Genomic DNA, 57,671 nt, shown 5'->3' with positions numbered 1-57,671 from the left:
TAAAGCTGATGGCACCTTAGCACGTCTAGGTGAGCAGTTTTTTGGTCAAGACATCAGCAATCAGCCTACTGCCACTCAATAACCTAGCGATGAATGATTTGCCAAACAACCGCTTTCATTAAGGCGGTTTTTGTGTCAAATGTTTATCACAGCTTATCACAACAAAAATCTAGCCCAAAGCACAAGCACCACACCAATCATATGGAAAAAAGCAATGACCGACTGGTTACATCATCTTCTTAGCACCCTACCCTACATGACAGACGCCCGTGCTGGCATCGTAATTGATTCATTTTGGCCCATGTTAAAGGGCGGCTTGTATTATTCAATCCCACTTGCCATCGTCTCTTTTGTTATTGGGCTTATGATTGCACTTGGTGTGGCACTTATTCGCATTTTTCCACGCACAAGCATCATACATCATATATTGTATACCATCGCCAAAGTCTATGTGTCTGCCATTCGTGGCACGCCCATGCTCGTCCAGCTTTTTATCATATTTTATGGTCTGCCCAATCTTGGCATTAAGCTTGAACCTGTGCCATCTGCCATCATTGCCTTTTCTTTGAACGTGGGGGCTTATGCGTCCGAGACGGTTCGTGCATCGATTTTATCCATACCAAAGGGTCAATGGGAGGCTGGCACAAGCGTTGGACTGACCCGCTTTCAATCTTTTTTGTATGTGATTTTACCCCAAGCGTTGCGTGTCTCAATTCCACCTTTATCCAATACCTTTATTGGGCTTGTCAAAGAGACCTCGCTTGCGTCCTTAGTGCTGGTAACCGAGCTGTTCAAACAGGCTCAAATCATCACCGCACGCAACTATGAGTTTATGCTCGTGTACATCGAGGCTGCCATCTTGTACTGGGTCATCTGCTTTATTTTGACACTCATTCAAGAACGTCTTGAACATCATTTTGACAAGCACATTGCCAAATAATTGGAAAATAATTGGGAAATAATTGGGAAATAACATGATTAAAATCAAAAACATACAAAAATCCTTTGGTGATAACGCCATCTTAAAAGGCATTGACCTTAGCATCAATAAAGGGCAGGTCGTGGTTATTTTGGGTCCATCAGGCTCAGGCAAAACCACGTTATTGCGTTGTCTCAATGGACTAGAAATTGCTGATGGTGGCAGTATCACTTTTGATGATGGCTCTTTGGTTGTGGATTTTGACAAGCCGATAAACAAACACACCTTGCACGCCCTACACCAAAAATCTGGCATGGTTTTTCAATCTTATAACTTATTTCCACACAAAACCGCCCTAGAAAATCTCATGCTAGGACCGCTCATCGCCCAAAAACGCAACAAAGCGGACATTCAAGCCGAATCCATCGCCCTACTACAAAAAGTAGGATTGTCTGATAAAATGGATTTGTATCCACATCAGCTGTCTGGCGGACAACAGCAACGTGTGGGCATCGCAAGGGCTTTGGCAATCTCACCTGAGCTGCTACTATTTGATGAGCCGACTTCTGCCTTAGACCCAGAGCTTGTGGCAGATGTGCTATCCACCATGAAACAGCTGGCGACCGAAGGCTGGACGATGGTTGTGGTAACCCATGAAATCAGCTTTGCTCGTGATGTGGCAGACATCATCGTCTTGATGGAAGACGGCGTGGTGGTGGAGGCTGGCACAAGCACACAAATGTTTGAGCAATCCACACACCCACGAGTGCAGTCATTTTTGCAAAGAATTAACACCAAAGACCTTTAAAGGAAAAACCATGACAACCAACACCCCCACTGATGGACGTGGCAACTGGCGAAAATTCATCTGCCTTGCCTGCGGTTATATCTATGATGAAGCATTGGGCGACCCAGAAGACGGCTTGCCTGCTGGCACTCGCTTTGAAGACATTCCAGACGATTGGCAATGCCCCTTGTGCGGTGTCAAAAAAAGTGATTTCGTGCCTTATGACGACAGCCAAGCAGACACCACATCTCACACCACCCCCACGTTTGACGACCCCAATAAGGGCGTGGTTATCATCGGGGCAGGTCTTGCAGGTTGGGCGGTGGCAGATGCTTTGCGTGCTTTGGACAAAGACATTCCCATCACCATCATCTGCTCTGATACAGGCGACCGCTACCACAAACCCATGCTGTCGGTCGCCATCTCACAAGGCAAAACACGAGACGACCTAGTGCGTACTACCGCCATGCAGTCTGCAACCGAGCATCGCATTCGCCTACTTGCCAACACATTTGTTACTCACATTGACGCTGACAGCAAGACCTTGCACACCACTCGTGGCAATGTCGGCTATGATGATTTGGTGCTGGCGATAGGGGCTGTGCCGTTTTATCCGCCCCACATCGCCACAGATATGGCGTGGCACATCAATCATATTGAGCGATTTGCAGGGCTTCAACACACCCTAAGCCAAAACGACACCCCAAAACACATCGCCATCATCGGTGCTGGCATGATTGGCACCGAGCTTGCCGAAGATTTGGCGAACGCCAAGCATAGCGTCAGTCTCATTGATATCAGTACACAGCCATTATCCGCCCTACTACCGACCATCGCAGGCGAGCGTATTTTATCCGCCATTACCGCCAAAGGCATCAACTGGTTTGGCGGTCAGCTCGTGCGTGCCATCGCCCAAACCACCACTGGCTACGACATCACCTTATACAATCATGCCGATGACAGTGAAGATGTGCTACATTGTGATGAAGTGGTGATTGCCACAGGGCTTGTCGTGGACGAAAGGCTGCCTGTTCGTGCAGGCGTTGAATTTGACAAACGCACAGGCATCGCCGTGCATCGCCATACCTTACAGACGAGTCAGCCACACATCTATGCCCTAGGCGACTGCATCAGCATTGATGGCGTGCCTTGCCGTTATGTCGCCCCCCATCGCACACAGGCGGCTGCCATCGCCCATGCGATTTTGGGCTTGCCATACGCAGGCTATGAACATAAAGCCCCCATGGTTCGCCTAAAAAACAAAAGCATCAGCGTTACCGCCACTGGCAACCCAAGAGCCGATGGCAATTGGCAAATCATTAAAGATGAAAACGGCGAATTGTCATTAGAAATGACAGATAATGGCGAAGTGGTGGCAAAGGCGTTGTTGAAATTGCCACAGGTTTAATTTGCTTTTTTATGATAAGTTGATGATAAGGGCGGATATTCTTCGCCCTTATTGCTTAAAGGCAAGCAACTTTTCTTGATAATATTCATACTGCTTACGCCGTAATTCTATCTCTCGTGGTAAGCCGTGTGTTAAAGAGTTGGTCAGCGTGTCAAATTTATCCAAGATGGCGACAATTTGGGTTTGGGTGGATAGGGGTGGAATTGGGATTGGTTTTTTGGAAAAATTACTAATCCATTGGCGTTTATGGTCTGTACTTTCTTCATCTGGCAAAGTATTTAACCAATGATACACATACCTTAATAACACTTGATTATCTTTTTGAACAATGATTTTCATTGCCGACGATTTGGCTTTAAAATCAAAATTCACCCATTTATTTGCAGTGGTAAAATCATCAAAAATAATCACAGGATTATCAGAAGCTGGGTAAATGCCGTCCGTTTCATTGGTATAGCCCAAAATAAATGTCTTGCCCGCTGTTAGAACAGGTATTTTAAAGCTATCATGATAATCCGTAGAATGAACCAAGTATTTACTAGGTTGAATATAATCAACCACTTCCCCCAAAGTTTTCCAAACCACCGTCGCCAGTGTGTGTGTGTGTGTCGGGAATTGTTGAGAATTACTATCAAATGATAATAATAGCTCACGGTAATAAGCATATTGCTTTTGTCGTAATGCAAGCTCTGTCCGCAACTCTTTTTCTAAGCTGGTAAACAGATCCAAAATCTGTACGATTTTTTCTTGAATTGGTAGGGGTGGGATTGGGATTTTAAATTTATCGGTATCAGGCGTAGCAATTTGTGGCATTTGCATTTTGCTACCGATAGCTTGAAAGCGTGGTTCATTTTGTTTTAAAAAGTAATAAATAAATTTTAAATTAACATTTTCATCTTGGGAGTGATATGCCCACATTTCATTTTTATGAGAAAAAGGCTTATCATAATATTCAAATTCAATAATACCACGAGATTTGACAATAATTGATGGTTTGTGATTGATGTCCTTTTGTGGGATATCATCATAATCAACCAATGCAAAAGTCTTACCGCCTGCAAAGATTTTGATGGGAGCATCTTCTTTGTGCAATTCCTTCATCTGCCCTGCGGTAATTTTTGTGCCTTTGGTGCGAATTAAAGCCTTGCCAAGCTCTCGCCATTCAACATCACACCGCTCAATCATCTGCAAAATATTCATTCACCACCTTTATTATTCAAATTGTAAAAACTTGCATTTTAATTTTACTGTGCTACAATAGTGCATAACAACTCCCCCAATATTGCCAATCTTACGAGATTGGGCTGACAATTTGGGGGCTTTCTTTTGCTATTTTTGCCACAATTTCCAATCCGCTCAATTCGCAATTACGCCCATTTGTTCAAGGCTGATTGCTCCGTTTTCCACCTGCGGGAACTCTTCCAACAACGCCAAAAATCGCTCGCCCCAAGTAGAATTTGGGCAAATCACATCAAGCATTCTTTTCATCAAACAAAAATAAACAAAAGGCTTCTCAATCGGTAATTGTCGCCATTGCCCATCAAAGCCTTTTAAATTTGCCTTAAATACAATCGGCTTATTCCATAGTCGGCTATGATGAGCCGAAACATTGCGAATAAAGTTAAAAGCATGTAGATGTGTCTGTAAAACCTTGCCATCTGCCAAGTTATACAGCTTTGCAATCTGATTTTTGTCTTGCGACTTCATGCCTTGGTATAACTTAGACATCGTCCCAAAATCCCACACTTCACATACCGCCCAAATTGGAAAATCTGCATAATGCTGTAAATGATGCTTCACAAAACTATTATCCTTGTGTCTTTTAATCAATTCTTGATGTTTGTTTAACCATTTATTATGGTCAAATTTATTTGAAAAACAGACGGAATTTTTATAAGCAAGTGGGTCATATCTACCCAAAGTATGAGCAATATTTACCCTTAGAGCAATTTCTATTCGCTCCAACGCATCGAGTGCCAACTGCCGTAGTTTTTTATCAAAAACATACAGAGCTTTCACATCTTGAAAGGTACTACCAATAATAAAGTCATCTAAACGAGTTTTAGGATTATTTTTATCTATTTGGCGAAATGAATACAAATACCCACTCAAACGATAGTAGCCAATCATTCTTAAATAACCTAATGACTTATTCACATCGTCAATAATCAAACCTCTTTTTTGTAAGATTTCAATTTGCTCATCAAAACTTTTCCACGTTTTTATAGGCTTCATATTACTTAACTTCACAACCTTCAACCATCTGTAAAATATTCATTATCTCACCTACTGCTTGTTATCATCTCATCAATATCATCAAAGGCATTTTGTAGCCGTTCGCTATGATACCGCTCATACATTTGTACGATGTTTTCTGTTAAGTGTAACCGCTCCCATTCGCCAAGCACAGTTTGGGTGGATTTACCCTTATGTTCGGCGTAGCGTTCTAGTAGATAAATAAAAAAGGCGTGTTCTTTACTCATAGTTCATCTGCTCGTAAGTATAACGAATTTCTTGGGTCGCCTGTGATTTTTTCACTTTCCCACATGTCAAAGATGATAAGCGGACTAAGCCTATACAGTTCAAGCTCAGGGTCTTGGAGCATGGCATAGCTTTGAGAACCGATAAAATCCTTAATGGCGGTCAGCTCGTCAAGACCATATTTTTGGACGATATTTTGTACCACATGGCGGTCAAAAAAATCTAAGGTTCTGGCTGGAACTTTATTCATATGATTTGGCTCTTTATAAATGTCAAATAGTCAAGGGCGGTTTGGGTGCAAAAGGCGTATTGGTCGGTGAGATTTTGTGGCAATAGCCGTTTTACCGCTTCATCTATCGTATATCTGCCGTCCATATAATCGTCTATCACAGGCAAAGTGGCATCATCTGCCACCGCCCCAACGACAACGTCATAATCAAACATACCCAAAGCTTTGCGATTGGTAACAACAAATTCAAGCCATTCACCGTCAGCGGATAAAAATCGTTTGATATTCAAGGGGGCTACTTCATCAAATTCATATATATTTACTATCGCTTGCCCTTGTCCACGTCTTTTGCAAACAAGTCTTGCCCAACGCTCAGCTTGATGAAAATTACTCGTTAAATAAAAGCCACTACCAAAATCCATAGCTCTAAGATTTGATAAAATTTTTGGCGTGGCAACCTCCACATTGCTACCATGATACAGCGTTATCATTGATCATTCTCCAAACAATCCGCCAATCCCACGAAACTTCTCCACAAATGCCACGATTTTGGCGAATACTGATTGTTTTTGGGTTAAGTATTTAGGATTTAGGGGGCTAAGCTTGGGTAATACATCGTTTAGCTCTGTGCCGTTGTCGGTGGCGTACTCACGGCGTAGCGATGCTTGGATATAACGCATGGCAGGCTCTTGGTTTAGATTTTCCGATTCTATCAACTCCATCGCTTCACGTTCTTGCTCAGCTTTGGCAAATGTATAAAACTCTTCCATAATATGAGCCTTATCACGCATGGCATCTAGGTCGGTAGCATTGATAAAATCCACAACAAGACTTTCTTTGGCACGGTTATCAAGGCTACTTCTCACGATATGGCGAATCTCGTCTACCAAGGCAGATTTATCACCATTTCTTTTGTGCTTATCAAAAATCAGCTCCAAGATATAATCCAAATTTATCTCTTGTGATTTTAATAAGGCAATCTCAAAGACAACATCACTCCAATCAATTTTGGATTTTTCGGCATTTTCTTGCTCTTTTTGATTGCGTGTCCACTCTCTGATGTCGTTATAAGTAGAACGATAATCTTGGATAAGTCGTGGACTGGGCAGACTCATGGCTTGTAGCTTGGCAACATCTTCATCGTCAAGACCGTATTTTTGTTGTATGTCGGCTATCGCTTCTGTGTCGTCCTTATCCACGTTTTGTAGGGCGGTAAGTCCTGCAAATTCATCATAGTTTTGTAGGATATTTTCTACCTTCAAATACTCGCTAAATAGCTTGACGAAGTCTTTTTTGTCTTTTTCTTTGATGATATTATCAGGATTGGCAAATCGCTCATGAAGCTCTGCCACAATATCCAAATAGCCCCGCCTTGCTTCACCGTCCACGCTATGACCTGTCATATACTCATCAAAGGATTTTTCTAAGATGATGTTTTTGGTATTTTTGTCGCCAAACAGCTCAATGGCAGCCACGGTCTCTTTTTCCAAATCACGAAAGGTTACAATATTACCAAAAGGCTTGGTCGCATCATAAATGCGGTTGGTACGTGAATAGGCTTGGATAAGTCCATGATAACGCAAGTTCTTATCCACAAACAGCGTGTTTAAAGTCGGTGCATCAAACCCTGTCAAAAACATACCCACCACGATAAGCAGGTCAATCTCTTGGTTTTTGACACGTTTGGCTAGGTCTTTATAATAATTTTCAAACGACTGACTGTCTGTGCCAAAAGATTGCTTGAAGCGTGCATTATAATCACCAATCGCCTTATCCAAAAACTCCCTAGCCGTGCTGTCAAGGGCGGTTGGCTCAAAGCTTTCGTCCGTGATGTCGCCCACAGCGTCCTGCTCTTCGTTGGCAGTATATGAAAAGATGGTGGCGATGGTTAATGGCTTGGGACTGTCCTTTTGTAGCCCAGTTAGGCTTTCATAATACAGCTTGGCAGCGTCCACACTGCTCACCGCAAACATCGCATTAAAACCCTTGCCAGTCGCTCCTAGTCTGCGGGTTTTGTAGCGAAAATTATCCAAAATATAACGACTAACTTCACGGATACGCTCAGGGTGCAATAAGGCTTGACGGGTCTCATAGGCGGATAATTTACCCAAATCCTGCTCGCTCTCTATGTCCTTAAAGGCAGGCTTGACATTGTGATAATCCACCTTAAATTTCAGCACCTTTTCATCACGAATGGCATCGGTGATGACATATGAGTGTAGCTCTCGCCCAAAGACACTGGCGGTGGTGTCGGCGGTTAAGGCATTTTGGGCAAAAATTGGCGTGCCTGTAAAACCAAATTGGTAGTATTTTTTAAATTTACGCTGGATATTCTTTTGGGCTTCGCCAAACTGTGAGCGATGGCATTCATCAAAAATAAATACCACTTGTTTATCATAAATCGGCAGATTTGGCTCGGATTTGATGAGATTGTTGAGCTTTTGAATGGTGGTTACGATGATTTTGTTGTCATCTTTTTGTAAATTCTCCTTTAAACCTTTGGTACTAGATGAGCCATTGACACTATCAGGGCTAAACTTTTGATATTCTTTCATGGTCTGATAGTCCAAATCCTTTCTATCCACCACAAAAAACACCTGATCAATAAAGGGCAGTTCGGTGGCAAGCTGTGCCGATTTAAAGCTCGTCAAAGTCTTGCCTGAGCCTGTGGTGTGCCAAATATAACCGCCACTCTCCACATTTGACCAGTTTTTGGCATTAAAAGAGCTGTGAATTTTCCACAAAATCCGCTCGGTGGCAGCGATTTGATACGGTCGCATGATAAGAAGCGTATCGCTAACATCAAACACCGAGTAGCGAAGCAGGACGTTTAGGAGCGTGTGCTTTTGAAAAAAGGTGGCAGTAAAATCCTTCAAATCCTTGATGGTGGTATTATCCGACCTTGCCCAGTTCATCGTAAAATCAAAGCTGTTTTTGCTTCGTTTGGTGGTATTGGCAAAGTATCTGGTGTCCGTGCCGTTACTGATGACAAAGATTTGTAGGTATTTAAATAAGGAGCTGTCGCTATTAAAGCTCTCTTTACTATAACGATGAATCTGATTAAAGGCTTCACGGATAGATACGCCACGCTTTTTAAGCTCAATATGCACCATCGGTATGCCGTTGACCAGAATGGTAACGTCATAGCGGTTGGCGTGCGTGCCTGTCTGCTTAAACTGGCTGATGACTTGTAATTTATTCCTAGTGATATTTTTCTTATCCACCAAGGCGATGTTATAGATACGCCCATCATCAAACACAAAATCCTTGATGTGGTCATTGTGAAGTTTGCGAGTTTTATCAACCACGTTCTCAGATGGCTTATCCAAATATTCTACACAAAATCGCCCCCACTCGCTGTCGGTAAAGGCAACATCGTTTAAGCATTCAAGTTCCCTACGCACATTGGCAAGCAAATCGTTCTGCGTCTTTAAATCAGTGCGGTGCTCATAACCTTGGGCGATAAGGTCGTTGATAAGTTCATGTTCTAGCTCACTTTCTTTTTGATAACTGCCAAATTGCTCTATTTTGTCGTAGCTATCTAGGACGATGAAATTATTGGTTTGGGCGATGGGGGTGGTCATAAATATTCCTTCTTGTCAATATATTAAACTATACACGAACCAAACGCATCAGCGGTTCAAAAGAATAACGTGTAGATTTTCTACCGCTAGCCTCTTCGGTAATCGTCAAAATATCAGCATCAGCTAATAACTTGGTAAAACGATTTGCCGTAGGTACAGAAATGCCTGTTTGTTTTGGGATATTATTATTACGAAATACAGGATAAGTAAACACAAAATCTAACATTTCTAAGGCATATTTGCTAGATAAGACATCACTAAATCTTGGTTTCATTTCTTCATACAAATGACGGATATTTTCAGCAATTTCTAAATTCTTGATGGACTGTTTTTCAATAGCATTTAAAAAGAAAACTACCCATTCTTCCCATTCGTCATGATTAGATACCGAACGCATTAAATCAATATAACGGTCTTTATTTTCTTCTAGATAACCACTAATATAAAAATGTGGTGCCGATATGGTTTGACTTGACCACAAAAGTAGCGTGATGAGCATTCTACCAATACGCCCATTACCATCTGCAAAAGGGTGTAATGCCTCAAATTCCAAATGCGTTACAGCTGTTTTTAATAAAATTGGGCTATTATCGTGATGAATATAATCAAATAACAAATCCAATCCTTCGTCCAATCGCTCGGGGCTGATGGGAATAAATAAAATATTTCGGCTAATGGTATCCGCCAAATAATTTTGTTCTTTTTTAAATTGCCCTGGAAATTTATCCGCCCCACGCCCAAAAGATAATAATTGCTCATGCATGGTTTTTAATAAAGATTTGGACAAAGGATAGCCATCGCTCATTGCTTGTTGGGCATTTTTTAGTGTACGTTGATACAACACCGTTTCTACAACATCAGAACGCACTGTATGCGACATCTCGCCATCTGCAAAATCCGCCTCATACTGCAAAAGCTCATCCATCGTGCTAATTGTACCCTCCATACGTGACGAGATTACTGCCTCTTGATTACGCAACGGAGCAAGCAAAATCTCGCTATTGTGCATATTTTTGAGCATTTGGTCATAACGAGCAATAGCAGATGTCGCCCCAAGTAGGGCATTCATTATCTTGGTTAAGTCTATGTTTTTTGGTGGGAATTTATCATAATGATAAGTTATGGCGTGCGTTAAGTCCAAAGCATTCATTCTAGCTACTCATATTTTGCAAATTTTGATTAACAAAGTGTGTAGTTGCTCATGCGTGAGCAACTAGCAAGTTTGCTTATCAAAAATGGTAAAATTTGATAAGCAAACGGCTTATCTATGATAACATATGTCCATTACCAAAACCCGAGCAACAACTCCCGATAATATTCATACTGCTTACGCCGCAATTCTATCTCTTTTGGCAGACCGTCTGTTATGGAATTGGTCAGCGTATCAAATTTATCCAAGATGGCGACAATTTGGGTTTGGGTGGATAGGGGTGGGATTGGGATTGGTTTTTTGGAAAAATTACTAATCCATTGGCGTTTATGGTCTGTACTTTCTTCATCTGGCAAAGTATTTAACCAATGATACACATACCTTAATAACACTTGATTATCTTTTTGAACAATGATTTTCATTGCCGACGATTTGGCTTTAAAATCAAAATTCACCCATTTATTTGCAGTGGTAAAATCATCAAAAATAATCACAGGATTATCAGAAGCTGGGTAAATGCCGTCCGTTTCATTGGTATAGCCCAAAATAAATGTCTTGCCCGCTGTTAGAACAGGTATTTTAAAGCTATCATGATAATCCGTAGAATGAACCAAGTATTTACTAGGTTGAATATAATCAACCACTTCCCCCAAACTCCGCCACTCCACATCATCACCAAACCCAAGCAATAAATCCCTATAATAATGATATTGCTTTTTTCTCAAAATAAGTTCAGCTTCCAGCGTAGCTTCCAGCGTAGCTTCCAGCTTTGTGAAAATGTCAAGTATTTTTACAATTTTTTCTTGGATTGGTAGGGGTGGTAGGGGGATTTTAAAACAGGATAATTTAGATAGTGATAGTGCTGGAATACCTGCACCGTGTTGCGATGACATAAAAAATTGTTCGTTTAATTTTAAAAAATGATATAAAAATCTATTTTCAACCACAGAGAAATTAGGCAACAAATAATAGCAATGTGCATTTGCCCAAAATTTACTTTCAACAAAATTTACAAACCCTGCCGAAGCACCGCCTTGGCTGATAATAACGGTATTGGCTTCAACATTATAATTATCAGTCCAACCCGAGTGTGTTTTTCCACCATTAAATGCAGGGTATTTTCCTGATTCGCTCAATAAAGTTTTATTGAGTTGTTTGCCTTTGTTGATTTGACAAACCTCCCCAAGCGTCCGCCATTCTACTTGACAATTTTTTATTTCGGTTAAGATGTTCATCATCCCTTTCCTTTTTGCTTTGCGAGTGTATTTAGCGTTTGAATGGTTTGTAAGTAGGATTTTTCTACTTCTGACAGCGTTTTTGCTTTGTATTTTTTATACTCACTCTTTGCTTTTTCTATTGCTTGATTGCGTGAGATTGTGCCTGCATTATCTAGCACTTTTCTGCCTGTACTTTGTAAAATACGGTCAAGCTCATTCACATAATCCGCCATCATCATCGGACGCTCTTCTATGGCATTTAATTCAGCAAAGTCAAAATAAGCAGACACCAAATTATTAAGCACTCGTAATTCTTGTTCATTAAGATAGTTTTTTGCAACCATTGCATCAGCTTGGGTTGGCTCAGCACCCTTAAACGTAGTCAAACCTGCATAAGGCTTATCGCTATCCACCCGAAAATAAATCACTTCGCTGGCGGTATGTCCGTGGGCGGCGAAGTGTAGTTTATTTTGGATAATCTTAAAAAACGTAATACTCGTTTCACTCTTAGGGTCGTAATCCATCGCCGTAGCATACAAATCAAGCACTTGCCGATACATTACCTTTTCACTAGAACGAATCTCACGAATACGCCCTAAAAGCTCCTTGAAATAATTGCCACCGCTTAAGTTTTTTAGGCGTTCATCATCTAGGGTAAAACCCTTAACCACATATTCATGCAACCGCTCGGTTGCCCACTGGCGAAACTGTGTCCCACGAGCCGACCGCACACGATAGCCTATGGCAATGATGAGTGGCAGTGAATAGTATTTAACGGTGCGTTTAATTTGTCTTTTACCTTCGGTTTGAACTATCAACTTAGAGTTGACAGTTGAATTTTGGTCAATTTCCCCTTCTGCAAAAATTGCATTGATATGCTTGCTGATATTTTGCTTGCTGGTTTGATAGAGTTCGGCGATTTGCATTTGATTGAGCCATAGCTGTTCATCAAACTGCTGTAAGGCAAATTGAGCCTTACCGTCATCGGTTGTATATAGCACAAGCTCCATTATGCACGCTCCCCCACAATCTCCCCCACAATCTCATCAATCTGCACTCGTAGCTTATCAATGACCGCCACCGTCTCACGGATTTCCCCATTTAGCACATCAATATCAATGATTTCTCTGGTATCACGAGCTTCTACATAACTACTTACCGCCAGATTATAATCATTATCAGCGATTTGGGTGTTATCTACCATCTTAGCAAAGTGTGCTACGTCTGTTTTGTCGCCAAAAGTCGCTAAGATTTGGGCGATATGCTCATCGGTGAGTGCGTTATTATTGGTTTCTTTTTTAAATAGACCACTGGCATCTATAAACTGCGTGCGTGTGTCAGGCTTGTTTTTGGCAAGTACCAAGATATTGACCGCAATGCTCGTGCCAAAAAATAAATTGGGTGCAAGGGCAATCACCGTCTCTACGTAGTTATTATCAATCAAGTATTTACGAATTTTTTGCTCCGCTCCGCCACGGTAGAATATGCCAGGAAAACACACAATCGCCGCACGACCCCGAGCAGACAGATAATGCAATGCGTGTAGCACAAAAGCAAAATCCGCCTTAGACTTCGGGGCAAGCACGCCTGCTGGGGCAAAACGGTCGTCATTGATGAGCGTAGGGTCGTCATCGCCTATCCACTTGACCGAATAAGGCGGATTGGAGACGATGGCATCAAAAGGCTTATCATCGCCAAATTCAGGATTTATGAGCGTATTACCCAAAGCAATGTTAAATTTGTCGTAATTGATGTTGTGCAAAAACATATTCATACGAGCTAGGTTATAAGTCGTATGGTTAATCTCTTGCCCAAAAAAACCGTCTTGTAGCAGGTGTTCATCAAACTGCTTTTTGGCTTGTAATAGTAGCGAGCCTGACCCACAGGCAGGGTCATAGATTTTATTGACTTGTTTTTGACCGTGTGTGGCAAGCTGTGCGATGAGCTTTGAGACGTGCTGTGGAGTGAAAAACTCACCGCCTGATTTGCCCGCATTGGCAGCATAATTTGAGATGAGAAATTCATAAGCATCGCCAAACAAATCAATCTGATTATCTTTAAATTCCCCAAAATTAAGCTGTGCGACACCTTTTAGGACTTTGGCAAGGCGGTCATTTTTGTCATTGACGTTATTTCCCAATCGGCTACTGGTGGTATCAAAATCGGCAAACAAGCCCTTGATGTCGTCTTCGGACGGATAGCCTGTGGCTGATGCTTCAATGGCATCAAAAATCGCCTTTAAGTCGGTGTTTAGATTGTCATTGGTGTGGGCGTTTTTAGCGACATTTTCAAATAATTGGCTAGGATAAATAAAATAGCCTTTGGTCTTGATGGTGTCATCTTTAATAGCGTCCAAAATTTCGGCTTTGTCATCAAATTGGGCATAATTAACACTGTCATCACCCGCTTCAATATACGCACTAAAATGCTCACTAATAAAGCGGTAAAACAACGCCCCCAAGATATATTGCTTAAAATCCCAGCCGTCCACCGCCCCACGCACTTCGTCAGCGATTTGCCAGATACGGCGGTGTAATTCGTCTCGTTGCTCTTTGTAAGTCATAAAAAATCCTACCTAATAAATTAAATATCCACAAAACGATATTATAGCGATTTACTGACAATTTAGGCAAAATTAATCAGCACACACCCAAATAAATCTTGTCGCACCCCAAACCTTCACGATGATTTTTTGATTGCCAATACTTAATGTCATATCCATATTCTCATTTGGCATATGTCATCGGTTGCGATTGTTGATTATAATAACAGCGACCGATTTTATTTTTATGACCCAAATCCTAGATTAAGACACCCATCATGAGCCATATTTTTCGCCCTGCCGACCCCAATTCACCCGTTGGCTGTGCCTGTGGGCAACACCAAAATCAAGCCGACTGTACCCATTTTAGTCGTCTTAATCCAAACCTAAGCCACAACTCCCAAAGCGAGCAGGCAGCAGCTCAATTGATTGAGACTGCTTTTGTGCGTGCCTTATTTCCGCACGAGCCGACTCGCCGTGCATTCTTAAAGGCAGTTGGGGTGGGGGCTGTGGCAAGTATTTTTCCGCTTGGTGCCTTGCAAGAAGCTGTGGCTGCCGACCGCCTACGCCCTGAGAAAAAAGAGCTGACCATCGGCTTTATTCCCATCATCTGTGCCACACCGCTCATCATGGCAGAACCATTTGGGCTGTACGCCGAACAAGGCTTGAATGTCAGTCTGGTCAAGCGTGCAGGCTGGGCTTTGGTGCGTGATCAGATGATGAATCGTGAGCTTGATGCCACGCATTTTTTGGCACCCATGCCACTTGCCATCAGTCTGGGGCTAGGCTCTGCTAAGCAGGACATGAAAGTCGCCTGTATCCAAAACATCAACGGTCAAGCACTCGTCATGTCCCTAAAACACAAAAACAACCGCAATCCCAAGAATTGGCGTGGCATGACCTTCGCCATTCCTTTTGAGCATTCCATGCACAATTATCTGCTTAGGTATTTTTTGGCAGAGCATGGGCTAAATCCTGACAAAGATGTCAAACTTCGGCTCACTTCACCGCCTGATATGATTGCCAACCTAAAAGCAGGGAATATTGATGGGTTCTTTGGTCCAGAGCCATTCAATCAACGTGCCGTCTGGGATAAGGCAGGCTATATCCACACCTTATCCGAGCAGATTTGGAATGGACACCCCTGTTGTAGCTTTGGTACGTCTCAAAGTTTCATCAAGGACAATCCGCAATCATTCCTAGCGATGTATCGAGCGATTTTAAAGGCGAATGTCTTGGCAAACGACCCCAAAACCAAGCGTGAACTCTCCCAAGTTCTCTCGCCTGCCAATTATCTCAATCAGCCAGAGCTTGTCATTCGCCAAAGCCTGACAGGCAGATTTGCCGATGGCGTGGGCAATATCCAAGATGTGCCAAATCGCACAGGTTTTGATGCCATTCCTTGGAAATCTTTGGCGGTGTGGATGCTCACGCAAATGAAGCGTTGGGGCTACCTAAAAGGCGATGTCAATTACCAAAAGCTTGCCCATGATGTCTTTATGCTGACCGATGCCAAAACACAAATGCAGGCGATGGGCTACTCTTTTGATGGCGAAAAATCCATCACCGTCATGGGCAAAGCCTTTGACCCAGACCACCCTGATGAATACGTAAGTAGCTTTGCCATCAAAGCCAACTAACCTTAATCCATCAACCAATCTTAATCCAAAGGCAATCAAAACCCCAATAATAGCCTTAATAATAGCCTTAATAATCAAGCGACTATGATAAAACTCAATCAACTTAGCACCCAAACCAAAGCATATCTAATCACTGCCTTATTGGTGCTTGGCGTACTTGGTGTGTGGCACTTATCCACCTTGCCAACATCAATCACCGCCCCCACCGACCCCATCGCCTTAGAATATGAAGTGCTGATGGGCAATATCCCAGAACACACGCCAGCTGGGGCAATAATCACAAGCACCGAGACCGAATTTCCTAGTCCAAAACGCTTCGCTGCCACCGCCATCGAGCATTTATCCGACCCATTTTATGATAAGGGGCTAAACGATAAAGGCATTGGCATTCAGCTTGGCTATTCCATCATGCGAGTGCTGCTAGGGTTTGTATTGGCGATGATGGTCGCCATTCCGCTTGGGTATCTACTCGGGATTAGCCGTGTCATGAACAAGGCAGTCTCGCCCTTTGTACAGCTACTCAAACCCATCTCGCCCCTAGCATGGATGCCCATCGCCCTTTATACGATAAAAGACTCTAATTTATCCAGCATTTTTGTGATTTTTATCTGCTCCATTTGGCCCATGCTCACCAATACCGCCTTTGGTGTGGCAAATGTTCGCCGTGAATGGCTAAATGTCGCCAAGACGCTTGAAGTTAGCCCATTAACCACCGCCCGCAAAATCGTCCTGCCTGCCGCTGCCCCCACCATCATCACAGGTATGCGTATCTCTATGGGCATTGCGTGGCTTGTGATTGTCGCCGCTGAGATGCTCGTGGGCGGTACAGGCATCGGATATTTTGTGTGGAATCAATGGAACAACCTATCCATCGTCAATGTGATTTTTGCCGTGCTACTCATCGGCGTGGTCGGCTGGATACTTGATTGGGTATTTGCATTATTACAAAACAAGGTGAGTTATACAGAGTAACTGGCATCTGGTTCATCATTTCATCACTTAATCCAAGTCCACATTTCATAAAGACAACCACATGAAAAACGAAACCCTAATTGAAGTTCACAATCTATCCAAACGCTACAACGACAACGCCCCCAACGTCTTTGAAGGGGTCAATTTTGACATCAAAAAGAACGAATTTATCTGCCTAATCGGACATTCAGGCTGTGGCAAATCCACCATCTTAAACGCCCTAGCAGGACTAGAACAACAAACAGGCGGACAGATTTTGATGGAAGGCGTGGAAATCAATTCCCCAAGTCTTGACCGTGGCGTGGTATTTCAGTCGCACGCTCTACTGCCTTGGCTTTCGGTCGCTGATAACATCGGCTTTGCCATTGACGCACGCTTTAAGGGCATTTTGGCACACGAAAAAGACGAAAAAATCCACCATTATCTGTCTTTGGTCGGACTACAAAACGTCATGCACAAAATGCCGTCCGAGCTGTCCGGTGGCATGAAACAGCGAGTTGGCATCGCAAGGGCTTTTGCCACACAGCCAAAAATGCTTCTGATGGACGAGCCATTTGGGGCATTGGACGCTTTGACTCGTGGCAATATCCAAGATGAATTGGTCGGTATCATTGAGCGTACCCAACAAACCGTCTTTATGATTACGCATGATATTGATGAAGCGATTTTATTGGCTGATAGGATTTTTTTGATGAGTAATGGACCTTGTGCAACCCTTGCTGAGATTGTGGTGAACACCCTACCACGCCCACGCACTCGTGAGCATATCCATCACGAGCAGGGCTATTATCGCATTCGCAATCATCTGCTGGATTTTTTGGTGCATCGGAGCAAAAAACTTCAAGCCCAAAAAGACAAACCCACCACGCCAAAAGTGGTCTATCCTGCCAAAGACAGTTGGGATTTGTTATAAATGGTTTGTTGATATAATTTTAAGCGATTATTATCATGTTTTTGTTATAATAGGATTTATTTTAAGTTAGGAACGATTATGTGCGGAATTGTTGGAGCACTTCGTAAAAATGCCAATGTGGTGGATTTTTTAACCGATGGCTTGGCACGCCTTGAATATCGTGGCTATGACTCAGCAGGGATTGCGGTGCATAACGGCGATGAGATTAAGCGGGTTCGCCGTGTGGGGCGTGTCCAGAATATGGCACAGGCTGCCCATGCTAAAAATCTGACAGGTCATATCGGCATCGGACACACCAGATGGGCGACGCATGGCGGAGTTACTGAGCCGAACGCCCACCCGCACATTTCAGGTGGCTTAATTTCGGTAGTGCATAACGGCATTATTGAAAATTTTGAGGCAGAGCGTGAACGCTTACAAGCCTTAGGCTATGAGTTTAACTCCCAGACTGATACCGAGGTTATCGCTCACAGCATTCACCATGAATACAGCCAAAATGGTGGCGATTTATACCGTGCTGTACAGACAGCGTCATTACGATTTCATGGGGCTTATGCCATTGCGGTGATTTGTGCAGACGACCCTAACCATATGGTCGTGGCACGCATGGGCTGCCCACTGCTTGTGGCGTTTGGTGATGATGAGACATTCATCGCATCTGATGTATCTGCTGTTATTGCTTTTACTCGTAAAGTCGCTTACCTAGAAGATGGCGATATTGCCCTACTAAGTGCAAGCGGCATTGAGACTTTACTCGACAAACAAGGCAATGTTGCCAATCGCAACACGAAAATCTCAGAGCTTTCCTTAGCGTCGCTTGAGCTTGGCGGGCATAGCCACTTTATGCAAAAAGAAATTTACGAACAACCAAAAGCCGTCGCTGACACTGCCGAAATATTTTTAGATGGCGGTTTTGTTCCAGAGAATTTTGGCGAAACAGCAAGACAAATTTTTAGTCAAATTAACAGTATTAAGATACTCGCCTGTGGCACGTCTTATTATGCTGCACTCACAGGCAAATATTGGCTAGAATCCATCGCTAAAATCCGCTGTGATGTAGAAATCGCAAGCGAGTACCGCTATCGTGATGTCATTAGTGATGAAAATGAACTGATCATCACCATTAGCCAGTCAGGCGAAACCCTAGATACGATGGAAGCCCTAAAATATGCCCAAGCCCAAGGACATAAGCACAGCCTATCTATCTGTAACGTCATGGAGTCTGCCCTACCTAGAAGTAGCTCGCTTGCCATCTACACTCGTGCTGGGGCGGAGATTGGCGTGGCGAGTACCAAGGCTTTCACCACTCAGCTTGTGATTTTATTTGGGCTTGCAGTTACCTTAGGTCATCTGCGTGGTCATGTCAGCGATGAACAACTAACAAACTATGCCGAAGAGTTACGCTTATTACCCGGTAGCATTCAGCACGCCTTAAATCTTGAGCCGCAGTTATCTGCTTGGGCAAAAGACTTTGCCACCAAGCCATCTGCCTTATTCTTAGGGCGTGGTATTCATTATCCCATTGCCTTAGAAGGGGCGTTAAAGCTTAAAGAGCTAACCTACATCCACGCTGAAGCCTATCCAGCAGGTGAGCTTAAACATGGTCCGCTGGCTTTAGTTGATGAGAATATGCCTGTGGTCGTCATCGCACCTAACGACAACCTACTCGATAAAGTCAAAGCCAATATGCAAGAAGTTGGGGCAAGGGGCGGTGAGCTGTTCGTCTTAACCGACTTAGACAGCGATTTTACCGAAACAGACGGTGTGCATATCATTCGCACGCCACGCCACATTGGCGTGCTATCACCGATTGTGCATACCATTGCTGTACAGCTATTATCCTATCATGTCGCCTTGGTGCGTGGCACTGACGTGGATAAACCACGCAATTTGGCAAAGTCGGTTACGGTTGAGTAATCGCCTTTTATTAAATCGGCAAGATAGAGCTTAACGAGCGTTATTTTGACAACGTCAAAAGATAAACGTGGATGCAGCACAGGTGATAAATGGCTATATTTAGTCTTTTAAGTCAAGCGTATCCTTAAAAATATAATAACACCGATAAAAAACTTTCATCTTTTTATTAAAGATGAAAGTTTTGTTTTAATTAAGCTAAGCTTAATTAACTTAAAATATTAAAAACTGGTATAGGATTTAACTTTAATCCATCAGTTGCTACAATTCATTCAAAGATAATCATGTATGCCGGTCTGCTGGCTTGGCTTATGGCGTGTTTTTATGATATATGAGTAAAATGGCATAATAAAACCAAATAAAAAGGCGGTTACTCACACATCATCCTGTCAGGCTTTTTTAATGCCACCAAATAATCCACCACCGCTTGGTCAATACACGCATTCATGGCGGACAAGCTTATGGTATGTCCGAAGTTTGGGGTGTAGATGAGATGTCCACGAAAACGAGCCGCCATGTTTTTGGCGTTATGAAAGGGCGTGGCCAAATCGTGCTTTTGGGCGACAAATAGCAAGGTCGGTACATCTGCCACCGCCTGCATCGTCAAATCGTCCGTACCATCAAAGGGCCAATAATAACAAGCGTCAAGCAGTTCATCTGTCGTTTGTTTGATGTCATTATAGGTGGCGATTTTATCCACGTGGCGTGATTTATCCAGATAATCTTGACGCACTTTTGGGGCAGAATCGGCACAGTTGATGGCGATAAAAGCGTCTTGGGTGAAATCTTTTTCGCCAAATTCTTTGATGAATAATAATTCGTTGTATTTGTCGGTTTTGCCTTGTTTGAGCTCATCAAACATCTCATTAAGCTCACGCCACATCATAGGTTCGCCCAAGTTATCTTCAAACAATGCAAGTAGCGTACGCTCATTGATGGCGTCATTATTTTTGTCGGTGAACTTTTGGGCGGATAATTCATGAAGTGTCGTCAAAAACTTGCGATTTTGGTCATCGGATTTGGCAAAAATACAACGTTCATCTTGCTGACAATGGACGATAAATCGGTCAAAAGCAAACTGTGCTTGTGATTGCTGATTTGCCCACATCGTAAATAGGTCTTCTTTGGTATCAACCACCGCATCTAATACGCCTGCTCTTAGTCTTTTGGGATAAGCCTGTGCATACAACGCCACCACCTTAGTGCCGTAGGAGTAGCCAAGCATGGACCAAGTGTCAATATTAAGCTTGTGGCGGATAAAATCAAGGTCTTTGACAGCACTTAGGGTATCTATGGATTTGATAAAATCAAGCCCTGAATGCTTAATGCACGCATCTACATAGGCTTTGGCACCCTCTTCTTCTGTAAGGTTGCCACAGTTCATGGCGGTTGATGGTCTGACCCCACGTTGGGCGATGCCTAGTATATGAAAATTGTCTTTTAGGGCTTGTGTGTATTCATCATCAGACAGCCAGTCTGCCATGTCTAGACTATGCCCACCCGGTCCGCCATTGATGAGCAGTAGCTCTTTGGCGTGTTCATGCGTTGATGGCAGGCGTGTTAAGGCAAGGGTGATGGTCTGATTGGACGTATCATTGAGCGGTACGTCAATATTAGCACATTGTAACTGTGGTGATGGCGGTATGCTAAACCACGACCAATAAGTCGGACGATAACAAGAACGCCATGCAACATCGCCTTGGGTGGTCTCGCTTAATAACATACGACCATAGCCAAGTGCGATAATGATGAGTGTGATGGCGATGATAAAAAGCAGTACTTTGATACTGGCGTGAACAAATTTTTTCATGGTGGTTAAGTTTATCCGAATAATTATTTAAAAAATCTTAAACCAGTAATCCTAAAATCACGCCACAAGCCCAAGCTTGGCACTGATTGGCAAATGATCAGATAAGCTTGCCCAAGGTGTGCCTGTGTGTACGGTTGCTTGGTGTATGCTTAGGTTTTTTACATAAATACGGTCTAACGCCAAAAAGGGACGCACCGCAGGAAAGGTAGGCAGGCTATCGCCATAAATCTGCCCAAATACTTCAATAAGCCCAAGCGGTTCTAAGATACTAGCTGACTTTTTTGACCAATCATTAAAATCCCCTGCCAAAATCAGCGGTGCTTTTGGGTCAAGCTTATGGCGAATATAGTCTATGATGGCATGGTACTGTCTTACTCTATCGGCGTGTAGCAGATTTAGATGAGCATTTAGCACAACTATCGGTCTATCCCAACCTGCTGGGTGAATCTCGCAGTGTAACACACCCCTTTTCTCAAGACGATTGACCGTAATATTCACATTATGCTTAGGGTCAAGCAGATGGGGTGAAAGCGTGGCATTGCCATGATGTCCATGCTCATAGCTGCAGTTTTTGCCGTAGCTTGCAGACAGTGACAGATACTCACCAAACCACTCATGCTGAGAATAAGATGGATAGCCCTTAAGACTTGCCAGTCGCTTTAGATTACGCCCTTGCACTTCTTGCAAGCATAAAATATCAGGCGATAGCCTAGCAAGTGCTTGTGCCATGCCATCTAGGTTTAATATGCGATTTAAGGGCGACATTCCTTTATGAATGTTATAGCTGACAACAGTGATGGTATTCATGAATTACCCAAAACCATTATCATAAACTAAATGCTTGGCATTGTAAAATCATCTATCACTTGCTTATATTCCCAAATGCCATCATCATAAAAATGTGGTAAAATTAAAGCAGAATGCACCACTTTATAAAAGCCTTGCGATACATTCGTGCAAGCTCATTATCACCATTCATGAGAGGAAAAATATTTATGGACGCCTTAACACTTAAAAATAACAACTTAGATTCACGCCTGCACTTAATCGACTTTGATAAGGTTACGCCAGACATTCTAACAAATGCCATCTTAGCCGCCTTAGATGACGCTTATGCCTACCTAGACGACATACAAAGCCAAGGTGATAAAATTTCATCATCACCGCAGCATATCGTTTCGACGATGGATGACTTATCGCTTGCTGTTTATCGTCCCTTTGGCGTGCTAAGTCACCTAAACAGCGTGGTAAGCTCTGATGATATTCGCCGTGCCTATCTTGACATCTTACCAAAAATCAGTGCCTTTAAGGTGCGTATCGGTCAGTCTGCTGCACTTATTGACATCTATGAGATGCTACTTAAAGAGCTACAAGATAGCGATGACTTGGCTCGCATTCGAGCAACTAAGCTTTCCTTACAAAACTTTTGGCTCTCGGGCATTCATTTGCCTGACGCTAAAAAAACCCAGTTTGCAGATATCGTAAACCACCTATCACTACTGTCTGCCGAATTCTCCGATAACATCTTAGATAGCACGGCAGCTTTTGCCCTGCCACTCACCAAAGAGCAGCTTGATGGCATACCACCAAGCGGTCTTGCTCTGCTAAAATCGGCAGGTGATGCCTATCGCCAAAAGCACCCAAACACTGCCCTGCCGACCGACTATGTGGCGACCTTGGACGTGCCGATGTATTTGGCGGTCATGCAGTACGCCACCGACCGCCATCTGCGTGAAACGCTCTATCACGCCTATAATACTCGTGCGTCTGACCAAGCGACTTTTGATGGCGAAAAAGACGGCGTGCCAACCAAGTTTGACAATTCAGACATCATGGCACGCATACTCACGTTACGCACCCAGCAGGCGAAATTACTTGGTTTTAAGGATTATACCGAAGTATCGCTTGCCACCAAGATGGCAGACAGCTGTGATGAAGTTGAAGCGTTTTTATTAAATCTTGCCAATAAGGCTCGCCCATTTGCCCTTAAGGACTTAGATGAGGTGCGTGAATTTGGCAAAACGCTTGGCATTTATGACGTACAGCCTTGGGATGTGCCATTCATCAGCGAAAAACTACAAAATGCCAAGTACAGCCTAGACAGTGAAGCGATTCGCCCTTATTTTCCTGTGCCTGTGGTATTGGACGGTATGTTCAAGATTATCCATGAATTATTTGGCGTGCAATTTGTCGCAAAAGATGCCCCTGTTTGGCATCAAGACGCACAATTTTATGAAGTGCATGACAAAGACGACTTGATTGGCGGCGTGTATATCGACCTATATGCACGTAGAGGCAAATCAGGCGGTGCTTGGCTAGATGATTTTCAAAATCGCCACCAACGCTTGGACGGCACACAAATTTTACCTGTGGGCTTTGTGGTGGGGAATTTCTCGCCTGCGGTGGACGGTAAGCCAAGCCTACTGACACATGATGAAGTGCTGACCTTATTTCATGAATTTGGTCATGCCTTGCATCACCTGCTCACCCAAGTAAATATCGCTGATGTCTCTGGCATTAGTGGCGTGGAGTGGGACGCAGTTGAGCTACCGAGTCAGTTTATGGAGAATTTTGCGTGGGATAAAGCAGGCATCGCCAAAATTAGCCGTCATGTGGAGACTGGCAAGCCACTGCCTGATGACAAATTAGAAGCGATGCTTGCCGCCAAAAACTTCCAATCTGCGTTACAGACCTTACGTCAAATTGAGTTTGCGTTATTTGACTTACGCATTCATGCAGATGCCATTACCACTTTTGATGAGATTTTAGCCACATTAGAGCAGGTGCGTGATGAAGTAGCCGTCATTCGCCCACCCCGTGATGGACGTTTTGCCAACAGTTTTAGCCATATCTTTGCAGGTGATTATGCAGCAGGCTACTATTCTTATAAATGGGCAGAGCTGTTATCTGCTGATGCGTTTGGCATATTTGAAGAAGCCAAAAACGACTTTGGCAGTGTTATTAACCCCACCATTGGTAATCGCTTTAAGCGCGCTATTCTCCAAAAAGGTGGGTCACGCACTGCTAAGGAAAATTTTTACGACTTTGCAGGGCGACAAGCGACGATTGATGCACTGCTCCGTCATAATGGCTTTGAGGACTTATGATGCGTTACCAGTCAAACCGACCAAAACGCCGCTTCTTATCTAGCGTCTCTTGCCCAAAGTGCAAAGCCTATGATGCCATCGTGCAAGTAGAAATCTTTATCCCTAAGCCAGATGAATACATTGAATGCACTCAGTGTGGACATACCGAACGTCGTCCGACGCTTGATGACGCTAAGCAAATGCGAGAAAATAACGGCTATGCTAATGACAACGTTGGCATTGTCCGCTTTAAATCTAAACAATCTGAAGAAATATCATGAACTTACACGATATCCGAGAAGAATACAGCAAAAAAGCCCTGTCAAAAAGCGACTGCCATGCCAATCCCATAGAGCAGTTTAAAGTGTGGCTTGATGCAGCCATCGATGCAAAAGTGAATGAGCCTACCGCCATGAATATCGCCACGGTGGGAGCAGATGGCCGCCCATCGGCTCGTATGGTGCTACTAAAGGAAGTAAATGATGAAGGTTTTGTGTTTTTTAGCAACCATCACAGCACCAAAGGTCAAGCATTACAAATAAACCCCTTTGCTGCACTGACCTTTTTTTGGGCAGAACTTGAACGTCAAGTGCGTATCGAAGGCACAGTAACATTGCTTAATGACGCTGCAAGTGATGACTACTTTAACTCACGACCCTACACCAGTCGTATCGGTGCTTGGGCAAGCGAACAAAGCACTGTGATTAGCGATAAGTCAGTTATCGTCACACGTGCAGCGAAGTTTGGCATAAAGCACCCTTTGCATGTGCCACGTCCACCACACTGGGGCGGGTATCTGATTCATCCTAAAACAATTGAGTTTTGGCAAGGCAGGCCAAGCCGTCTGCATGATCGCATTCGTTATCGTCTAGATAATAACGAATGGGTTAAAGAAAGGCTTGCTCCATAAAGCAAGCACACTTTATTAACTATCATAAAAGCACACCAAAAGCGTGCTTTTTTGTTATTTTTTGATACCAAACTTGCGTTTTTTATTCATCTGCGTGATAACAAGGTCAATCTCATCGGTATTTAGACTTGCTACATGAGCAAGCAGCTGCATCATGTCTGCATCTAGCACAAATGACGCATGTTTTTCTATCTCGTCAATACGTTCATCAAAATGAAGTTCAGGCTCACCATCAACTTGCCATACATAGCCTAGACGTCTTAGGGTATCAATAAAACTGGTAAATAACGCCTTATCAAACATATCTGGCAAATCGTCTGAGTACAGCACCGACACCCGCTGACCTAATACATAGCACAGATTTACCGTCTGCTCTGCGGTCAGCTTGCCTGAGCCTTGCTTGGCAAGTAGGGCTAATGCCATCACATACCGCTCAAGACTCTGCTGAGCAGGGCTTGCTAGTACGATGAGTTTTTGGTATGCCGCTGAGTTACCCTCAGGTGCTCCCACAATACCGCCACCCAGATCCACTACGACACCCTCGTCAATCAATAGCGTCAGCACCTGATTAACAAGCTTAGGCACATTACGTAAAGCGGTTTTTAAGAACAATTCAGCCTGCAAGAATGGGTATAATAACTGTACCACATCATCAAGCTCATCTTGATGAATGCGACTGTTTCTTTGCACAAGCGAGCCTATAAAGCTTGCCAAGATAAACACGTGTAAGATATTATTTTTAAAATAACTCAGTAGCGGGGCTTGTTTATCCGCCACTCGAATCATATCACCAAGTAAGTGCGGCGTGCGATCAATCAGCTTTAAACGAATGCCATAATTTAGTATTTGGCGTGGCGTCATCGTTGTAATGTGTGTATCCACATCATAAGGCAGATTTATGGCGATACGCTGATAAAGGGCGATTTGTTCAAGGCATTGGTCTTCAGCTAAGGCAGACTTTGGCGTAGATAGCAGTACCAAGGCAAGTAGTGACACAGGATTGACTACGGCAGCCTTGTTGATGTTTTGCATGATTTTAACGCCGATGTTATTAATCATCGCATATCGCTTGGCATCTTGACATTCGGTCGCTTCATCATCAATCACTACATCAAATTTTTGCATAAAATCTGTCAAATACAGCGGCTCACCAAACGACAAATGCACCGTACCAAAGATACGCTCAATTTTCTGAGTGGTCTTAATCAAACCAAGTAGGTTTTCGCTTTGCTTTGGCTTACCCTTAAGCTCACCAACATAAGTTGCCCCTTCCATGATGCGTTCATAGCTGATATATGTCGGAATAAATGCCACAGGCTTGGCAGGCTCTCTAAGATAGCTATTGACCGTCATGGCAAGCATACCAAGCTTAGGCGGCAATAATCGTCCAGAGCGAGAACGCCCACCTTCAATGAAGTACTCGATAGGCACAGCTCGCTGCATTAATGTATGTACATACTCTTTAAAGACTGTGCTATAAAGCTCGTTACCACGGAAACTGCGTCTCATAAAGAACGCACCACCACTGCGTAAAATCTCACCCACGATAGGAATATTTAAATTTTCTCCAGCAGCGACATGTGGCACTCTTAGGCCATTTCTATAAATGATGTATGATAATAGCAAATAGTCGATATGACTGCGGTGGCAAGGCACATAAACAATCTGATAATCGGTGGCAAGCTTACGCACTCGCTCAAAATGACGCACTTCTACGCCATCATATAACTTTGTCCATAATCGGTTTAAAAAACGCTCAAAAAACCGCACCAAAGAATGCGAATAGTCACTCGTAATCTCACTAAGATAGCCTGCTGCTTGTTTTTTAATTTCTGCGATTGGTTTATTGATTCTAATGGCTTCTTTATCAATCGCTTCTTGGACGGTGGCAGACGCTAGAATCTTACCAGTAATATTACGCTTATCTGATAAATCTGGACCAACAATACTGGTTCGCTGATTATCCAAAATACTTTGTAAATAATCGCTTACTTTCTGGGTGGTATCAGATGCAGAGCCTTCATGATACGCACTGACCAGCGAACTTAGCGACTCACACTTGCCAAACTGAATAAAGGTGTTTCGCCCCATCACGCTGATGTTAAATAGCTGCTTTGAGATGCCAGGCGATCTCCACTCGTCCGTCATTAACAGCTTAAACAGTGAATCTTCCTTGTCTGGTGCCCGACCCCATAGTATTGTAACAGGCACAAGATTAATATCTAATTGCTCATTATTTAGACACGCCTGCACCAATCGATCTAGGCGGGGGGCAGACTTAGCACTGGCAGGGCGTTTATTACGCCTGTCCTTCAAAAAAATCATCGCCGATGTCTCAGCACTAGGCAACTTTTCAGACTGAACCATGGATAATGCCGATGGCAATCCCAGCTCATCTGTCATCATACCAACCAATAAACTATTAGAACGTGAATAGACGTCAATCACATAAAAGGTTGGGCGATTCTCATCAATCTGTGGCACATCGCCAAGCACGGTAGGTTTTACGACAAATGACAAGCCCTGCACCGATGCCTTACGATAAGAATCGGTTAAAGTCTGTTCAGACTCTGGCTGCTGGGTCTTATTTTTACCAAAAACTGTTGCTAGTTTTTTCTTGTAAGCATTTAACATGATGATCAATTTTTCAAAATAGTAGCTTTCATTTTACCATTTTTGTCTTTAAATGGTAAAAAAAATGTTATACTTGATGTGTTTTATTAAATCGTTTTTACTTATAAGACTTGGAAAACTTATGACAGACACGACGAACACATCTTCTGAGAATCTAACAGCACAGCTGCTAAAGACCATCACCCTAACCAAGACAGATGAAGACGTCTTTGTAGGGCAAAGTTTCGATTATGTTGGGCCACGTATTTTTGGCGGTCAAGTCTTAGCTCAAGCCATCATCGCTGCTTCTCAGACACTGGAAGTGAACAAACCTTGTCATTCCTTACATGGATATTTTTTAAGGGGCGGTGATATTCGCTATCCTGTAACCTATCAGGTACGTCGGCTAAGAGATGGTCGCAGCCTGTCTGCTCGTGAAGTAACTGCTATTCAGTACATTCCCCATGCACACAGTGGCGAGTTGGTTGAGCAGGTTATTTTTAGTATGTTAGCGTCATTCTCACCGATGGAAGAAGGGCTTGACTACCAGACTACCATGCCAGATTATCCGACACCAGACACCCTAAAAACCGAACAAGAATTAAAGCTTGATTATCTAGATCAAGTGCCAGACGCCCTAAAATCACGCTTTATGCGGCAGCGTCATGTAGAGATTAAACCTATCTCGCCCCAAAACCCCATCAAGCCCACGCCAGCTCAGCCACGTCAAGCAAACTGGCTTAGAATTGCTAATTTACAAGATCAGCCGCTTGCCGTCCACCAAGCTTTATTGGCGTTTTCATCTGACTTTTATTTGGTGGGCACAGGATTGATGAGTCATGGCCTAAGCTTTATGACCAAAGGTCTTCAGATGGCAAGTATCGATCACGCCATGCATTTTCATCGTCCATTTAAGCTAAACGACTGGCTGCTGTATGAGATGTGGAGCGACACCACAAGCCACGCCAAAGGTCTTAACCACGGACAATTTTGGCAAGATGGCAAATTGGTCGCCACCACTCAGCAAGAAGGCTTAATGCGTCTGCGTAAGCCTGTTTGAGGTGTATGATGGCTAAAACAAGCTGGGTATTATTGCTGGGTATGGCAGCTGTTTTATCAGGCTGTACTGACAGCTTAGGTTCATCAGAGCCAAAGCTTACCAAAAAGCAACTCGTTAAGCTAATCCCAAAAAGAGTGCAAAATCGTGAAAGCTGGGCTAATGACATCGCTGATATTTTCGCCACACTCAAAATTGAACAAAACGCCACGAACATCTGCACAGTAATCGCAGTTATCGACCAAGAGTCAAACTTCCAAGCAGATCCGAAAGTTGCCAATCTTGGGGCGGTATCGCTGGCTGCCATTGATGATAAGCTTACCGAAAAATTTGGCAAAAACCTAGCAGGCATCTTTAAAAACATGCTTAAAACCAAGCCTACCACCGATAATAACTTTATCAAGCAGATTAAGGCGGTAAAGACCGAGCGTGAGCTTGATTTGTTATATCAACAAATCTTCGACTACTTTACTGATAGCTATAATGTGGCATCTTTAGCCAATATCGCAAAGCTAACAGGCGAAGGCATTGATGAACGCATTAATCCTGTAACGACCCTAGGGTCTATGCAAGTGCATATCAATTATGCTCGCGATCATCGCCGTCAAAGCATGAACGACCGCAAACTGCGTGAAGACTTATACAGCCAATATGGCGGATTATACTATGGCATTCATCGCCTAATGACATACAAGGCAGACTACGATAAGCCACTATATCGCTTCGCTGATTATAACTCTGGTATGTATTCTAGTCGTAATGCCGCTTTTCAGCAACGCATTGCCAGCCTAAGCAAACAAAAAATTGACATTGATGGCGACCTACTCATCTATGATGATGGCAGTCCTAGTAGCCAAAAAAGCCAAAGCGAGCTTGCACTCATCAAGCTACTAGCCACCACCCAAAGCCCAATCAGCGAAAGACAAATCAGAAGCGACCTAAAAAAAGAAAAAACCCAAGCCTTTGAAAAAACCGCCGTCTATCAGACGATAAACGACTTATTTAGCCAAAAATACCACAAACAGCCCACCTATGCCATCATGCCCCAAGTCGTCATCTCAGGTCCCAAATTGAGCAAAGATTATAACACCAACTGGTACGCCACTCGTGTTGATAAGCGGTATCAGACTTGTATGGCAAGTGCCAAACGCCACAAACTGCTTTAACACTCATCAATTTTAACACTCATCAATCTGCACGCCCAACACGCTGATTACAGGTTTTTTTTGGGTACTGGCAAGACCACTTTCATCAACGCCTTACTCGCCCATAAATCAGATGAGAAATGGGCGATTTTGGTGAATGAATTTGGCAAAATTGGCATTGATGGCAAATTATTCACCGCCAATGATGTCGCCATCAAGGAAGTCAGCGGCGGCTGTATCTGTTGCACCAGTCAATTACCACTCCAAATTGCCTTGGTGCGACTGCTCGCAGACCACCGCCCCGCACGCCTTATCATCGAGCCGACAGGGCTTGCCCACCCTAATGAGCTGATTGCCAAGCTTAGTGAAAGCCACTATCAGAGCAGTCTTGACTTGCAGGCGGTGATTTGTGTGCTAAATGCCGCCCAATGGCAACAAGAACGCTATCGCAATCATGACGGCTATCAAGTGCACGCCAAATACGCTGACATCATCGCCATCAATCGCACAGATATGCTAAGTGGCGATGAATTGGCTCATCTATATGAATGGATACACACCATCAATCCTACCGCCACCATCGTCATCGATGATGGCAAAACAAGCCACATCGCCCATCTCACCACCAAAACCCAGCGCTACCCACAGCCCAAGCCCCTTTAACCCTTGGCAAAACCCAAATGCGTGGTACATGGGCGTATATATGGGTATACAGTCGTTATTGTTTTATACTGTTGCCAGTTTTTTGCCGTCCATCGGCATGGGCTATGGGCTAAGTGAGTATCAAGATGGACTTTTGGCACTCGTGTTTCAGCTGACTGCCCCTGTGGCAATATTTTTGCTGACCTTTTTTATTAAACGAAATTTCCCCATTCGGCTCATCGCCTTGGCGTGCAGTATCGCCAATGCTGTGGGCGTGGGCGGTGTGCTATGGCTACCTAATCATCTTGTGGTGTGGTCGGCACTTTTGGGCTTTGGGGCGACGGGGATTTTTACGCTGTCGCTCATGCTATTTTCTATCCGCACAACAAGCACAGAGACCGCTTGGGATTTGTCGGGCATGGTGCAGGCGGTGGGCTATGGCGTGGCGTTTTTTGGTCCGCTGACTTTGGGGAAATTATTTGAAAAAACAGGGACTTGGGAGCTGTCCTTGCAAGTGCTGTTCGCTCTAATGTGCGTTAATGTTGTGTTTGGCTGGTGGGCAGGTTGGGGGGATAGGGGGGGGATTAAAATTGATATAAAAATCAAAAATTTTAAAAAAAAACTCTTAAAATTTTAACTCATATATGCTTGCAAAATATCATGCCATACATTATCATATATTAACAGTTAATTGGAGTATATGGTGAATACTGTTAATCAAGAATGTTTGGTGGTTTTTACTTATCAAGGTAAAGGCGAAATTTTAGCAAAAGGGTATAGTGGCAACTGGCGGTTTAATAAAAATCGTGCCAAACGCTGTCAATACTTGATTTGTGTACAGTTAATCGGCGAATGGGGGAAGCCCGAAGCACCATCTCATACCGCTTTTTTAATTGGTAAAATCAGCGACATCAAACCCAACCATACCTATGGTGAACGCAATGAAGTCCACATCAGCGAATATGCAGAGATTAGTATATCAACAGTTAATGGAGAAAAAATCAAGGGTAATGCCAATCCTGTGGCGTATTACACCTTGCAAGATTTTGGCATTGATGTGAATACGTTAGAGTTTCATCAAGTTGTGCCAACCATGCTATCCCAAACGCCAACCGAAATCACATCAGTTTCTAATGAACCTTTAACCATTCCCGAAGCCAAACGCAGACTTGCTTTGACACTTGGCATAGATGAAAGTCAAATCAGCATTACCATTAACACCTAACTCATTGATACCTAAGGAGTTTATCATGAACAACACCTTTACCCCCAACAACTTTTGGCATATGCAAATGCACCCCACCGGTGAAATGTACGATTTTGCCAAGCACATTCCCTATATCCTAGAACATCACGGTTTTATTGGCTTGGGCGAATGGGATGGCGGAGCAGAGCAAATTGACATGTTTAAAAACGACATCAAAGTCAATGATATCATCGCCATTCGCCAAGGTGCAACCTTTGTCGCCCTTGTGCAAGTTATTGGCGGTGCGTACTTTATCAACGACGATAACGACGAACGCACCGAATGGATAAAAAATCGCCGTCCTGTGCGTGTGCTGGATTGGGAAATTGACGGTACAGACGTGCGTGAATGTCCACAGCGCCCAGGGACATTAAACCGCTGTGCCAGCGATGATGCCGAAACCACCAAAGTCATCAAAGATTGGTACGCCAAAGTTGCTGAAAACCGCAAGGCTCGTGGATTGCCTTTAAGTGTTTAAATTTGTGTGATTTAAAAAAAATGGGGCGATATTGCCCCATTTTGATTTTCGGTAATTTAACAGGAAAAGCCATGCTCATCGCCTATTTTCAAATCAAAGCAGACGGCAAAGCGGTCAATCAAGATGCACTATTTGACGGTACAAGTGTTCGCCATGTCGCCTTGCACCACACCAAAACCGTTCCCACACCTGCTATGCCCTTTTGTGTGGCGGTGGCGGACGGTGTGTCATCTAGCCCAAAAAGCCATTTGGCAAGCCGTTTTTGGTTAAATGCCATTGCAAGCACGCCTGCGGTAGCGGTGGGAACTCGGGCGTTTTTTGATGAGTATTTTGATAAATTTTGCAATCACATCGCCCCCACCGCTTTGGGGTCGGCAACGACCATCGCAGGAGCGGTGATTGATGAAACAGGAGCGTGCCTAATTTTTAATGTGGGGGACAGCTCGGTGTTTGTGATTGATGATGGCGTGTGGCACAAATTAAGCCACGACCACACGATACTAAACGAGCTACTCCATGATGACATCAAAGACGGTGTGGAATATGCTAAGATGTATGGCGGTTTGGCGGAGTGTCTCATCGCTGACCCTAATGAGTACGACTTTAAAATCCACCACGCCACGCACACGCTCACACAAGGGCAAACTTTACTCATCTGTACAGACGGCTTGACGGATGAATTTAGCATGGACGAGCTGACGCTCATGTGGCACAGCCAGTCCACGCTGACCGACCGCCTTGCCATCATGCTTCATAATCTGAAAAAACGGCGTGGACGTGATGACTGCTCGGTGGTGGCGGTGGAGATTTAGGGAGAATTAAATTTAGGTTTAAAAGACATTGCTTTTATTTTTAAATCAATATGCCGATAAATCCAATAAAGAGAAAACAAACTACTAATCACATTTGCCAATAAAAATATCGTGATGATTAAAGGCAAATTAACATCAAATAAAAATAACCCCACACCTAATAATACGCCCAACACCACAATCCAAACCGTCTGCATACGCCAACTATCGCCTAATGCACGCACATACATAAGCAAAGACCAAAATACCATGTCAGACAATAAGAAAATAAATATTAAAGCATTATTATGCCTTAAAAAATTAACAAAAGGCTGATTTTTAATATCGTAAATATCGCAGACGTTTAATAAGAATATAAAAAACAACAATAACAAAGAGGTAAAAACCAATAAAATAGCATTATATAAAAAATAAGACCTTACTAAACACCAAGATGAAATTTTCCATGACTGGTACTCTTTTGCTAAAACCACAAAACCATTATTAGCAAATGCGGCTGCAAAAACAGAGAATAAAACAGCAAGCATAAATAACGTTTGTAGAATACCAACCGAATTTGTAACATCGCTCACAAAAAGCAATGACTGACTCTGAGCCACTCTTTTTAAAAACTGCAAAACAATAATGGGAAAACTAAAAACAACTATACTTTTGATAATATAAAAATTACCTGCTTGCATAGGCACTTGATTGACAATACCACCCTTACCATTATTCTGACAATCATCAATTATAGCAAATTTTCGTATATAAACCATTAGCACAGTTAAAAGTAGGCATTCTGTGATAAGTTGCGACATACTAACCAACTCAACAGTAGTCAGCTGATTGGGCAGCACCCATAATATCACAAAAAACACCATCAAAAAGATAGGTAGTGCAATTAAATTAGAAATACTGCTTGCCTTGACCGCTTTTTTACTTTCACCCAAAATAACCAAAAATTCATAACAGAATACAACAGGAAATAACAATGCAAACATCAAAGCAACTGTATTATTTTGCAAACTACTTGGCAAAAAATTATTGGTATAAATCAAAAATCCACCAAAAATCAAAATACCCAAAAACAAAGCAAAACTAACAAGAAGTAAAGACAATCGCTGATAAGCATAATAAGTGCTATAAAAACGAATTCCAGATGTCATACCCAAACCAAAAGCTAATGCACTATTATAAACGGACGAATATATGGAATACTCATCAATCTGATTTGGTTCAGCTTTATTTAATACCAAAATAAAAGCAGTAAAAAAAACAAGTATCGGCATCAAGCGATTAATGATAAATGCCGATGTGAGTTTTAATTCATCTTTCCAAGAAAAAGAAAAATCAGAAATCAATTTCATACATATATTCACCAAAATGCTGGAAATATAACTCCTGAGTTCTATCAAAAGACTGATTTAAATCTTGATAATCTTCCTTGCTTCTTATTCCAAAATAAGGAAAATGGTGCATATATCTACCATATATCACTTCACAATCTTTAAAATAGGCTTTGGTATCTAAAATATGATTATGCCAAATAACATCAACTTCAACAGAAGGCACTATTTTTTCACTTGTTCCATCATAAATTTTCATTAATATCATAAAATTTTTATATTGGCGTATTGCATCTTCCACGCCCTCCAAAGTCCAATTTTTGGAATCTCCATCAGCACTTAAAGACAGTAGTTTTTTCTTAATCCAATAAAAATCCAAACATTCTATATAATCCTGAATTGATGCATCAATAACCATATGAAAATCCTTATGTGTTAAATCCAAAAAGCAATAAGAACATTAAAATTCTTATTGCCTTACACTAAACTACTTATTGAGAAAAATCACTCAAACATACACGCAGCAGCCTTAGCTTTTTTTCTCTCCATTTTACCAGCATTTGCTTTTTGAGCAACAGGTAGTTGTTTGGCAATTAATTTAACTTGACTTTTCATGATAAAATCCTTATTACTAAAAGTTAATGTTAAATGTACCCAAATGATTTATTTACATAATATATTATGTAATATTATTTCGGTACGGTTTAAATATGTTATTTTTCAAAATTTTGTCAATATATTTTTTAAATATAAATGTAACAAAATATTTCAAACACAATCAACCTTTTTTTCAAATAAAAAATGCAAGCTCAAACTTGCATTTTCAAATCACGCCTAGTCGCTCACACCCAATCTCTATCTACTTCATCACCGCCAGATAGACGAGTTACGAGCACTTGGTCAATTTTAAAATGGTCAATGTCCACCACTTCAAATTTAAAATTTTCGTGCATGACAAAATCAGCAGGTCTTGGGATTTTGCGTAAGCGGTACATGATAAAGCCTGCCAAGGTCTCATAATGATCCCAATCGGCAAAATCAGCCACGTCCAAAGCGTGCTTGACATCATCAATGGGCGTGCTACCATCAATGAGCCACGAGCTTTCATCACGGCGGATAATCTGTTGGTCTTCATCAGTAGGGGCAACCCAATCGCCCATCACCGTCATCATGATGTCTGATAGCGTGATGATGCCGACCACCCAAGCGTATTCGTTGATGACCACGGCGAACTTTTCTTTGCTGGCACGAAATTTATCCAATAGCTCTGAGAGTGTCAGCGTATCAGGAATAATCAGCACATTGCGGATAACGCTTTCGTTGAGCTGAACGAATGATTGGTTATTGAGCAATCTGACCAAAATGTCCTTCGTATCCACATAACCGATGACCTGATCAACATTGGTATTACACACCAAGAATTTGGAATACGGATAATCAGCAATCTTTTGGCGGATATTCTCTTCGCTCTCATCTAAGGTAAAAAATACCACATCTTCACGCACTGTCATTGATGATGGCACGGTACGCTCTTCTAATTCAAAGACATTCTCAATAAAATGCTGTTCTTGTTGCAAGACCACGCCTGCCTCTGCCCCTGCGTCCACGATGGCAGACACATCATCAAAGGTGATGTTATCTTCTCTGGTGGTATTGATTTTAAAAAGACGAAAGGTCAGATTGGCAAGACCGTTAATCACCCACACCAAAGGCTTGATGATTTTGATGACCATCAGCACAGGCTCAATGACCATCAAAGCGATTTTTTCAGGGTTAATCATCGCAATGCGTTTGGGGATAAGGTCGGCATACAAGATAAACAGCAATGTAACCACCACAAAAGACGTAAAAAATGCGATGTTATCTAGCCACACGCCTTGATAAAAATGCCCAATAAAATCGGCAAAATAAGGACGCAAAGCCCCTTCACCCACCGAACCGCCCAAGATGGCGACTGCATTTAATCCAATTTGCGAAGTGGCGAAAAAGTCAGCAGAATGCTCCTGCAGACGCATGATTTTCTCGGCACGCTTGTCGCCACCTTCCAAGATGAGTTTTAGCTTAATTTTGCGAGCCCCTGCCAAGGCAATCTCAGAAATAGAGAAAAAACTTGATACCAAAATCAGCAGAGCGATCATAGCAAGGTTAAAAAATAAGTCCACAACGTTTCTCGTTGGTTTACGTTTAATTAAAATAAATACAACATCATAAGTACATCATGCCATAAGCGACACTAAGATACAATAATCTTAATCGCTATCATCAGGCATCATAACAGACCTAAAAATCAATCAGATTTTGGCTGACAGTCCACCACTTGTCCTTTTACACCGCTTGCTAAGTCTGTCATCAAATACACATAGGCAGGCATAATCTCATCGGGCGTTTTTAGTGTCATCGGATTTTCGCCAGGAAATGCGTGAGCTCTCATATTGGTTCTGGTTGCTCCTGGATTGATACAGTTAAATCTTAATGCTGTATGCTTAGATGTCTCTTGGGTAAATATATCGCTCATGCCTTCAATACCCTGCTTAGAAAGCGAATACGCCCCCCAAAATGCACGGGGTTTTGCCACGCCACTACTTGTAAAGACCACAGATGCTGATGGCGATGCTTTTAGTAGGTCCATCATAGCTTGGGTTAGCATAAATACTGCTGTCAGATTCACGCGCATCACCTCCTCAAAGGTAATCGGATCATACATCTCAAGCGGTGTTAACGCCCCCAAAACGCCTGCGTTATGCAAGATACCATCTAGTCTACCGAATTCTTTGTTAATTAAGATTGCCAGCTCTTGCATTTGTGCAAAGCTTGCTTTTGCCAAATCCATCGGTAAAATTGCTGGCAAAGCAAGTCCTAGGCTTTCAATTTCATCATATACAGCCTCTAGCTTGCTTTGGGTTTTACCAAGCAGTAGTACGGTTGCACCGCATTTGGCATAAGTTAAAGCAGCTGTCTTGCCAATACCATCACCTGCTCCTGTAACTAGGATGATTTTATCTTTTAGACTATCGGCTGTCGGTATAAAACTGCGAATTTGGTCGTGGTTTTTCATCGTATTTTATTCCTGTTTTTAGGTTCGCTTTAGCATTAGGCATAAACCTGTTAGGCTAAGCATACTTAGTTTCATATCAAGTTGTCGTACGCTCAAAAGCAGTATCAAACCCTTATATGTAAGATAAAATCATATCAACTAAATCCTTTGGCGTATCCACCACGATGTCTGCTTGCCATGCTTGTAGATTTGCCTTATCATCAGCAGACAAATAGCCATATTTTACCGCCACTGTTAGCATATTTGCAGCATTACCTGCTTGAATATCTCGAAGGTGGTCTCCCACATAAATACAGTCTTTGGCAGCGATATTTAGGGCGTTACACGCTAAAAACATCGGCTCTGGGCTAGGCTTGGTATGCTCAACATCATCAGGACAAACAAGCACAGCACAACGCTTGGATAAATTTAACCGATCTAATAAAGTCTGTGCCAAATAGCGTGGCTTATTTGTTACAATTCCCCAAGGGATCGACCGCTGCTCAAGCGTGGTAAGCAGTTCATCTAAACCCTCAAATAGCCGACTATCCACGCAGATATCTGCCTCATACAAATCCAAAAACTCTTGGCGATAGGCGGCAAGCTTATCATCATTAAAGTCTGCTGTATTACCAAACATCAGCTGCACCATCGCGCGGCTACCTGCAGATACTTGTTCACGAATCTGTGAATCTAAAGGACAAGGATAATCATACTTATCGCACATCAGGCGAATAATACGAATAAAATCGCTCGCTGTATCAATTAGCGTACCATCTAAGTCAAATAAAACCGCTTTTTTAGTATCCATGGCTTCATCTCAAGGCTTGACAAACGCCATCATATAATTGACATCAACATTGCGGTTTGACAGCCAATAATGGCGAGTTAAAGGATTATAATGCAGTCCTGTCATATCTGCACGCTTAAAGCCTGCATGAGTTGCCATTGTGTCAAGCTCGGCAGGCGTGATAAACTTATGCCAGTCGTGCGTGCCTTTATCAACAAGGCGTAGTATGTATTCTGCACCCACGATAGCGAACAGATAGGATTTTTTGTTGCGGTTTAAGGTGGATAAGATGCACACGCCATTTGGCTTAAGTAAATCAAAACACGCCTGAACAATCGCACTAGGGTCTGGCACATGCTCTAGCATTTCCATACACGTTACAACATCGTACTGCTCTGCTTGCTCAGCAGCTAACACCTCTACTGGCACACAGCGAAAATCTAACACATCACTCATGCTGGTCTTATCAGCATAAATCTTAGCCGCCTGAAGGTTGGCATCGCCTAAGTCTGCACCCAATACGTTTGCTCCACGCACTGCCATTGAATGCGATAAAATACCACCCCCACAGCCGACATCCAGCACTTTTTTACCGCCTAATCCTGTGCCAAAATGCTCTTTAACACAATCTTCAATCCAGTTTAAACGCAGTGGGTTAATGTCGTGCAATGATTTAAATGCACCATTTTTGTCCCACCACTCATCAGCTAGGCGAGTAAATTTTCCAATTTCTTCAAAATCTGCGTTTTGGGCGTGTGTACTCATGTGTATTCCAAATTAATGTTAGCCAAATAAGCAATTATCTTACCATTTTCAGCATTTTTTTACTACCAATTACCCAATCGGTCTCAAATTCAAGCAACTTATTTCCACATTTTGGCAAGATACCTAAACATTTTCAAACACTTATTGGGGTGAATTTTTACCAAAAATAAGGTAAATTATGCTATTATTAATTATACGTAATTTGTTATATATTCGCCTACCTATTGTTGTAAGGAAAAAATAATGAAAAAATACGCCCTAAAACTTGCCGCTGCTGCTGCTTTTACTGGTTTTTGTACTTTAGCATCTGCCGCCACTTTCACCGAAGGCAAGGACTACACCGTATCCCCAAACCCTGAAAACATCGCAGGCGACGTTATTGTTGTGCGTGAATTTTTTTGGTATGGCTGCCCGCATTGTTATGCATTAGAGCCACACATGCAAAAATGGGCAAAAACCCGTGCTAAGGACGTTGCATTTTTCCAAACACCTGCTGCCATGAATCCTATGTGGGAAGTGGGTGCTCGTGGCTTTTATACCGCACAGCAGCTTGGTGTTTTGCATAAGACGCACCAAGACTTATTTGACACCATTCATAAAGATGGCGAGCGTGTGGAACAGTCCCAAGAATCGCTTGGCAACTGGTATGCCAAGCAAGGGGTGGATAAAGCGAAGTTTAATGACCTTTATAATTCTTTTGCTGTATCGACCAAAGTGGAACGCTCCAAACAAAGTGCCATGCGTCATCGCTTAACAGGTGTGCCTGCGGTGGTTGTTCATGGTAAATACATCGTCAATGGCGAAGACGAAAAAGTACCCCAAGTGGTTGATTTTCTAGTAGAAAAGGTTCGAGCTGAGAAAAAATAATCCCACCAATCAAAAAGCCTGCTAAATGCAGGCTTTTTTATGATTAGATTGATAAAATCGCCACTTCTTTAATATAACTTTCAAAATCCGCCACGCTTTCAGCAAGCAGATCATCATCTGCTAAGTGCTTGGCATATTCAATCCAAAGAAGCAGCTGATAAATACTGTTAAACTCACTGGCGTTAAACTGCTTTACAAACTGCTTAATCGTGCTTTCGTCTTCTAGGCTTAGGCGAGTCAGCCATGTTTGGATTTTAGCGATTTGGGGAGCACTAAAGGTCATCTCAAATAACGCTTGGGTTAAGGTGTGTCGATCTTCTTCAACGATAAGCTTGCCCACACGCTTGATTTGGCGATTCTTAGCAGCAGCAGACGTGATGCTTGCCAATTGATCCAGCTCATCTAAGAAAAACTCACTCACAGGCAGGTTTGCTTGCTGTTTTTTAGACAGCATGGCAAGTGGTGTTGTCAGTGCTTGTAAGCGGTCATGGGCTTTTTTAGTTTCGGTGCGAGAGACTCGCATATCAATTTTAGACCAATCAATATTCATAGCTTTCCTTAAATATTTTATACTACCAATGTCTTTTTTCACGGTGCTTATTTGTAATTAGCATATTACTTGGCAAGCTTGTTTTTAGCATTTTTGCCACATATTCGCTGACATATACCGAGCGGTGCTTGCCCCCTGTGCAGCCGATGGCGATGGTTACAGTGTGGCGATTGTTGTGTAAAAACTGCGGCAACCATTTCGCTAAAAACTCTCCCACGTCTTTTGCCATGTCATCCACCTCAGGGTACTGGTTAAAAAATGCTTGAACATCCATGTCTAGACCTGTTTGGGGACGCAGTTTGGCCTGCCAATGCGGATTAGGTAATATTCGCACATCAAACACAAAATCAGCGTCAATGGGCGTGCCATATTTAAAACCAAACGATAATACATTTACCGTAACGACACTATCTACACCCAAGTGATTACGGACTTGCTCTTTTAATTCGTGGGTATTTAGGCTGCTTGTATCAATCTTAATATCAGCTCGATCGGCAATCGGTTCAAGCATGATAACTTCATGGGCGATGGCATTTGGTAAGTTGTGCTTTGTGTTCATCAAAGGATGCACACGTCTTGTCGCCCCAAAACGTGCCACAAGCACGCCTTCTTGGGCGGTTACATACAGTACTTGCACCGTGAACTCGCCATACTCTGCCACAAGTGCGTCATGCACTTTGCCAAATCCAGAAAGCTCCGACTGCGGCGCTCTGACATCTACCCCTAAAGCGATTTTTTGGATATTACCATCTTTGGTCAGCTTATGCACCGCATCAAGAATCAGCGATAATGGCAGATTGTCAATGACATAGTAGCCAAAATCTTCTAGTATGTTTAGTACAGACGTTTTACCAGAACCTGAACGCCCTGATACGATGACAATCTGGGTCATTGGCACGCTCGGTCAAATTCTACATTGTCAAGCAGACGTGTTTTGCCTAAAAAACATGCCGTTAAAATCACAAGATTTTTATCAGTTTTGCTGGGTTTTTGTAATTTTTGATTTAATACTTGTAAATAATCCACCCTAAATTGATTACCACTTAGAACATCAATCGCTTGTTTAATTAAGGTGTCAAAATCGTTAAAATCAGCGATTGTTAATTGTTTTGCCAACTTGCTTAAGGTTTTTTGTAAAAATGGGGCGTGCCTGCTTTGGCTGTCGGTCAAATACCCATTCCTAGAAGACAGTGCCAAACCATCTTCACGGCGTACAATGTCGCCACCGATAATGTCAATGCCGAAATTTAGCTCGTCATTTAATTGGCGGATAATGGCAAGCTGTTGGTAGTCTTTTTTGCCAAATACCGCCACATCAGGGCGAACAATGTTAAAAAGTTTGCTTACAACTAAACCTACACCATCAAAATGCGTGGGGCGAGTTTTGGCACACAAAATTTGGCTAATATCACCTGACAATACCTGTACGTTGGGCGGATAAGTAGGATACATCTCGTCCACGCTTGGAGCAAAAACCACATCAACCAGTCCGTCAAGCTGTGCCACATCAGCGTCTAGCGTGCGTGGATAGCTGTCAAAGTCTTCGCCTATGCCAAATTGTGTAGGATTGACAAAAATACTCACCACCACAATATCAGCGTGGCTACGAGCGATTTTAACAAGCGATAAATGCCCTTGGTGTAAATTACCCATAGTTGGCACAAGTGCAATTTTTTGGCTTTTTAGTGATTTTAGGTAATCTTGTAACTGTTTAATGGTGTGATAAATTTTCATAATATCCCAAATTTAACCAAGAAAACAACGTCTTAAACCGCTTCTAAACTGATAATAAGAGCAGTCTAAAAACTGTGTTCAGCTGTTGGAAAGGTTTTATTTTTAACCGCCATATGATAATTTTTAAATGCTCCTACGATGTCGTGCGTTTCGTTGTCTTTATCACTTAAAAAGTCTTTGACAAATTTGGCAGGTTTGCGGGTATAAACGCCAAGCATATCATGCATCACCAGCACTTGTCCGTCCGTATCCACGCCTGCCCCAATGCCAATCACAGGCACAGGTACGCTGTCGGTGACCGCTTTGGCAAGCCCACTTGGCACACACTCTAGCAGTAGCATACTTGCCCCTGCTTGCACTAATTTTTGACAGTCATCGAGCAGTTTTTGAGCCTCGTCATCGGTTTTGCCTTGAACTTTATATCCGCCAAGCACATTAACAGATTGCGGTGTCAAACCTAAATGCACACACACAGGTACGCCATTATTTGAAAGCACCGAAACAATGTCGCACAGCTCGCTACCACCTTCAATTTTCACCATATTTGCCCCTGCCTGCATGACCGCAAGACTAGCTTCAATCGCTCGATCAAGCGTGGCAACGCTCATAAACGGCAAATCGCTGATGATTAGGGCGTGATTATTAGCACGAGCGACATTTGCCGTATGATATGTCATATCGGCGACCGTAACAGGTAAGGTAGATGACTTGCCTTGCACCACCATACCAAGACTGTCACCAATCAAAATCGTATCAATGTCAGCGGTCTGCATGGCTGCTGCAAAACTTGCGTCATAACAAGTTAGACAGCTAAATTTCTCGCCGTTGGCTTTAAACTTTTGTAAGGTGGATAAAGTAATCGGCATTTTAGGTTTTTGTTCTGTAGATAGATAGCTCATAAAAATTTCTGCATTTAAGGGTTATTTGATAAGTAAGTGTAAAACTAATAAACTCAAGCCAATCTTAAGCAAGCTTCGTCAGTCCAGATAAGTCGTTTGCCCACAGCTCATCTGCAATCTTTTTGCCATTAATCGTTAAGCATGGATTAAGCTCAGCGAGTGGTACAAGCACAAAATTACGTTCAAAAAGATAAGCGTGTGGCACGGTTAATCTGTCGTTTTGGATCGTCTGATCGCCATAAAATAACACATCCACATCAAGCGAACGCTCACCCCAATGGCGTAATTTAACCCGACCTGCATTTTTTTCTAGCTGTTGGCAGACATCAAGCAATGCCAATGGCGATAAATCTGTCTTAGCAGATAACACAGCGTTAATAAAGTCAGGCTGATCAACCACCCCAAATGGCTTAGAAGCATACAGTGATGACAGCTGTACATCACAAAAATGCTCGTTATCACAAAGCGTATCTGCCACCGCCATAATATGGCTAGCAGGATCGCCAAGATCGTTTGTAATATTCCCACCTAGCCCCAGATATATCTGCTCCCATGTACTCATGTCGCCCACCTAATCTGTCGCTTTTGGCTTAGCATTAGGCTTGCGTTTACGCCGTGGTTTGCTCTTTTGGTCTGCCGTCTTAGTTTCGGTCTTAGTCTTAGTCTCAATCTTTGTCTTAGCTAGTTGATTTGGTTTAGCTGTGGGTTTATTAGCCCTAGGCACTCTGGCTTGTCTGGTGGACTTTTTAGGCTCTTTAGATGTAGCAGGCACTTGTTGGGTCATGCCACTTTCACGCTCTTTGACCGATAAAGAAGATGACGGCTTACGCTTACGCAAGCGACTGCTTGGAATATAAGGCTCATCATTATTAAGCAGCTTTAAAAAGTCATCTTCAGTGTACGCCACCACCTCAAAGGCGGGTAATGCCACTTCTGGCTGGCGTAGCTTTGGTTTTTGTGGCATTTGGTGCGATTCAAGCAGCTCGTTGACACCTTCGACCACAAAGAGTGGCTCTGGCTTATCTGATGGCTTATCTTCACCCAAAGACAGCTGTTGCAACTGGTGCAATTCAGCCTTATCTTCTGTTTTGCGTTTTTTGCGGCGTTTGGTTGGCACATCACCTGTCGCCAGCTCATCGATCATACGCTCACGATTTAGCTCATCTGTCTCTTGGTAGGCTTGCCACCAAGCTGCCATGCCATTGGTCGGCTCTGATAACGGATGATCATCAAACTGCTCACGCAGTACCAAAAAGTCAAATGCCGCCCGAAACTTTGGCATTTTTTCTAAGACTGCGATTTGTTTGACACGGGGATTTACAAGCTTAGCCTGCATAATCCAGATTTGTGAGATAAATTCTTCGGCAAACCTAGGGATAGCTGTCTTAACTCTTTGGGCGTCCACCGCTTTTGCACTCGCCTTAAGCTGAGCTTCGTAAAATGGCAGACCTTTTTTCTTAAATTTTGCCAAATGATATAGGTAGTTTTCCCACAAAAGCACCGCATAAAAAAATGCAGGATTTAAAGTCTTACCCTCATCAACGCGTCTGTCTGAATTGATGGCAACTTGAGTGCTAAGCTTTGATGGCTCTTGGGCGGCATAAGCCATTAGGCTAGACATCGCTCCATATTTATACAATAAAGGCAAAAGTGGTGTCAGATAGCCGCCTGTGAACATCTTTTGGGTTTCATCGTATAATCTGTGTGCAGACACCTGCTCAAGCAAAGCCCAATTGTCGCCATGAAACTGCTTTGATAACGTTTTATCAAAATCAAATCCCAACTTCGCCTTAAATCGTAAAGCGCGAAGCAGACGCACAGGGTCTTCTTCTACACGCAGCTTGGCATCTCCAAGCAGTCTTAGACGTTTTTGCTTAATATCTTGTAATGCCCCACAAAAATCAAGCACCTCGCCTTTGATGGGATTATAATACAGTGCATTAATCGAAAAATCCCGTCTGATAAAGTCCTCTTCAATCGTCCCCCACACATTATCACGGGTAATCATACCATCATCTGTGGTGTGCGTGTCGTCCTTAGGCGCAGCTCGAAACGTCGCCACCTCTATCATCTCACGACCGCTGTACACATGGGCAAGCTGAAAGCGTCTGCCGATAATACGGCAACGACCGCCAAATATCGCCTTAATCTCATGCGGGCGAGCATTGGTTACTGCATCGAAGTCTTTTGGGGCAAGCCCAAGCAAGCTATCACGCACACCGCCTCCGACGATATAAGCATCAAAGCCTGCTTTGATAAGCGTACCAACCACTTCCACAATGCTGTGCGGCAAAGCATTGCGTTTTAGCCCAAGGGCAGCAGCATCATGAATCACAGGGCTGACTTTTTTGGAATTTTTTCTAGATTTAGCTGGCGTTCTTGCCATGCCTGTCTCCGCTTATTTTGTGATAAATAACCCACTATTTTAACCTTTATTAATAAAAAAAGCGAATTTGTTTTTGGTCATTACTCCCAAATAAACCAAGTACCATACTTAGTCTAGCACCGTTAAGCGATGTTTATTTTTCTCAAAAGTTGCCTGACCGACGCCTTTTACTTGGGTAATATCTTGGATTGTCTGAAAATTACCCACCGTCTGCCGATACTGCACGATGGCTTTCGCAGTCTTTACACCCACGCCTGTCAGGCTAAGAAAGTCGGCAGCAGTAGCGGTGTTGATATTAATACGATTTGCCAACTTTTGGGTCTGTGTGTGATGAGTCATCATCGCTTGATAGGCAATCTGCGGATCAGCATAGCACTGATTAGCATAAGCAACATGGGTGTACAGTCCCAGCACGCATAAGAGTAGTTTACTGCTTTTCATATGCTTTAGCTTTATCCCAAAGGCTATCCATTTCTGCCAAATCGCTGTCTTTAAAATCTTTGCCTTGGCTTAATAAACTTGTCTCTATATAAGCAAACCTACGGCGAAACTTGGCATTCGCCCCATGCAGTGCCATCTCCGCATCAATGCCCAAATGCCGTGCCACATTACTTAGCACAAACAGCACATCGCCAAGCTCATCGCTGATTTTGTCTTTTTGTGATTTATCCAATTGCTCGGTTTGATAAGCAAAATCACCACTTGGCAATTCATCTTTAAACTCGTCCATCTCTTCGGACAATTTATCCAACACGCCTTGCAGATTGTCCCAGTCAAAGCCGACCGTGCTTGCTTGTTTTGTTAAGTTTTGGGCGGTATTAAGTGCCGTACCTGCCTTAACATCGCTAAGCAAGCGTTTGGGTTTGCCTTGATTTTCAATCGCCTTAATCTCGTCCCAACGGCGTTTGACATCGTCATCGGTTATTAGGTTTTCTTTGTCAAAGACGTGCGGGTGTCGTCTGATGAGTTTTTCTTGTAAATGATAAATCACATCACCCATATCAAACCGCCCCTGCTCATTATATAAATGAGCATGAAAAATCACCTGCAGTAGCACATCGCCAAGCTCACCTTTTAACTCATTGGTTGCGTAAGCACTGCCATCATCTGCCCCAATTGCCTCTATCAGCTCAAACACTTCTTCAATGGCGTATTTTTGTAGGCTGTTATTGGTTTGTTTTTTATCCCAAGGACACTCTTGTCTTAAGGTCGCCATTAAAGCTAATAAATCATTAAAATTATCGGTTGGGGTCATCACGATTACACCAAAAATAAAACCCATTATAACAAGATAATGGGTTTTTTATAAAAATTTCATGCAGTTTCAGTCAATTTAGCCACAAATCACTGTGCCAAATCCGCAAACAGTGCCGTAGACAAATACCGCTCGCCTGATGATGGGATAATAACCACGATGGTTTTACCAGCGTTTTCTTCTCGGCTTGCCACTTGTAAGGCTGACCAAACTGCCGCCCCTGCTGAGATACCCACCAAAATCCCTTCCTCACTTGCCATACGCCGTGAAGTGGCAAAAGCGTCTTCGGTGCTAACAGTGATCACTTCATCATAAATTTTGGTGTTTAAGATACTTGGCACAAAGCCTGGGGCTAAGCCTTGTAATTTATGAGCACCTTTTTCGCCGCCACTAAAGACAGGTGAGTCGGCTGGCTCAACGGCGATGATTTGAATGTCAGGGTTTTTATCTTTTAATACCTCACCCACGCCTGTAATCGTACCGCCTGTGCCAATACCTGCCACAACAATATCCACCTTGCCATCTGTATCTTCCCAAATCTCAAGGGCGGTAGTTTCACGGTGGATTTTGGGATTGGCAAGGTTGTCAAATTGACGTGGCATAAAATAGCCATCTTGTGCTGCCAATTCATCAGCTTTGGCAATCGCCCCACCCATACCCTCTGACGCAGGTGTTAATACGAGCTCTGCTCCATAAGCTTTTAATAACGTACGACGCTCAAGACTCATACTCTCAGGCATAGTAATAACAAGGCGATAACCACGAGCTGCTGCTACCATCGCAAGCCCGATACCTGTGTTGCCAGATGTCGCCTCCACAATGGTATCGCCTGCCTTTAACTTGCCTGATTTTTCTGCCTCATTTATCATGGATAAAGCAATGCGGTCTTTAACCGAGCTTGCAGGATTAAAATACTCAAGCTTGGCAAGTACGTCCGCCTTAGCACCTTTGGTGAGCGTGTGTAGCTTGACCAAAGGGGTGTTGCCGATTAAATCGGTGATGTTGTTTGCAATGTTCATAATTACTCCGATGGTAATTTATTGATGAATGTATTGTAATAAAGTCGAATGTATTGTAATAAAGTCAGTTGATGAAGTTTTAAATCAAATGCTACTATTATTATGCTATTTTGGAATATATTGCCCATAAAGTCAATCATCATCTGACCACATAAATCACCAAATAAGTCTCTCAGATTTGTGGTGGATTTATGCTACAATGCAAATCAAGTTTATTTATACTTTATACTTTTTGGGAACAATCATGCCAAACTTTAACCCCATAGCCATCACCTGCTTTAAGGCGTATGACGTGCGTGGCGAGCTTAATATCAACCTAGATGAGACGATAGCCTACCGCATTGGACGAGCATTCGCTCAGATTTTATCTGTGCAAAGTGACAAGCCAAATCCTGTCATCGTCATTGGTAGTGATATTCGCCCTTCAAGCCAAAGCCTAAAAACTGCCGCCATAGATGGCATAACTGACGCAGGGGTTGATGTTATCGATCTTGGCATGACAGGCACCGAAGAGGTGTATTTTGCCACCAGTCATCATAACGCCATTGGTGGTATTGAAGTTACAGCAAGCCATAATCCCATTAACTTTAACGGCTTAAAAATGGTGCGTGAAAACTCTCGCCCTATCTCAGCAGATACAGGCTTAAAACAGATTCAAGCCTTAGCCGAGTCAGGGGCATTTACCACACACACCAAAGGTAAAACTGTGCTAATGAGCGATAAAACCGCCTATATTGATAAGCTTATGAGTTTTATTGATACCAAAAACTTTACCCCAAAAACCATCGTCATTAACAGTGGTAATGGCTCGGCAGGCCCTGTGGTGGATGCGTTACAAAAGCGACTGTCAGACACGCCTATTAAGCTGATTAAAATCCATCACAAGCCTGATGGCACATTTCCAAACGGCATTCCCAACCCCATGATTATCGCCAACCAAAAATCCACCGCTGATGCGGTTGTCGCTCATCAGGCGGATTTTGGCGTGGCGTTTGATGGCGATTTTGATCGCTGTTTTTTGTTTGATGAATCTGGACGATTTATTGATGGATCATATGTCGTTGGTATGCTGGCTCAGGCTTTCTTAGATAAAGTGCCAAACTCAGGCATCACCTACGACCCAAGGGTAGTGTATAACACAGAACACGTCATCGCCAAAAATAACGGCAAAGCAAACCTAAGTAAGTCAGGACATTCTTTTATTAAGCAAGTCATGCGTCAAACGGCTAGTATTTATGGCGGGGAAATGTCGGCTCATCACTATTTTAAGGACTTTTTTTATTGCGACAGCGGTATGATACCTTGGCTTTTGGTTGCCGAACTGCTTTCAACAACAGGCAAAAGCCTATCAGAACTTGTAGACGGCTACCTAAATGACTTTCCAAGCTCAGGCGAGCTTAATTTTAAACTCAGTGATGTAACTGCCGATGAAATCGCCCAACACTTAAAAGCCAAATTCATCTCACTAAACCCACAAGAAAACACACTTGATGGCACAAGCCTTGACTTTGGTGAATGGCGATTTAACTTGCGTTCAAGCAATACCGAACCCCTAATTCGCCTAAACATTGAGACCAAAGGCGATAAGGCTCTGCTTGCCCAAAGAACTGATGAAATCTTAGCAGTACTGTATGAATGCGGTGCTGTGCGATCTGATAGTTAGATATACCAAGTGAAGATAGTTTGTCTATCTTCAGTCTATCTTCACTTAAATAAGACCCTATTATAGTTACCATAAAAGCGATTCACCCATGATAGCGGTGCTTTGATGTCATGCATCACATAACTTTTTAAATCTGCGGTAAACCCATAAGCAAGATGCTAAACAACTACTTTTTAGGTGGCGATAGTTATTTAGGTAAATCTAATATGTTTCACATGGAACATGAAGCAATTAACAGCGTTTTCTTATTTTTTTCTTATCTTTGACGTACCACTTCCCATAATACCATGCCTGTCGCCACAGAAACGTTTAAACTCTGCGGACGGTTTGGGTTATCTGTCATTGGAATATAGACGAGCGTATCGCACAGTTCTGTGGTTAGTCGCCTCATACCTTCGCCTTCTGAACCCATGATAATTGCTACTTTTCCACCAAAATCACACGCCTGCAAGGGCTTGGCGGTGTCGTCTAATGCTGTACCAAAGACGAATACGCCCGCTTTTTTTAGTTTCTCAAGGCATCTTGCTAAGTTTGTCACCTCAATAACAGGTACACTCTCCACCCCTCCGACAGACACCTTGGCAACTGTCGGCGTTAGCCCAACACTGCCGTGGCGTGGCACAATCACCGCTGATACACCCATCACTGCTGCCGTCCTTAAGCACGCACCAAAATTATGTGGATCGGTAATCTGATCAAGCACCAAAAATAACGCATCATCAGCATCCATCATATCATCAAGTAACGCCTCATCTGCCATCGCTTGCATGCGAGCAGATAATACTACGCCCTGATGCTGCGTACTGCCACACAACTCTGTTAGGCTGTCTTTTTGGGCAATTTGCACTGACACGCCTACTGATTTGGCAAGGGCGATAATGGCGTCGTGATTGTTATTAGAATTGTTATCATAATTTTGTACAAACAGTGCCAACGCATCTTCTGGGCGATTCTGCAAGATGGCTTTAACAGCGTGCGTTCCGTAGAAATTTGGGGTGGTTTTTTTGGCTTTTTGGGGTCGGGTGTTGATGGATTTTGGGTTGTGGTGCGGTGCTTTATTAGTGGGTTTTCGTTGGCGGTTTTTCATGAAACATTCCTAAACTAGGCAAAAAAGTGCTGTGCGATGAGTGCAAGCAAACACAGATGAGATTAAAGCAGTATTGTGGCAAATTGTCAAAGCATTGTAAAGCTTAGAAAATTATCCAAAATCATTGCCAAATGCTCATAAATTCATTATGATAACTCATTTGACCATTAATTATCCCTATTTGAGAGAGTCATGCTTGCGTCTTTAACCTTGACAAATTTTGCACTCATTGCACAGCACGAAATCAATTTTGACGCACGGTTTAATGTCATCACAGGCGAAACTGGTGCGGGCAAGTCATTAATTTTAGACGCATTATCACTATGTGCAGGTGGTCGTGCCGATGCTGGGCTTGTCAGACACGGCACAGATGAAGCGTGCGTGTTTGGTGAGTTTGACATCACAGGTAATGACGCTGTCAGTGCGTGGTTTGCCGAACATGAGCGTCCATTAGAAGAAGACACTTTACTGATTCGCCGTAAAATAAGCCAGCAAGGTCGCTCAAAATCATGGATTAATGGCACGCCTGCTAGTATTAGTGAACTAAAATCACTTGGGGCAATTTTGGTGAATATCCACTCACAGCACGCAGGACTTGAGCTGCTAAAGCCCCAATTTGTCATTGACTGGCTAGACACGGTCAGTGGCTTATCTGAGCTTAAAAACACCACAAAACAAGCCTATCACGATTGGCAAACCCTAAAAACCAAAGCGCTAAATGCAAAGAACCAATCTGCCCAAAGGCTTGATCGTATCGCCTTACTCCAAGCTAAAATCACCGACATTGAGCCGCTGCTTAAGGTAAATTTTGATGATATTGAAAGCGAATATGACGAGCTGTCAAACCTTGAAAGCCTAATGACAGAAGCGATGAGTGCAGCAAACCATCTTGATAATGACAGCGATGAGCCTAGCGTGTCAAGCCTACTTGCTCGTGCTATTAAGATTTGCGACAGCCAAAGCGATAAAAGTAAAGTGTTTAGCGAGTGCGGTACGCTTTTAGCTTTGGCATTTGAGCAAATTAACGATGCTGCCGCTAAGCTTGCTGACTATGCCGAACAGTCTTTACCTGACGAAGAAAGACTTAATGAGCTAAATGAACTTATCAGCCTAGCACACAGATTATCTGGCAAATACCACGCCCCTGTGAGCGAGTTACTCCAAGACGCCAGTACGTGGCAAGATGAGTTGGACGAGCTTATCGCCATTCCTGATGATGACGTACTTCAGGCGAAAGTTACCGAAAGCTATGAGCAGTATCTAACGCACGCTCGCAAGCTTGATGCTGCACGCCAAAAGCACGCACCGACCATCTGCGAGACGCTAGAATTACTGTTATCGCCTTTGGCACTGCCTAATGCCAAATGTGAATTTGACTTTAGCCAAAAACCAAGCAGTCAGTACAACCAGCATGGACTTTATGATGTTGCCTTACTATTTAGTGCTAACGTTGGCATGCCCACCCAGCCTTTACATAAAGTCGCCTCTGGCGGTGAATTATCTCGTATCGCCTTAGTGATGCAGGTCATGACAACTGACAGTCAGCATAAAGTTCGTCCGACGCTGATTTTTGATGAAGTGGATGTCGGAATATCAGGGGGGACAGCCCAAGTGGTTGGCGAGCTTTTGCGTAATCTTGGGGAGCATCAGCAGTTATTTGCCATCACACACCAAGCCCAAGTCGCTGCTGCTGCCCATCAGCACATCTTAGTGCATAAAGAGCATGGCGAGCAGACGACCAGTACCATGAGTATCATCACAGGCGAAGCCCAAGTCGATGAGCTGGCTCGTATGTCTGGCGGCGTACACATCACAGAAGCCACAAAAGCTCACGCCAGAAGCCTGTTGGGGGATATTTGTAATTTACCAAAATCAACACAGTCTAAACAAACCTGATGCCAAAACAAAAACTTACACATCACTTTTTAATCGCAAGTCCGCAGATAAATGATGCACTGTTCTTAGGAACACTCATCTATGTGGTTCGGCACACTGATGAAATCAGTTGGGGATTTATCATTAACCGTGCCATCGATGATATGACTATAGGCAATCTTATGGATAATCTTGGGCTGTCATGCACTCCAAACCACTCCCAAACTGCTGTCATGCACGGTGGCCCTGTACGCCCAGAGGCAGGCTATATTTTGCACACAGGACAGCCTGACTATCGCTATTCTCTTGTCGTTGACGAAAACATCTGCCTAACCACAAGCCAAGATGTTCTTGAGGCGATCTGCGAGGGATCTGTATCGCATTTTTTGCTATGTCTTGGGTTTTGTCATTGGCATAAAGGTCAGCTTGATAAACAGATTGCGAACGGCGACTGGCTCATCTGCCCTGCCGACTTACAAATTTTATTTGGCACACCGCTTGATCAAAAATACCAAAAAGCTTGCGATAAAATAGGCATTAATCCGCAATTACTCGCCCCTGCTACAGGACACGCCTAATGACAAAGCCCAAACTGATCTTAGCCTTAGACTTTGGTATAAAAAAAATGGGTATGGCACTTGGTAATAGTCTTACCTGTGATGCTAGAGCTTTTGACATCTTAGCGATGAATAATGGGCAGCCTGATTGGGATAATCTACTTGGCATTATTGACAGCTGGCAAATTGACATCGTCGTCGTGGGACTTCCCTTAAATATGGACGGAACAGACAGCATGATTACCAAGCGGGCACATAAATTTGCTCGCAGACTATCTCATCGTCTAGGCGAACGTAAAAGCTACACCAAAGTCTTTACTTATGACGAACGCCTTAGCTCAAAACAAGCTCGGCAAATCGCCTGGGATAATGGCTGGATTCGCCATGAAAGCGATCCAATAGATGATATTGCAGCTTGTGTCTTGCTTGATGGGTATTTTGGCGACACTAAGCTTGCCACTTACATCGGCAATTACCACGACCAAGACACGAAAGGTAAGCTATGAATCATCTTTTAATCCGTCATATTACAGATGCGATCCGCTTTGCTAATATCAGTATTTTCCTTGGTATTATGGCGATTGGTAGTTTTTTTATTTTAGGAACGCTTGCCAGTCTTAACGCCTTTAAAGACAGCATGGGTGTGTATTTGGCATTTCATTATTTACCTTATGTACTCGTTGGTCTAAGCATTCCCATCAGCTTATATCATGTGTTTTTACTTGGGCGTTATCATATTATCCAAAAGTCAATCCTACGCCTAATACTAGGGGTAGGCATAGGATTATTTGGTTTTACGCTTGCTGTATTTATCGCACAAGGCAGTAGTATTGTATTTTTTATGAGCTTATTTTTGACAATGATTGCATGGTTTGGTATGCCATTTGTGTTTCGTGTTAATTTTAAGCGATTTTTGACATTTTTAACCCATTCATCAAAACAAACAGACCATCATGACTAATCACACCATCAACCACCATCTTGACACCACAGGACTTATCTGCCCAGAGCCTGTCATGCTACTTCATAAGACCATTCGTCAGGCAGTAGCAGGGGACGTTATAGAAATTCTTGCCACAGATCCTGCCACCACTCGAGATATTCCCAATTTTTGTCGGCATTTGGGGCATACACTAATCTTAGAGCAAACATGTGACGATGGCAGTTATCGTTATCTAATCGCCAAAAAATCATGAGCCAGACCCGTGCCAAGACACCCCGTCAGCCCACCATCGCACACGCAGATGACGACCCCATCTATCTGACAGAATTTCGCACTGCCATGCTTGCTCGTGGGCTTAGCGTCCATACTCGTAACGCTTATATGCGTGATTTACGCTTATGCCTTAATACTTCAAGCACACCATTAACAACGTGGGGTGAGGCACAAGTACAGCACTGCCTAAAATCCATGATGCAGCTTGGCAAGTCTGTTCGTACTCAAGCAAGAATTTTATCAAGCTTAAGGCAGTTTTTCTTATGGCAAATTGGCAATGGCGGACGAGACGATAACCCCTGCGAGCACATAAAAGCCCCAAAAACTGGCTCATCCTTACCAAAAACCCTATCTGAAGACGATGTCACTTGTCTGTTGGATGCACCTGACATCAGCACAGTGCTTGGGCTGCGTGATAAGGCGATGTTAGAAGTGCTGTATGCCTGTGGTCTGCGTGTATCAGAGCTGATAAATATCTCCCTAGAGCAGCTTAATTTAAATGCAGGCTGGCTACAAATCACAGGTAAGGGCAATAAAACCAGACTTGTGCCACTTGGCGAATTTGCCATCACTGCCATAGAAAACTACATGCTACACAGACGAACACTGCTGCCAGATGGTAGAAACGACTGCCAAGCGGTTTTTTTAACCGCACAAGGTGGCTATATGACACGGCATAACTTTTGGCATATGATTAAAAAATACGCTCGCATCGCCAACATCACGAGTGACATCTCGCCACATACACTGCGTCATGCCTTTGCTACTCATCTTATTAATCACGGAGCAGACTTACGCAGTGTGCAGTTATTATTAGGCCACAGCAACCTATCCACCACACAGATCTATACACACGTCGCCACCACACGCCTGCAAAACCTACATAAACAGCACCACCCTAGAGGCTGATGATCTTGTTTATCTTAAGGGTTGGCAGGTGTCAAAAAATGTGTTAATTTTGATTTACCTTACTCATCAGGATTATTCCAATGACCACCCTAGCACAACTACAAGCCATGACCACCATTGTCGCTGATACAGGTAACTTAGATGCCATCGAGCGACTAAAACCGATAGATGCCACCACCAACCCAAGCCTAATTACTCAAGTGCTTAGCCTACCAGAATTTGAGCCGATACTAAAAGACAGCTTAAATAAACATCCCCACGACATCGATAAAGTCATTGACGATTTGACTGTTTTTATTGGAACAGAAATTTTAAAACGCATTGACGGGAAAGTTTCTACCGAGGTGGACGCACGACTTTCTTTTGATACCAAAGCAACTGTCAAAAAAGCTTTAGAGTTTATTAAAGCCTATGAAGAACAAGGCATTTGTAAAGATAGAGTGCTTATTAAGATTGCTTCCACATGGCAAGGCATTCAAGCAGGTAGGCAGCTTGAAAAGCAAGGCATTCACTGCAATTTAACACTTTTATTTGGACTGCATCAAGCTTATGCCTGTGCTGACGCTGGCATTACGTTAATCTCGCCGTTTGTGGGCAGGATTTTAGATTGGCAAAAACGCCACGAGAACCGTGAAACCATCCCAGTCACCGAGGATAAAGGTGTGCTTTCGGTTAAAGCGATTTATCAGTATTTTAAGCAGCACGACTACCGCACACAAATCATGGGAGCAAGCTTTCGCAACACAGACGAGATTTTGGCACTTGCAGGCTGCGACTTATTGACCATTTCACCTGATTTAATTGACAAGCTTGCTAAGATGGATGTCGCTGTCACTCGTCAGCTGTCGCCAAATGATGGCAGTGATTTACCAAAACAAATTTTGACCAAAGACGCTTTTGATGAACAGCTACAAAACGACGCCATGTCAACTGAACTTTTAACCAATGGCATTGACGGCTTTATTAAGGCTCGTGAAGCATTAGCAGATAGATTGCGTAGCTTGGCTCATTAAATTCGTAGCTTGATTTATTAAGCAGTCCTTTGCATAAGGTTTAGCCATGATAAATACGCCAAGTTGCCTTAGTTTTTGCTACAATATTTTTGTTACTATAATGAAGTTTTATAAAAACCCATGAATAAGCCTAACCCATAAGACTTACAGATGAGAATCGAACACAGGCGAAAAATGATAAGCTTTATTCAAAATATGTTTGGCAAACGGTTTGGTTTTCGTGCCGCTATCAAAACATACAAGCAAGCAAGCGGTTTTGTGTATTAGCGATTGACACATGATACCACTTCATAAACGTACTTTCACCAAAGTGTTCGGTAACAGCGATAAAGTTAAGCAAGAAAAACTCTCGCCGTCGCTATGATAGCCAAAAAATAAGGAAACTTACATGTCTAAATCTACATGGGCAAAGCTACTTTCAACCAATCGCTTTAAGATTGATAATGGCTGCGTCGTATCATCAACCACTCATGCCAGTCTTGATGGAGCGGACGTTTTACGGACGGATTTTCACATTGATTATGACCGTGTAGTCTTCTCAAGTGCCTTTCGTAGATTAGGACGTAAAACCCAAGTTCACCCTTTTGCCAAACACGACCACACGCATAACCGCTTAACTCACAGCGTGGAAGTGGCAAGTGTTGGGCGTAGTCTTGGTAATCATGTAGGCGTAAGGCTAGAGCAAGGCGGATTTTTACCAAAAGGCTACACCCCAAGCGACATTGGCACGGTGGTGCAAGTGGCGTGTTTGGCTCACGACCTTGGCAATCCACCATTTGGACATACAGGCGAAGAAGCGCTGCGAGCGTGGTGGCAAAAGGACGATAATGGACGGTTTTTGCAAGGCTTAACCGACGATGAAATCCGTGATGTAACCACCTATGAAGGCAACGCCATGAGTCTACGCACGCTGACTCGTCTTGAGATGTATCGGCATTTAGGCGGTATGCGTTTGACATCAGCAAGTCTTGGGACACTGCTCAAATACCCTTGGACAAGCTCACATCACCTAGCTTATGACAAGGGTAAATACAACATTTTACAGTCTGAATTACCATTAATTCAAAAAGTTGCTAGCGATTTAGGCTTAGTTTCGTTAGATGATAACCGCTGGGCAAGACACCCGCTGTCTTACTTGATGGAAGCGGCAGACGACATTTGTTATGCTT

Annotated in this window: 57 protein-coding genes (2 of these 57 only partly in view); 28 read left to right on the top strand and 29 right to left on the bottom strand. The window is 43.1% G+C overall.

Annotated elements, in window-relative coordinates:
* The 4 genes from LU293_RS05440 to LU293_RS05425 form a co-directional block, all read left to right on the top strand.
* On the top strand, window positions 1-82 hold the 3' portion of the coding sequence (locus LU293_RS05440) for an amino acid ABC transporter substrate-binding protein (RefSeq protein ID WP_242746096.1). Its footprint begins 767 nt before the window's first position; only the last 82 of its 849 coding nucleotides appear in the window; its start codon lies beyond the left edge, outside the window; the stop codon is at window positions 80-82.
* A 132-nt stretch (window positions 83-214) separates the two neighbouring features.
* The gene (locus tag LU293_RS05435; protein ID WP_446030808.1) at window positions 215-940 is read left to right on the top strand and encodes an amino acid ABC transporter permease; all 726 of its coding nucleotides are present in this window, start codon (window positions 215-217) and stop codon (window positions 938-940) included.
* A 34-nt stretch (window positions 941-974) separates the two neighbouring features.
* Window positions 975-1,727, top strand: a complete 753-nt coding sequence (locus LU293_RS05430; RefSeq protein WP_242746093.1) for an amino acid ABC transporter ATP-binding protein — start codon at window positions 975-977, stop codon at window positions 1,725-1,727.
* Window positions 1,728-1,737: 10 nt separating this feature from the next.
* Window positions 1,738-3,114, top strand: a complete 1,377-nt coding sequence (locus LU293_RS05425; RefSeq protein ID WP_242746091.1) for an FAD-dependent oxidoreductase — start codon at window positions 1,738-1,740, stop codon at window positions 3,112-3,114.
* A 48-nt stretch (window positions 3,115-3,162) separates the two neighbouring features.
* Here LU293_RS05425 and LU293_RS05420 read toward each other — a convergent pair whose 3' ends face one another.
* From LU293_RS05420 to LU293_RS05375, 10 genes are all read right to left on the bottom strand, one after another.
* On the bottom strand, window positions 3,163-4,314 hold the full coding sequence (locus tag LU293_RS05420) for a restriction endonuclease subunit S (protein WP_242746090.1): 1,152 nt from the start codon (window positions 4,312-4,314) through the stop codon (window positions 3,163-3,165).
* Between the two features lie 156 nt (window positions 4,315-4,470).
* A complete protein-coding gene (locus tag LU293_RS05415; protein WP_242746089.1) occupies window positions 4,471-5,364 on the bottom strand; it encodes an Abi family protein in 894 nt (297 codons plus the stop codon).
* Between the two features lie 32 nt (window positions 5,365-5,396).
* Window positions 5,397-5,597, bottom strand: a complete 201-nt coding sequence (locus LU293_RS05410) for a DUF3791 domain-containing protein (RefSeq protein WP_242746088.1) — start codon at window positions 5,595-5,597, stop codon at window positions 5,397-5,399.
* Window positions 5,594-5,845, bottom strand: a complete 252-nt coding sequence (locus tag LU293_RS05405; protein WP_242746087.1) for a hypothetical protein — start codon at window positions 5,843-5,845, stop codon at window positions 5,594-5,596. Before LU293_RS05405 ends, LU293_RS05410 begins: the two co-directional genes overlap by 4 nt.
* Complete coding sequence (locus tag LU293_RS05400) at window positions 5,842-6,315, bottom strand: DUF3990 domain-containing protein (RefSeq protein WP_242746086.1); 474 nt, start codon at window positions 6,313-6,315, stop codon at window positions 5,842-5,844. The genes LU293_RS05405 and LU293_RS05400 overlap by 4 nt, the downstream gene beginning before the upstream one ends.
* Before the next feature lie 3 nt (window positions 6,316-6,318).
* Entirely contained in the window at window positions 6,319-9,408 is a 3,090-nt protein-coding gene (locus LU293_RS05395) for a type I restriction endonuclease subunit R (protein WP_242746083.1), read from the bottom strand.
* Window positions 9,409-9,436: 28 nt separating this feature from the next.
* On the bottom strand, window positions 9,437-10,558 hold the full coding sequence (locus tag LU293_RS05390) for a Fic family protein (protein ID WP_242746081.1): 1,122 nt from the start codon (window positions 10,556-10,558) through the stop codon (window positions 9,437-9,439).
* A gap of 134 nt (window positions 10,559-10,692) precedes the next feature.
* Window positions 10,693-11,796 (bottom strand): restriction endonuclease subunit S, encoded by a 1,104-nt coding sequence (locus LU293_RS05385; protein WP_242746079.1) that lies wholly within the window; start codon window positions 11,794-11,796, stop codon window positions 10,693-10,695.
* Window positions 11,793-12,776, bottom strand: coding sequence for a virulence RhuM family protein (locus LU293_RS05380; protein WP_242746077.1), 984 nt, complete (start codon window positions 12,774-12,776; stop codon window positions 11,793-11,795). Before LU293_RS05380 ends, LU293_RS05385 begins: the two co-directional genes overlap by 4 nt.
* Window positions 12,777-12,784: 8 nt before the next feature.
* Entirely contained in the window at window positions 12,785-14,338 is a 1,554-nt protein-coding gene (locus LU293_RS05375) for a type I restriction-modification system subunit M (protein ID WP_242746075.1), read from the bottom strand.
* A 257-nt stretch (window positions 14,339-14,595) separates the two neighbouring features.
* Between LU293_RS05375 and LU293_RS05370 the strand changes: the two genes are divergently transcribed.
* The 4 genes from LU293_RS05370 to glmS all read left to right on the top strand — a co-directional run bounded on the left by LU293_RS05370 (window position 14,596) and on the right by glmS (window position 19,759).
* Window positions 14,596-15,957, top strand: a complete 1,362-nt coding sequence (locus LU293_RS05370; protein ID WP_242746074.1) for a CmpA/NrtA family ABC transporter substrate-binding protein — start codon at window positions 14,596-14,598, stop codon at window positions 15,955-15,957.
* Window positions 15,958-16,041: 84 nt separating this feature from the next.
* Entirely contained in the window at window positions 16,042-16,929 is an 888-nt protein-coding gene (gene ntrB, locus LU293_RS05365; protein WP_242746072.1) for a nitrate ABC transporter permease, read from the top strand.
* A gap of 61 nt (window positions 16,930-16,990) precedes the next feature.
* Window positions 16,991-17,842: an ABC transporter ATP-binding protein gene (locus tag LU293_RS05360; protein ID WP_242746069.1), complete on the top strand. Its 852-nt coding sequence runs from the start codon at window positions 16,991-16,993 to the stop codon at window positions 17,840-17,842.
* A gap of 78 nt (window positions 17,843-17,920) precedes the next feature.
* The gene (gene glmS / locus LU293_RS05355; RefSeq protein WP_242746067.1) at window positions 17,921-19,759 is read left to right on the top strand and encodes a glutamine--fructose-6-phosphate transaminase (isomerizing); all 1,839 of its coding nucleotides are present in this window, start codon (window positions 17,921-17,923) and stop codon (window positions 19,757-19,759) included.
* A gap of 367 nt (window positions 19,760-20,126) precedes the next feature.
* On the opposite strand, the gene LU293_RS05350 is transcribed toward glmS, so the two are convergent.
* Window positions 20,127-21,566, bottom strand: coding sequence for an alpha/beta hydrolase (locus LU293_RS05350; RefSeq protein ID WP_242746065.1), 1,440 nt, complete (start codon window positions 21,564-21,566; stop codon window positions 20,127-20,129).
* Window positions 21,567-21,623: 57 nt separating this feature from the next.
* Window positions 21,624-22,373 (bottom strand): endonuclease/exonuclease/phosphatase family protein, encoded by a 750-nt coding sequence (locus LU293_RS05345; RefSeq protein WP_242746063.1) that lies wholly within the window; start codon window positions 22,371-22,373, stop codon window positions 21,624-21,626.
* A 188-nt stretch (window positions 22,374-22,561) separates the two neighbouring features.
* On the opposite strand from LU293_RS05345, the gene LU293_RS05340 reads away from it, so the two are divergent.
* From LU293_RS05340 to pdxH, 3 genes are read left to right on the top strand one after another with little or no spacing between them, the layout of a single operon-like run.
* The gene (locus LU293_RS05340; protein ID WP_242746060.1) at window positions 22,562-24,673 is read left to right on the top strand and encodes a M3 family metallopeptidase; all 2,112 of its coding nucleotides are present in this window, start codon (window positions 22,562-22,564) and stop codon (window positions 24,671-24,673) included.
* Window positions 24,673-24,933, top strand: coding sequence for a YheV family putative zinc ribbon protein (locus tag LU293_RS05335; protein WP_242749678.1), 261 nt, complete (start codon window positions 24,673-24,675; stop codon window positions 24,931-24,933). The genes LU293_RS05340 and LU293_RS05335 overlap by 1 nt, the downstream gene beginning before the upstream one ends.
* Window positions 24,930-25,562 (top strand): pyridoxamine 5'-phosphate oxidase, encoded by a 633-nt coding sequence (gene pdxH, locus LU293_RS05330; protein ID WP_242746058.1) that lies wholly within the window; start codon window positions 24,930-24,932, stop codon window positions 25,560-25,562. Before LU293_RS05335 ends, pdxH begins: the two co-directional genes overlap by 4 nt.
* A 54-nt stretch (window positions 25,563-25,616) precedes the next feature.
* Here pdxH and plsB read toward each other — a convergent pair whose 3' ends face one another.
* Window positions 25,617-28,196 carry a glycerol-3-phosphate 1-O-acyltransferase PlsB gene (gene plsB / locus LU293_RS05325; protein WP_242746056.1) on the bottom strand — a complete coding sequence of 860 codons (2,580 nt, stop codon included), beginning with the start codon at window positions 28,194-28,196 and terminating at the stop codon, window positions 25,617-25,619.
* Between the two features lie 121 nt (window positions 28,197-28,317).
* Here plsB and LU293_RS05320 point away from each other — a divergent pair, with 121 nt between their 5' ends.
* From LU293_RS05320 to LU293_RS05290, 7 genes are all read left to right on the top strand, one after another.
* Complete coding sequence (locus tag LU293_RS05320) at window positions 28,318-29,235, top strand: acyl-CoA thioesterase (protein WP_242746054.1); 918 nt, start codon at window positions 28,318-28,320, stop codon at window positions 29,233-29,235.
* Window positions 29,236-29,243: 8 nt separating this feature from the next.
* On the top strand, window positions 29,244-30,398 hold the full coding sequence (locus LU293_RS05315; protein ID WP_375540360.1) for a DUF1615 domain-containing protein: 1,155 nt from the start codon (window positions 29,244-29,246) through the stop codon (window positions 30,396-30,398).
* Window positions 30,399-30,458: 60 nt separating this feature from the next.
* Window positions 30,459-31,040, top strand: a complete 582-nt coding sequence (locus LU293_RS05310) for a CobW family GTP-binding protein (RefSeq protein ID WP_242746050.1) — start codon at window positions 30,459-30,461, stop codon at window positions 31,038-31,040.
* Window positions 30,922-31,656 (top strand): MFS transporter, encoded by a 735-nt coding sequence (locus LU293_RS05305; protein ID WP_242746046.1) that lies wholly within the window; start codon window positions 30,922-30,924, stop codon window positions 31,654-31,656. Before LU293_RS05310 ends, LU293_RS05305 begins: the two co-directional genes overlap by 119 nt.
* A gap of 63 nt (window positions 31,657-31,719) precedes the next feature.
* Window positions 31,720-32,244 (top strand): hypothetical protein, encoded by a 525-nt coding sequence (locus LU293_RS05300; protein WP_242746043.1) that lies wholly within the window; start codon window positions 31,720-31,722, stop codon window positions 32,242-32,244.
* Between the two features lie 25 nt (window positions 32,245-32,269).
* Window positions 32,270-32,743: a hypothetical protein gene (locus tag LU293_RS05295; RefSeq protein WP_242746040.1), complete on the top strand. Its 474-nt coding sequence runs from the start codon at window positions 32,270-32,272 to the stop codon at window positions 32,741-32,743.
* Window positions 32,744-32,814: 71 nt separating this feature from the next.
* Complete coding sequence (locus LU293_RS05290) at window positions 32,815-33,555, top strand: PP2C family protein-serine/threonine phosphatase (RefSeq protein WP_242746038.1); 741 nt, start codon at window positions 32,815-32,817, stop codon at window positions 33,553-33,555.
* On the opposite strand, the gene LU293_RS05285 is transcribed toward LU293_RS05290, so the two are convergent.
* From LU293_RS05285 to ubiG, 6 genes are all read right to left on the bottom strand, one after another.
* Complete coding sequence (locus LU293_RS05285; protein ID WP_242746035.1) at window positions 33,552-34,904, bottom strand: hypothetical protein; 1,353 nt, start codon at window positions 34,902-34,904, stop codon at window positions 33,552-33,554. The two genes, LU293_RS05290 and LU293_RS05285, sit on opposite strands and share 4 nt — an antisense overlap.
* On the bottom strand, window positions 34,888-35,301 hold the full coding sequence (locus tag LU293_RS05280; RefSeq protein ID WP_242746032.1) for a glycine-rich domain-containing protein: 414 nt from the start codon (window positions 35,299-35,301) through the stop codon (window positions 34,888-34,890). The genes LU293_RS05285 and LU293_RS05280 overlap by 17 nt, the downstream gene beginning before the upstream one ends.
* A 424-nt stretch (window positions 35,302-35,725) precedes the next feature.
* A complete protein-coding gene (gene paeA, locus LU293_RS05275; RefSeq protein WP_242746029.1) occupies window positions 35,726-37,045 on the bottom strand; it encodes a polyamine export protein PaeA in 1,320 nt (439 codons plus the stop codon).
* A gap of 125 nt (window positions 37,046-37,170) precedes the next feature.
* Window positions 37,171-37,938, bottom strand: a complete 768-nt coding sequence (locus tag LU293_RS05270; RefSeq protein WP_242746026.1) for a YciK family oxidoreductase — start codon at window positions 37,936-37,938, stop codon at window positions 37,171-37,173.
* 112 nt (window positions 37,939-38,050) lie between these two features.
* Window positions 38,051-38,728, bottom strand: a complete 678-nt coding sequence (locus tag LU293_RS05265) for an HAD family hydrolase (protein ID WP_242746024.1) — start codon at window positions 38,726-38,728, stop codon at window positions 38,051-38,053.
* A gap of 9 nt (window positions 38,729-38,737) precedes the next feature.
* Window positions 38,738-39,472, bottom strand: coding sequence for a bifunctional 2-polyprenyl-6-hydroxyphenol methylase/3-demethylubiquinol 3-O-methyltransferase UbiG (gene ubiG, locus LU293_RS05260; protein ID WP_242746022.1), 735 nt, complete (start codon window positions 39,470-39,472; stop codon window positions 38,738-38,740).
* Window positions 39,473-39,715: 243 nt separating this feature from the next.
* Between ubiG and LU293_RS05255 the strand changes: the two genes are divergently transcribed.
* Complete coding sequence (locus LU293_RS05255) at window positions 39,716-40,339, top strand: thiol:disulfide interchange protein DsbA/DsbL (RefSeq protein ID WP_242746020.1); 624 nt, start codon at window positions 39,716-39,718, stop codon at window positions 40,337-40,339.
* A 43-nt stretch (window positions 40,340-40,382) separates the two neighbouring features.
* On the opposite strand, the gene yjgA is transcribed toward LU293_RS05255, so the two are convergent.
* The 9 genes from yjgA to cysK form a co-directional block, all read right to left on the bottom strand.
* Complete coding sequence (gene yjgA, locus LU293_RS05250; RefSeq protein WP_242746018.1) at window positions 40,383-40,889, bottom strand: ribosome biogenesis factor YjgA; 507 nt, start codon at window positions 40,887-40,889, stop codon at window positions 40,383-40,385.
* 22 nt (window positions 40,890-40,911) lie between these two features.
* Complete coding sequence (rapZ, locus tag LU293_RS05245) at window positions 40,912-41,781, bottom strand: RNase adapter RapZ (protein WP_242746016.1); 870 nt, start codon at window positions 41,779-41,781, stop codon at window positions 40,912-40,914.
* On the bottom strand, window positions 41,778-42,623 hold the full coding sequence (gene panC, locus LU293_RS05240; protein ID WP_242746014.1) for a pantoate--beta-alanine ligase: 846 nt from the start codon (window positions 42,621-42,623) through the stop codon (window positions 41,778-41,780). Before panC ends, rapZ begins: the two co-directional genes overlap by 4 nt.
* A 65-nt stretch (window positions 42,624-42,688) precedes the next feature.
* Window positions 42,689-43,522 carry a 3-methyl-2-oxobutanoate hydroxymethyltransferase gene (gene panB, locus LU293_RS05235; RefSeq protein WP_242746012.1) on the bottom strand — a complete coding sequence of 278 codons (834 nt, stop codon included), beginning with the start codon at window positions 43,520-43,522 and terminating at the stop codon, window positions 42,689-42,691.
* Between the two features lie 64 nt (window positions 43,523-43,586).
* Window positions 43,587-44,084 carry a 2-amino-4-hydroxy-6-hydroxymethyldihydropteridine diphosphokinase gene (folK, locus tag LU293_RS05230; RefSeq protein ID WP_242746011.1) on the bottom strand — a complete coding sequence of 166 codons (498 nt, stop codon included), beginning with the start codon at window positions 44,082-44,084 and terminating at the stop codon, window positions 43,587-43,589.
* A gap of 9 nt (window positions 44,085-44,093) precedes the next feature.
* Window positions 44,094-45,908 carry a polynucleotide adenylyltransferase PcnB gene (pcnB, locus tag LU293_RS05225; RefSeq protein WP_242746008.1) on the bottom strand — a complete coding sequence of 605 codons (1,815 nt, stop codon included), beginning with the start codon at window positions 45,906-45,908 and terminating at the stop codon, window positions 44,094-44,096.
* A gap of 108 nt (window positions 45,909-46,016) precedes the next feature.
* The gene (locus tag LU293_RS05220; protein WP_242746006.1) at window positions 46,017-46,349 is read right to left on the bottom strand and encodes a ComEA family DNA-binding protein; all 333 of its coding nucleotides are present in this window, start codon (window positions 46,347-46,349) and stop codon (window positions 46,017-46,019) included.
* The gene (mazG, locus tag LU293_RS05215; RefSeq protein ID WP_242749674.1) at window positions 46,336-47,163 is read right to left on the bottom strand and encodes a nucleoside triphosphate pyrophosphohydrolase; all 828 of its coding nucleotides are present in this window, start codon (window positions 47,161-47,163) and stop codon (window positions 46,336-46,338) included. Before mazG ends, LU293_RS05220 begins: the two co-directional genes overlap by 14 nt.
* Window positions 47,164-47,252: 89 nt before the next feature.
* On the bottom strand, window positions 47,253-48,182 hold the full coding sequence (cysK, locus tag LU293_RS05210) for a cysteine synthase A (RefSeq protein WP_242746005.1): 930 nt from the start codon (window positions 48,180-48,182) through the stop codon (window positions 47,253-47,255).
* Between the two features lie 244 nt (window positions 48,183-48,426).
* On the opposite strand from cysK, the gene LU293_RS05205 reads away from it, so the two are divergent.
* Window positions 48,427-49,845: a phosphohexomutase domain-containing protein gene (locus LU293_RS05205; protein ID WP_242746004.1), complete on the top strand. Its 1,419-nt coding sequence runs from the start codon at window positions 48,427-48,429 to the stop codon at window positions 49,843-49,845.
* Window positions 49,846-50,101: 256 nt separating this feature from the next.
* On the opposite strand, the gene rlmB is transcribed toward LU293_RS05205, so the two are convergent.
* Window positions 50,102-50,932 carry a 23S rRNA (guanosine(2251)-2'-O)-methyltransferase RlmB gene (gene rlmB, locus LU293_RS05200; protein ID WP_242746003.1) on the bottom strand — a complete coding sequence of 277 codons (831 nt, stop codon included), beginning with the start codon at window positions 50,930-50,932 and terminating at the stop codon, window positions 50,102-50,104.
* Between the two features lie 192 nt (window positions 50,933-51,124).
* Between rlmB and recN the strand changes: the two genes are divergently transcribed.
* The 8 genes from recN to LU293_RS05160 form a co-directional block, all read left to right on the top strand.
* Window positions 51,125-52,828 carry a DNA repair protein RecN gene (gene recN / locus LU293_RS05195; RefSeq protein ID WP_242746002.1) on the top strand — a complete coding sequence of 568 codons (1,704 nt, stop codon included), beginning with the start codon at window positions 51,125-51,127 and terminating at the stop codon, window positions 52,826-52,828.
* Window positions 52,828-53,385, top strand: a complete 558-nt coding sequence (locus LU293_RS05190) for a YqgE/AlgH family protein (protein ID WP_242746000.1) — start codon at window positions 52,828-52,830, stop codon at window positions 53,383-53,385. The genes recN and LU293_RS05190 overlap by 1 nt, the downstream gene beginning before the upstream one ends.
* Window positions 53,385-53,870, top strand: a complete 486-nt coding sequence (gene ruvX, locus LU293_RS05185) for a Holliday junction resolvase RuvX (protein WP_242745998.1) — start codon at window positions 53,385-53,387, stop codon at window positions 53,868-53,870. The genes LU293_RS05190 and ruvX overlap by 1 nt, the downstream gene beginning before the upstream one ends.
* Complete coding sequence (locus tag LU293_RS05180; RefSeq protein ID WP_242745995.1) at window positions 53,867-54,325, top strand: hypothetical protein; 459 nt, start codon at window positions 53,867-53,869, stop codon at window positions 54,323-54,325. Before ruvX ends, LU293_RS05180 begins: the two co-directional genes overlap by 4 nt.
* Complete coding sequence (gene tusA / locus LU293_RS05175) at window positions 54,318-54,560, top strand: sulfurtransferase TusA (protein WP_242745993.1); 243 nt, start codon at window positions 54,318-54,320, stop codon at window positions 54,558-54,560. Before LU293_RS05180 ends, tusA begins: the two co-directional genes overlap by 8 nt.
* On the top strand, window positions 54,557-55,489 hold the full coding sequence (gene xerD / locus LU293_RS05170; RefSeq protein ID WP_242745990.1) for a site-specific tyrosine recombinase XerD: 933 nt from the start codon (window positions 54,557-54,559) through the stop codon (window positions 55,487-55,489). Before tusA ends, xerD begins: the two co-directional genes overlap by 4 nt.
* A gap of 80 nt (window positions 55,490-55,569) precedes the next feature.
* On the top strand, window positions 55,570-56,502 hold the full coding sequence (locus LU293_RS05165) for a transaldolase (RefSeq protein ID WP_242745987.1): 933 nt from the start codon (window positions 55,570-55,572) through the stop codon (window positions 56,500-56,502).
* A gap of 388 nt (window positions 56,503-56,890) precedes the next feature.
* On the top strand, window positions 56,891-57,671 hold the 5' portion of the coding sequence (locus LU293_RS05160) for a deoxyguanosinetriphosphate triphosphohydrolase (RefSeq protein WP_242745985.1). The gene runs 575 nt beyond the window's last position; 781 of the gene's 1,356 nt are visible here — the first part of the coding sequence; the start codon lies at window positions 56,891-56,893; its stop codon lies off the right edge, out of view.

Origin of the sequence: Moraxella nasovis (assembly GCF_022701215.1) — a bacterium.
GTDB lineage: Bacteria > Pseudomonadota > Gammaproteobacteria > Pseudomonadales > Moraxellaceae > Moraxella > Moraxella nasovis.
Note: the sequence above shows the minus strand (reverse complement) of the source record. Positions and strands in the feature narration are given on the sequence as shown.

Coding starts and splice junctions, on each gene's coding strand:
- panC (WP_242746014.1), bottom strand. CDS start 42,623: ATGAAAATTTATCACACCATTAAACAGTTACAAGATTACCTAAAATCA.
- xerD (WP_242745990.1), top strand. CDS start 54,557: ATGAGCCAGACCCGTGCCAAGACACCCCGTCAGCCCACCATCGCACAC.
- LU293_RS05315 (WP_375540360.1), top strand. CDS start 29,244: ATGGCTAAAACAAGCTGGGTATTATTGCTGGGTATGGCAGCTGTTTTA.
- LU293_RS05400 (WP_242746086.1), bottom strand. CDS start 6,315: ATGATAACGCTGTATCATGGTAGCAATGTGGAGGTTGCCACGCCAAAA.
- pcnB (WP_242746008.1), bottom strand. CDS start 45,908: ATGGCAAGAACGCCAGCTAAATCTAGAAAAAATTCCAAAAAAGTCAGC.
- LU293_RS05300 (WP_242746043.1), top strand. CDS start 31,720: ATGGTGAATACTGTTAATCAAGAATGTTTGGTGGTTTTTACTTATCAA.
- LU293_RS05425 (WP_242746091.1), top strand. CDS start 1,738: ATGACAACCAACACCCCCACTGATGGACGTGGCAACTGGCGAAAATTC.
- LU293_RS05285 (WP_242746035.1), bottom strand. CDS start 34,904: ATGAAATTGATTTCTGATTTTTCTTTTTCTTGGAAAGATGAATTAAAA.
- ubiG (WP_242746022.1), bottom strand. CDS start 39,472: ATGAGTACACACGCCCAAAACGCAGATTTTGAAGAAATTGGAAAATTT.
- LU293_RS05335 (WP_242749678.1), top strand. CDS start 24,673: ATGCGTTACCAGTCAAACCGACCAAAACGCCGCTTCTTATCTAGCGTC.
- LU293_RS05220 (WP_242746006.1), bottom strand. CDS start 46,349: ATGAAAAGCAGTAAACTACTCTTATGCGTGCTGGGACTGTACACCCAT.
- tusA (WP_242745993.1), top strand. CDS start 54,318: ATGACTAATCACACCATCAACCACCATCTTGACACCACAGGACTTATC.
- LU293_RS05430 (WP_242746093.1), top strand. CDS start 975: ATGATTAAAATCAAAAACATACAAAAATCCTTTGGTGATAACGCCATC.
- ruvX (WP_242745998.1), top strand. CDS start 53,385: ATGACAAAGCCCAAACTGATCTTAGCCTTAGACTTTGGTATAAAAAAA.
- LU293_RS05435 (WP_446030808.1), top strand. CDS start 215: ATGACCGACTGGTTACATCATCTTCTTAGCACCCTACCCTACATGACA.
- LU293_RS05205 (WP_242746004.1), top strand. CDS start 48,427: ATGCCAAACTTTAACCCCATAGCCATCACCTGCTTTAAGGCGTATGAC.
- recN (WP_242746002.1), top strand. CDS start 51,125: ATGCTTGCGTCTTTAACCTTGACAAATTTTGCACTCATTGCACAGCAC.
- LU293_RS05265 (WP_242746024.1), bottom strand. CDS start 38,728: ATGGATACTAAAAAAGCGGTTTTATTTGACTTAGATGGTACGCTAATT.
- rapZ (WP_242746016.1), bottom strand. CDS start 41,781: ATGACCCAGATTGTCATCGTATCAGGGCGTTCAGGTTCTGGTAAAACG.
- LU293_RS05290 (WP_242746038.1), top strand. CDS start 32,815: ATGCTCATCGCCTATTTTCAAATCAAAGCAGACGGCAAAGCGGTCAAT.
- LU293_RS05255 (WP_242746020.1), top strand. CDS start 39,716: ATGAAAAAATACGCCCTAAAACTTGCCGCTGCTGCTGCTTTTACTGGT.
- LU293_RS05375 (WP_242746075.1), bottom strand. CDS start 14,338: ATGACTTACAAAGAGCAACGAGACGAATTACACCGCCGTATCTGGCAA.
- pdxH (WP_242746058.1), top strand. CDS start 24,930: ATGAACTTACACGATATCCGAGAAGAATACAGCAAAAAAGCCCTGTCA.
- LU293_RS05165 (WP_242745987.1), top strand. CDS start 55,570: ATGACCACCCTAGCACAACTACAAGCCATGACCACCATTGTCGCTGAT.
- ntrB (WP_242746072.1), top strand. CDS start 16,042: ATGATAAAACTCAATCAACTTAGCACCCAAACCAAAGCATATCTAATC.
- LU293_RS05345 (WP_242746063.1), bottom strand. CDS start 22,373: ATGAATACCATCACTGTTGTCAGCTATAACATTCATAAAGGAATGTCG.
- LU293_RS05320 (WP_242746054.1), top strand. CDS start 28,318: ATGACAGACACGACGAACACATCTTCTGAGAATCTAACAGCACAGCTG.
- LU293_RS05180 (WP_242745995.1), top strand. CDS start 53,867: ATGAATCATCTTTTAATCCGTCATATTACAGATGCGATCCGCTTTGCT.
- LU293_RS05405 (WP_242746087.1), bottom strand. CDS start 5,845: ATGAATAAAGTTCCAGCCAGAACCTTAGATTTTTTTGACCGCCATGTG.
- LU293_RS05305 (WP_242746046.1), top strand. CDS start 30,922: ATGAATGGATACACACCATCAATCCTACCGCCACCATCGTCATCGATG.
- folK (WP_242746011.1), bottom strand. CDS start 44,084: ATGAGTACATGGGAGCAGATATATCTGGGGCTAGGTGGGAATATTACA.
- plsB (WP_242746056.1), bottom strand. CDS start 28,196: ATGTTAAATGCTTACAAGAAAAAACTAGCAACAGTTTTTGGTAAAAAT.
- LU293_RS05385 (WP_242746079.1), bottom strand. CDS start 11,796: ATGATGAACATCTTAACCGAAATAAAAAATTGTCAAGTAGAATGGCGG.
- LU293_RS05350 (WP_242746065.1), bottom strand. CDS start 21,566: ATGAAAAAATTTGTTCACGCCAGTATCAAAGTACTGCTTTTTATCATC.
- LU293_RS05280 (WP_242746032.1), bottom strand. CDS start 35,301: ATGGTTATTGATGCATCAATTCAGGATTATATAGAATGTTTGGATTTT.
- yjgA (WP_242746018.1), bottom strand. CDS start 40,889: ATGAATATTGATTGGTCTAAAATTGATATGCGAGTCTCTCGCACCGAA.
- LU293_RS05295 (WP_242746040.1), top strand. CDS start 32,270: ATGAACAACACCTTTACCCCCAACAACTTTTGGCATATGCAAATGCAC.
- LU293_RS05370 (WP_242746074.1), top strand. CDS start 14,596: ATGAGCCATATTTTTCGCCCTGCCGACCCCAATTCACCCGTTGGCTGT.
- LU293_RS05390 (WP_242746081.1), bottom strand. CDS start 10,558: ATGAATGCTTTGGACTTAACGCACGCCATAACTTATCATTATGATAAA.
- LU293_RS05360 (WP_242746069.1), top strand. CDS start 16,991: ATGAAAAACGAAACCCTAATTGAAGTTCACAATCTATCCAAACGCTAC.
- LU293_RS05410 (WP_242746088.1), bottom strand. CDS start 5,597: ATGAGTAAAGAACACGCCTTTTTTATTTATCTACTAGAACGCTACGCC.
- LU293_RS05395 (WP_242746083.1), bottom strand. CDS start 9,408: ATGACCACCCCCATCGCCCAAACCAATAATTTCATCGTCCTAGATAGC.
- glmS (WP_242746067.1), top strand. CDS start 17,921: ATGTGCGGAATTGTTGGAGCACTTCGTAAAAATGCCAATGTGGTGGAT.
- rlmB (WP_242746003.1), bottom strand. CDS start 50,932: ATGAAAAACCGCCAACGAAAACCCACTAATAAAGCACCGCACCACAAC.
- LU293_RS05270 (WP_242746026.1), bottom strand. CDS start 37,938: ATGAAAAACCACGACCAAATTCGCAGTTTTATACCGACAGCCGATAGT.
- LU293_RS05340 (WP_242746060.1), top strand. CDS start 22,562: ATGGACGCCTTAACACTTAAAAATAACAACTTAGATTCACGCCTGCAC.
- LU293_RS05420 (WP_242746090.1), bottom strand. CDS start 4,314: ATGAATATTTTGCAGATGATTGAGCGGTGTGATGTTGAATGGCGAGAG.
- panB (WP_242746012.1), bottom strand. CDS start 43,522: ATGAGCTATCTATCTACAGAACAAAAACCTAAAATGCCGATTACTTTA.
- mazG (WP_242749674.1), bottom strand. CDS start 47,163: ATGACCCCAACCGATAATTTTAATGATTTATTAGCTTTAATGGCGACC.
- cysK (WP_242746005.1), bottom strand. CDS start 48,182: ATGAACATTGCAAACAACATCACCGATTTAATCGGCAACACCCCTTTG.
- LU293_RS05190 (WP_242746000.1), top strand. CDS start 52,828: ATGCCAAAACAAAAACTTACACATCACTTTTTAATCGCAAGTCCGCAG.